The organism is Bacteroidota bacterium (assembly GCA_016194975.1).
Lineage (GTDB): Bacteria > Bacteroidota > Bacteroidia > Palsa-965 > Palsa-965.
The window spans coordinates 288357-346027 of sequence record JACQAM010000023.1 but is presented as its reverse complement, the minus strand read 5'-3'; the positions used below and the strand labels follow the sequence as shown (position 1 = coordinate 346027).

General features: G+C 43.0%; 48 protein-coding genes (2 of these 48 cut by a window edge). 31 read left to right on the top strand and 17 right to left on the bottom strand.

All coding sequences use genetic code 11. The features are described from left to right. Positions 1 to 153, bottom strand: the 5' portion of a protein-coding gene (locus tag HY064_15930; GenBank protein MBI3512148.1) for a hypothetical protein. It extends 57 nt beyond the left edge of the window; 153 of the gene's 210 nt are visible here — the first part of the coding sequence; its start codon is at positions 151 to 153; its stop codon lies beyond the left edge, outside the window. A 169-nt stretch (positions 154 to 322) separates the two neighbouring features. On the opposite strand from HY064_15930, the gene HY064_15925 reads away from it, so the two are divergent. Beyond that, positions 323 to 931, top strand: a complete 609-nt coding sequence (locus tag HY064_15925; protein MBI3512147.1) for a hypothetical protein — start codon at positions 323 to 325, stop codon at positions 929 to 931. 150 nt (positions 932 to 1081) lie between these two features. Next, the gene (locus HY064_15920) at positions 1082 to 1741 is read left to right on the top strand and encodes a hypothetical protein (GenBank protein ID MBI3512146.1); all 660 of its coding nucleotides are present in this window, start codon (positions 1082 to 1084) and stop codon (positions 1739 to 1741) included. A gap of 113 nt (positions 1742 to 1854) precedes the next feature. Here HY064_15920 and HY064_15915 read toward each other — a convergent pair whose 3' ends face one another. From HY064_15915 to HY064_15905, 3 genes are all read right to left on the bottom strand, one after another. After that, complete coding sequence (locus HY064_15915; protein MBI3512145.1) at positions 1855 to 2289, bottom strand: hypothetical protein; 435 nt, start codon at positions 2287 to 2289, stop codon at positions 1855 to 1857. A 140-nt stretch (positions 2290 to 2429) separates the two neighbouring features. Further along, positions 2430 to 3011: a DUF2179 domain-containing protein gene (locus tag HY064_15910; protein ID MBI3512144.1), complete on the bottom strand. Its 582-nt coding sequence runs from the start codon at positions 3009 to 3011 to the stop codon at positions 2430 to 2432. A gap of 92 nt (positions 3012 to 3103) precedes the next feature. Then, positions 3104 to 5887 carry a T9SS type A sorting domain-containing protein gene (locus tag HY064_15905; protein ID MBI3512143.1) on the bottom strand — a complete coding sequence of 928 codons (2784 nt, stop codon included), beginning with the start codon at positions 5885 to 5887 and terminating at the stop codon, positions 3104 to 3106. Between the two features lie 186 nt (positions 5888 to 6073). On the opposite strand from HY064_15905, the gene HY064_15900 reads away from it, so the two are divergent. Further along, entirely contained in the window at positions 6074 to 6949 is an 876-nt protein-coding gene (locus tag HY064_15900) for a hypothetical protein (GenBank protein ID MBI3512142.1), read from the top strand. Positions 6950 to 7010: 61 nt separating this feature from the next. Here the strand turns inward: HY064_15900 and HY064_15895 are convergent, their stop codons facing one another. Beyond that, positions 7011 to 7493, bottom strand: coding sequence for a YkgJ family cysteine cluster protein (locus HY064_15895; GenBank protein ID MBI3512141.1), 483 nt, complete (start codon positions 7491 to 7493; stop codon positions 7011 to 7013). Positions 7494 to 7623: 130 nt separating this feature from the next. Between HY064_15895 and HY064_15890 the strand changes: the two genes are divergently transcribed. The 15 genes from HY064_15890 (at position 7624) to HY064_15820 (ending at position 26858) form a co-directional block, all read left to right on the top strand. Next, positions 7624 to 10650, top strand: coding sequence for a hypothetical protein (locus HY064_15890; protein ID MBI3512140.1), 3027 nt, complete (start codon positions 7624 to 7626; stop codon positions 10648 to 10650). Between the two features lie 51 nt (positions 10651 to 10701). Beyond that, positions 10702 to 11367 (top strand): response regulator transcription factor, encoded by a 666-nt coding sequence (locus HY064_15885; protein ID MBI3512139.1) that lies wholly within the window; start codon positions 10702 to 10704, stop codon positions 11365 to 11367. 281 nt (positions 11368 to 11648) lie between these two features. Beyond that, positions 11649 to 13985 (top strand): SBBP repeat-containing protein, encoded by a 2337-nt coding sequence (locus HY064_15880; GenBank protein ID MBI3512138.1) that lies wholly within the window; start codon positions 11649 to 11651, stop codon positions 13983 to 13985. A 119-nt stretch (positions 13986 to 14104) separates the two neighbouring features. Beyond that, positions 14105 to 14602 (top strand): T9SS type A sorting domain-containing protein, encoded by a 498-nt coding sequence (locus HY064_15875; protein MBI3512137.1) that lies wholly within the window; start codon positions 14105 to 14107, stop codon positions 14600 to 14602. A gap of 18 nt (positions 14603 to 14620) precedes the next feature. Beyond that, positions 14621 to 16408, top strand: a complete 1788-nt coding sequence (locus HY064_15870) for a collagen-like protein (GenBank protein MBI3512136.1) — start codon at positions 14621 to 14623, stop codon at positions 16406 to 16408. A 460-nt stretch (positions 16409 to 16868) separates the two neighbouring features. Continuing rightward, the gene (locus tag HY064_15865) at positions 16869 to 17999 is read left to right on the top strand and encodes a Re/Si-specific NAD(P)(+) transhydrogenase subunit alpha (GenBank protein MBI3512135.1); all 1131 of its coding nucleotides are present in this window, start codon (positions 16869 to 16871) and stop codon (positions 17997 to 17999) included. A gap of 62 nt (positions 18000 to 18061) precedes the next feature. Further along, positions 18062 to 18370 carry an NAD(P) transhydrogenase subunit alpha gene (locus tag HY064_15860; GenBank protein MBI3512134.1) on the top strand — a complete coding sequence of 103 codons (309 nt, stop codon included), beginning with the start codon at positions 18062 to 18064 and terminating at the stop codon, positions 18368 to 18370. Positions 18371 to 18408: 38 nt separating this feature from the next. After that, positions 18409 to 18840: a four helix bundle protein gene (locus HY064_15855; protein ID MBI3512133.1), complete on the top strand. Its 432-nt coding sequence runs from the start codon at positions 18409 to 18411 to the stop codon at positions 18838 to 18840. Between the two features lie 57 nt (positions 18841 to 18897). Next, positions 18898 to 20316, top strand: coding sequence for an NAD(P)(+) transhydrogenase (Re/Si-specific) subunit beta (locus tag HY064_15850; GenBank protein MBI3512132.1), 1419 nt, complete (start codon positions 18898 to 18900; stop codon positions 20314 to 20316). A 272-nt stretch (positions 20317 to 20588) separates the two neighbouring features. After that, positions 20589 to 21842 (top strand): SIR2 family protein, encoded by a 1254-nt coding sequence (locus HY064_15845; GenBank protein MBI3512131.1) that lies wholly within the window; start codon positions 20589 to 20591, stop codon positions 21840 to 21842. Positions 21843 to 21847: 5 nt separating this feature from the next. Further along, complete coding sequence (locus HY064_15840) at positions 21848 to 23377, top strand: ATP-binding protein (protein ID MBI3512130.1); 1530 nt, start codon at positions 21848 to 21850, stop codon at positions 23375 to 23377. Positions 23378 to 23776: 399 nt separating this feature from the next. After that, positions 23777 to 24019 carry a type II toxin-antitoxin system ParD family antitoxin gene (locus tag HY064_15835; protein ID MBI3512129.1) on the top strand — a complete coding sequence of 81 codons (243 nt, stop codon included), beginning with the start codon at positions 23777 to 23779 and terminating at the stop codon, positions 24017 to 24019. Between the two features lie 12 nt (positions 24020 to 24031). Next, entirely contained in the window at positions 24032 to 24331 is a 300-nt protein-coding gene (locus HY064_15830) for a type II toxin-antitoxin system RelE/ParE family toxin (protein ID MBI3512128.1), read from the top strand. A gap of 173 nt (positions 24332 to 24504) precedes the next feature. Then, positions 24505 to 26253: a T9SS type A sorting domain-containing protein gene (locus HY064_15825; GenBank protein MBI3512127.1), complete on the top strand. Its 1749-nt coding sequence runs from the start codon at positions 24505 to 24507 to the stop codon at positions 26251 to 26253. Positions 26254 to 26396: 143 nt separating this feature from the next. Further along, positions 26397 to 26858: a VOC family protein gene (locus tag HY064_15820; GenBank protein ID MBI3512126.1), complete on the top strand. Its 462-nt coding sequence runs from the start codon at positions 26397 to 26399 to the stop codon at positions 26856 to 26858. A 27-nt stretch (positions 26859 to 26885) separates the two neighbouring features. Here HY064_15820 and HY064_15815 read toward each other — a convergent pair whose 3' ends face one another. Both HY064_15815 and HY064_15810 read right to left on the bottom strand, forming a co-directional pair. After that, positions 26886 to 28805: a T9SS type A sorting domain-containing protein gene (locus HY064_15815; protein MBI3512125.1), complete on the bottom strand. Its 1920-nt coding sequence runs from the start codon at positions 28803 to 28805 to the stop codon at positions 26886 to 26888. 46 nt (positions 28806 to 28851) lie between these two features. Further along, positions 28852 to 29511 (bottom strand): hypothetical protein, encoded by a 660-nt coding sequence (locus HY064_15810; protein ID MBI3512124.1) that lies wholly within the window; start codon positions 29509 to 29511, stop codon positions 28852 to 28854. Positions 29512 to 29664: 153 nt separating this feature from the next. Here HY064_15810 and HY064_15805 point away from each other — a divergent pair, with 153 nt between their 5' ends. Then, complete coding sequence (locus tag HY064_15805; GenBank protein ID MBI3512123.1) at positions 29665 to 31248, top strand: exo-alpha-sialidase; 1584 nt, start codon at positions 29665 to 29667, stop codon at positions 31246 to 31248. A 119-nt stretch (positions 31249 to 31367) separates the two neighbouring features. On the opposite strand, the gene HY064_15800 is transcribed toward HY064_15805, so the two are convergent. Next, positions 31368 to 33479: a S9 family peptidase gene (locus HY064_15800; GenBank protein ID MBI3512122.1), complete on the bottom strand. Its 2112-nt coding sequence runs from the start codon at positions 33477 to 33479 to the stop codon at positions 31368 to 31370. A gap of 257 nt (positions 33480 to 33736) precedes the next feature. Between HY064_15800 and HY064_15795 the strand changes: the two genes are divergently transcribed. Together HY064_15795 and HY064_15790 are read left to right on the top strand one after the other, a co-directional pair. Beyond that, the gene (locus HY064_15795) at positions 33737 to 34777 is read left to right on the top strand and encodes a hypothetical protein (GenBank protein MBI3512121.1); all 1041 of its coding nucleotides are present in this window, start codon (positions 33737 to 33739) and stop codon (positions 34775 to 34777) included. Positions 34778 to 34872: 95 nt separating this feature from the next. Beyond that, positions 34873 to 35967 carry a tetratricopeptide repeat protein gene (locus HY064_15790; protein MBI3512120.1) on the top strand — a complete coding sequence of 365 codons (1095 nt, stop codon included), beginning with the start codon at positions 34873 to 34875 and terminating at the stop codon, positions 35965 to 35967. A 105-nt stretch (positions 35968 to 36072) separates the two neighbouring features. Here HY064_15790 and HY064_15785 read toward each other — a convergent pair whose 3' ends face one another. Further along, positions 36073 to 39138, bottom strand: a complete 3066-nt coding sequence (locus tag HY064_15785; GenBank protein ID MBI3512119.1) for a histidine kinase — start codon at positions 39136 to 39138, stop codon at positions 36073 to 36075. Between the two features lie 38 nt (positions 39139 to 39176). Then, complete coding sequence (locus HY064_15780) at positions 39177 to 40490, bottom strand: hypothetical protein (protein MBI3512118.1); 1314 nt, start codon at positions 40488 to 40490, stop codon at positions 39177 to 39179. 162 nt (positions 40491 to 40652) lie between these two features. On the opposite strand from HY064_15780, the gene HY064_15775 reads away from it, so the two are divergent. Further along, positions 40653 to 41123: a peroxiredoxin gene (locus tag HY064_15775; GenBank protein ID MBI3512117.1), complete on the top strand. Its 471-nt coding sequence runs from the start codon at positions 40653 to 40655 to the stop codon at positions 41121 to 41123. Positions 41124 to 41198: 75 nt separating this feature from the next. Here the strand turns inward: HY064_15775 and HY064_15770 are convergent, their stop codons facing one another. After that, the gene (locus HY064_15770; protein MBI3512116.1) at positions 41199 to 42971 is read right to left on the bottom strand and encodes an MFS transporter; all 1773 of its coding nucleotides are present in this window, start codon (positions 42969 to 42971) and stop codon (positions 41199 to 41201) included. A 214-nt stretch (positions 42972 to 43185) separates the two neighbouring features. Between HY064_15770 and HY064_15765 the strand changes: the two genes are divergently transcribed. From HY064_15765 to HY064_15755, 3 genes are all read left to right on the top strand, one after another. Next, positions 43186 to 44085, top strand: a complete 900-nt coding sequence (locus HY064_15765; protein ID MBI3512115.1) for a hypothetical protein — start codon at positions 43186 to 43188, stop codon at positions 44083 to 44085. Between the two features lie 15 nt (positions 44086 to 44100). Next, positions 44101 to 44538, top strand: a complete 438-nt coding sequence (locus HY064_15760; protein ID MBI3512114.1) for a hypothetical protein — start codon at positions 44101 to 44103, stop codon at positions 44536 to 44538. 150 nt (positions 44539 to 44688) lie between these two features. After that, the gene (locus tag HY064_15755) at positions 44689 to 47913 is read left to right on the top strand and encodes an ATP-binding cassette domain-containing protein (protein ID MBI3512113.1); all 3225 of its coding nucleotides are present in this window, start codon (positions 44689 to 44691) and stop codon (positions 47911 to 47913) included. Between the two features lie 135 nt (positions 47914 to 48048). On the opposite strand, the gene HY064_15750 is transcribed toward HY064_15755, so the two are convergent. Then, positions 48049 to 49242 (bottom strand): pyridoxal phosphate-dependent aminotransferase, encoded by a 1194-nt coding sequence (locus tag HY064_15750; protein ID MBI3512112.1) that lies wholly within the window; start codon positions 49240 to 49242, stop codon positions 48049 to 48051. Between the two features lie 284 nt (positions 49243 to 49526). Then, positions 49527 to 50093: a hypothetical protein gene (locus HY064_15745; protein ID MBI3512111.1), complete on the bottom strand. Its 567-nt coding sequence runs from the start codon at positions 50091 to 50093 to the stop codon at positions 49527 to 49529. Between the two features lie 183 nt (positions 50094 to 50276). On the opposite strand from HY064_15745, the gene HY064_15740 reads away from it, so the two are divergent. Both HY064_15740 and HY064_15735 read left to right on the top strand, forming a co-directional pair. After that, positions 50277 to 50825: a hypothetical protein gene (locus HY064_15740; GenBank protein MBI3512110.1), complete on the top strand. Its 549-nt coding sequence runs from the start codon at positions 50277 to 50279 to the stop codon at positions 50823 to 50825. A 71-nt stretch (positions 50826 to 50896) separates the two neighbouring features. After that, positions 50897 to 52468: a methylmalonyl-CoA mutase gene (locus tag HY064_15735; GenBank protein ID MBI3512109.1), complete on the top strand. Its 1572-nt coding sequence runs from the start codon at positions 50897 to 50899 to the stop codon at positions 52466 to 52468. Positions 52469 to 52651: 183 nt separating this feature from the next. Here the strand turns inward: HY064_15735 and HY064_15730 are convergent, their stop codons facing one another. Both HY064_15730 and HY064_15725 read right to left on the bottom strand, forming a co-directional pair. After that, positions 52652 to 53053, bottom strand: a complete 402-nt coding sequence (locus tag HY064_15730) for a hypothetical protein (protein ID MBI3512108.1) — start codon at positions 53051 to 53053, stop codon at positions 52652 to 52654. Between the two features lie 100 nt (positions 53054 to 53153). After that, positions 53154 to 53459 carry a septum formation initiator family protein gene (locus tag HY064_15725; protein ID MBI3512107.1) on the bottom strand — a complete coding sequence of 102 codons (306 nt, stop codon included), beginning with the start codon at positions 53457 to 53459 and terminating at the stop codon, positions 53154 to 53156. Between the two features lie 142 nt (positions 53460 to 53601). Here HY064_15725 and HY064_15720 point away from each other — a divergent pair, with 142 nt between their 5' ends. The 4 genes from HY064_15720 to HY064_15705 all read left to right on the top strand — a co-directional run bounded on the left by HY064_15720 (position 53602) and on the right by HY064_15705 (position 56979). After that, positions 53602 to 54540, top strand: a complete 939-nt coding sequence (locus tag HY064_15720; protein ID MBI3512106.1) for a LysR family transcriptional regulator — start codon at positions 53602 to 53604, stop codon at positions 54538 to 54540. 9 nt (positions 54541 to 54549) lie between these two features. Beyond that, entirely contained in the window at positions 54550 to 55332 is a 783-nt protein-coding gene (locus HY064_15715; protein ID MBI3512105.1) for a hypothetical protein, read from the top strand. A 6-nt stretch (positions 55333 to 55338) separates the two neighbouring features. Beyond that, entirely contained in the window at positions 55339 to 55641 is a 303-nt protein-coding gene (locus HY064_15710; GenBank protein ID MBI3512104.1) for a hypothetical protein, read from the top strand. 294 nt (positions 55642 to 55935) lie between these two features. Further along, a complete protein-coding gene (locus tag HY064_15705; GenBank protein MBI3512103.1) occupies positions 55936 to 56979 on the top strand; it encodes an RluA family pseudouridine synthase in 1044 nt (347 codons plus the stop codon). Positions 56980 to 57103: 124 nt separating this feature from the next. Here HY064_15705 and HY064_15700 read toward each other — a convergent pair whose 3' ends face one another. Next, entirely contained in the window at positions 57104 to 57511 is a 408-nt protein-coding gene (locus HY064_15700) for a hypothetical protein (GenBank protein ID MBI3512102.1), read from the bottom strand. 127 nt (positions 57512 to 57638) lie between these two features. After that, a protein-coding gene (locus HY064_15695) for a T9SS type A sorting domain-containing protein (GenBank protein ID MBI3512101.1) crosses the window boundary here: on the bottom strand, positions 57639 to 57671 show its 3' portion. It continues 1356 nt past the right edge of the window; 33 of the gene's 1389 nt are visible here — the last part of the coding sequence; its start codon lies beyond the right edge, outside the window — the gene reads right to left on this strand; the stop codon is at positions 57639 to 57641.

Sequence of the window (57671 nt, the reverse complement as noted above, 5' to 3'; positions counted from 1 at the left end):
ATAATACAGTTTTTCGCTCAGCTCCGGGTTGGAATGTTGCTTGCGGAAAAGATCGACGATGCGCTCCGCAGTTGCAAGTTGCGGCAATGATCTGCTGGAGCGGATACATCTGCTGATGCGGTCGAACGACTCTATTATTTCGCGGGTTTTCATGTTCTAAGTTCTAATTCTCATAACCCATACAACGTGCCAATTCATTCCATAACCATAGGTTTCTTCGCAATGAATTGCAAGCGGTCGTTTTCAATATATAAATGGACGGACATTCGCGGTGTTATTTGTTTTTTTTACATTTGAATCCTATTTAACTAAAAAAATCCTTATGAAAAAAGTACTTCTCTGCTCCGTTTTTGCAACCTCCATCTTCTTCGCTTTTTCGTGCGGTTCTGCTGCCGATAAAGCCAAAGCCGATTCAACAACCAAAGCAGATTCCATTGGAAAACTTTCCAATTTTACCGACCCTGATGCATTTGCAACGGAGATCGTGACAGCGTTGAGCAAAAATGATTTCACCGCGTTTTCGCGCCTGGTAATAAACAAAGAGGAAATGATAGCCCTGATGAATTCTTCAAAGGATCAAAGTGATAAAGACATGGTCAGTCATGCTGATGAGATGATGAAAGATATCACTGAGAATTCAAAAAAGACATTCGATGAAGTTCGCGATGCAGGAACCAAAGACGGAATAGACTGGAGCCAGGCGAAATTCAAAAAAGGCGAATACGACAGGAAAGACCAGGGTGGATTTGAATCCATGGCGATGAAAATGGTTATCGATTGCAAGGGCAAAGAATACCATCTCGCGATCGATAAAACGGCGAAAGCAAAAACAGGATGGAGGATCGTAGGGCGAATGGACTATGGTGACCAGGATATGGCTGGAATGATTCAGAGTATGATGGATTCAATTAACAATCCCGACATGAAGTGATTTATTTATGGGCATCTCTAATAACTTCGAATTGCTGCGTTGTGCTGCGTCCTCAAAATCCTCATTTACGAATAGTAAACCCCGCCTTGCATTTCTGTGTTTTTAGAGATGCCCTTATTTTTGTGAAAGATCACCTTGAGAAATAATGCTATGATATCGTTAAGAAAAACCGGGTTCTGCGCCTGGTTTTTTTTCTTTGGGATTTCTGCTGTTCATGCACAGCGATTCAAAACTATTTCCCGTCCCGAAAAATTATGGGCGTTCACGCATCCGTTCATTGCAAAAAAAGCATATCACATTTCCACGCATGCACGCGCTGCAACGGATTCGCTGGAGCGTGCGGGAGTTTTTTCTGATGGCAACGGCGGGCAACTTGATGCATTCCGTCACGCGTACTGGATGGCTTCATTGGTGCAGGAAATTTCTCCGCGCAAGGCGTGCAAGCTGGGGCGCGCGCATGAGAAAGGAAATTATCTCGACTGGAAAAAAGCCCAACGGAATGACTCGACCTGGCAGGGAAAACCGGAAGACGGTTCACTTGCCGATTCACTGATGTGCGATATGGATCTGAAAAATAATGAGAGCGGAATTATGATAGGGCAAACTTTTAAAAATTCAGCCGAGAAAAAAAATCTCATCTCCGAAATTATTAACGCCGATGAAAACGGTGAACTCATTATTCTCAAAAAAGATGAGTCAGGAAATTATTACGACTGCGACGGAGAAAAAATCGATCTGAAAAACAGCGATGGGAAATGGTATATCCCCAAATGCGAAGTGAAGAGTAATGCTGCGGTGAAACGCGGGTAGGGAAGATTACGGATTTTTACGGAATACAGATTACGGATGTTCCGGATACATTCTTATCTCTAAAATCAGTTTACATCCGTAATCTGTATTCCGTAAAAATCCGTAATCCTCTCTCATTTCAAAGTTCTCATTTCAAAAAAAGATTTCACGTATTCTATCATTTTATGATCATTCATTTTTTCTGTTGATTCGATCTCAATTCTTTTTCCGTTGAATTCTCTTTTGTCCATCAGGAAATTAAACAATTCATCTTTTGCAGTGGTTGGCCCGTGAAGAAGTATTTCATCATATTTCACCAGAAGTTTCGCGAGTGAATGATAAAAATTATTCAGCTGATCGTTTGCAAGATTGTGTTTGTGGTATTCATTGTTGGAGGTACGGTATTTCCCAAAAGTTGCTTTGTCGGAATATTGCCCGTCTTCGCGCGGATGAAGATCATGCTCCGATTCCATTTTTTCTATGTGATAATTGTGTTTGCTTACCGGGTAAACAAAAACTGCCTGATGATGATCAAGCCAAACGCCGATGTGATTCTTCAGATGATTCATAGCAATTATTTTATATACAAATTTGGAAAAACAAAATTCAGTTCGGGATGATGAAGATCAGCCGTAAAGACGATAATGGGCAGGAGTACGAAATACGAAAGTTTTCCCGAACGCGTTCGGGATTTTGTATTTTATACTCCCTACTTTCCTTTTCTATCCGGAAATAATTTTCTCACCACCGACATTTTTTTCTCACCACTTCGGAAAACTCCGTGGTGCGCATTGCGGACATCCTCAATGGAATAAAAGGCGTTTGGCTGGAGCGTTTGAATAAGCAGGATCACTTCTTTTACATTTTTCCGCTGGACGATGGAGAATATCATTTTCACAGAACCTGTAGATCCCTGCGCATCCACCACAGTAATTCCATGATTCGCATTGCGCAAACCGGTGATCAGTGTTTCACTTTCATGATTCGTGATGATGCGGATGACCTGCATTCCGAGAGCGAGCCGTTCCTCTATGCGCATGCCCACGTAGGTACCCGTTGCGAATCCGCCCGCCCACGCGAGGTAACACAAAACATTATCCGCTTTGTTCATCACCTGTTTCATTGCAACGAGCCAGATGAGCACTTCCACAAAACCAATGAGCGGAACAATATTCCTGAACCCTTTGTGAATGAAAATATTTCTCAGCGTGGCGAGTGTTACATCGCTCAAACGAGAACAGAAAATAAGAATAGGGAGAATGATCCAGTTGAGAAGTTCGTTGCCTGTCATTTGAAGAATTGAAAATTCAAGATTCAAGATTCCGGATTGGAATTTATTCTCTTATGCACTGCAAAATTACAATCAATATTGAATATTGAATGTTATTCAACAACCAATTGTTTCGTTGTCACCGAATTTTCCATTCGCATTCGCACATAATAAACTCCCGGCGCAAGATCTGCTACACTGAGTTTTTCTGAATATTCTCCTTCCTGCTTCCGGCCTTCATTCACATCGCGCACTATTCTTCCAAGTTCATCCAGCAGATTAATTTCCACATCGCAGGATTTGTCGAGCGAAAAAGAAATATTCACTTCATCATTCGAAGGATTCGGATAAATATTCATGTTGAAAGAAGATAACTGCGGATATTCATGCACAGTTACAATATCATTCACACTGGTGAGATGGGCGGAATAAATTCCATTCGCATGCGTAGCAAGAACAACTAATCCGTCGGTCTGGCGCACATCGGTCATATCACAAACTACAGTTCCTATGGTGAGATCACCCTGCCGCACCCAAACTGTATTCAATCCGTTGAGTGTGTCCGTCGCATACAATCCCGTGCTCGTGCTCGCAAGATAAATTGTTCCGTCAACAACAGGAAGAACTGAGATCCATCGCACCGAAGGTCCATTGCCACCACCTGTAGAATTCTGTTCGAGATTTCCTGCGCACTTCGTCCACGTTGTTCCTCCATCATTCGAATTCCAGATACTGTACACCTGGTAATTGGAATAGCACATCACAATTTTATTTCCATCGTTAGGATCAGTGGTAATACAACTCACATATCCGAAACCGGGCATTGCCGTTGCAGTAATGTCAACAGGAGTCGGCGTTCCCGTGTTCGCATTATCGACGCGATAAATTTTCTTTTTATCTGTTCCGTAATAAACGCGATGCGCCGGTGTGTTGCAGCAATGAACGGCAGTGATGAAAGAATTTGCAGTTGGAACAGAATCGGCCCATTGCACCCAGTTCGTGCTGATGGAATCCCATTGATTCGTCAATGCAATTGCAGAAAGATCATCGTTGCGCCATAAATATTTTCCTCCTGCGAGAAACATCATGTTCTGGTTGTTCGGATCGAGCACGAAAGGATTGATGAATTCATATCCTGTTCCTCCAATGGGATCAATGCGGCGCGCTGCTGTTATATTTCCACTTCCGTCGAGTGTGCACTTATTCATTTTTCCATTCTGAATGGAGAAATAATAATTTCCTCCGCCATTCTCGATCGCACAATAAGATCCGTCGCCTCCGCGCGGCTGCACCCACGGAGAAGTAAGTGTTGTATTATTCGTGTACCAGCTTCCGTTATCCTGCGCACCGCCAATCACAATATCATTTGTGGTAGAATGATCGGTAGTGCAGGTGTAAAACATGGAAGTGATATAACCATTATTAAGTGAATTCCACGAAACTGAATTCTGTGTGCAGTCATTCGTTCTGAAAATTCCCCCGTCGTTCGAGCTGAACATGATATTCGGATTCGATGGAAGAAAAGTAAAAGTATGTTCATCGGGATGATGATTGGGATAACCCATTACAAATGGAAGTGAGGTGTAGGGCTGATATCCTCCAACGTAAGAAGTGGAACTGGTATCATTGAAACGATTTGTATTACGGAAAATATTTGTTCCTCCAATGAAAACTGTATTCGGATCATCGGGCTTCACACGCACTACAAGATCATAAGATCCCTGCGCATTGAAATCTCCAAATACACCGTAGTGTTCTGCCGAAGGAAGATTCATGGAGAGATCTTCCCACATTCCGTTTGCACCCGATCCGTCGCCACCGAGATAAGTGTATCTCCACAAAACATCATACTCAATGTCGCCGAGAAAATTCGTGTCCGGCATTCCTATTCCCGTTGTGTTTCCGAGAAAATAAATTTCATGTTGATCCGAAGGATTTATTCCGATCACCACACGATTGCATAATGAATCACCGAAAAGTGAAGTGGAAATTTTTGCCCACGTTGCTCCCTGGTTCGTGCTTCTCCAGATTCCTTTGTTGGGCCCGTCTGAACTCAACGTTGCATAAACAATTCCGGAATCAGAAGTGACTGCAACATCAGTGAAATAAGAATACGAAGCGAGATTTCCTCCGCGCACTGCAGTCCACGTTGTTCCTCCATTCACACTTTTGTAAACCGCACCGAGACATGCTGTGTAAACAACATTGTTCACCGTATCTACCGGATCAATTGCAAGATTCCAATTCATATCCCAGAATGTATCGAATGATTGCGGCGTATTGGAAACTGTTGCAGAAAGCGGAGACCATGTTGCACCATTGTCCGTACTCTTCAACATTCCGTTTCCAAGAAAATATGCGCTTCCTCCGCTTGCAGATTGTCCGTAAGGTTCGCCGGAGCCAACGTACCACGTGCTCTCGTGTCCTGCGCGTGTGTCCTGTGAAATGCAAGTGATGCCGTGATAACTTCCAGGAGGTGTAACCATCGTCCAGGAATTTCCTGCATCGTTACTCACCCAGATCCCTCCTGAAGTTGTTCCGGCGATGAAATGATTTTCATTCAGTTTGTCAATGGCAAATGCGCGTGTGCGTCCGCCCACATTCCAGGGACCGCGTGCGTTCCATGTTGCCTGCGCGGCCATGCGCCCGGTTGCATTTGCGCGCACGCTTGCGTCACTCGGAAGTGTAGCAGAAAATGCGAGTTCTTTTTCACGCATGTGATCCGGAATTTTTCCATCGGGACCTACAAGGCGTCGGAATTCATAATCCAATCTTCCTTTCGCATCTTCTTCCATCGGGTCGCCGCCAATGACAGGAACGGATGGAGATTTTTTGAAAATGAAAATGAGCGGAACTGCGAGTAAGGCAGAGCAGGCGAGGAGTAGAATTTTTTTCATGGAAGGGAAATTAAAATGCTGTGGCGCATTATGCGAAGATACAAATTACGAATGGGGGAACGGAATGCGGAAAGTGCGGATATGCTGATTACGAATGGGGGAACGGAATGCGGAAAGTGCGGATATACGAATTACAAACCAGCCCGCCTCTCCACGGTTAAGACATTCGTATCTTAGTGTTGGCCAATGAAAAGTTTTATTAAACAAATAATTCCGCTGTTATTTTTTGCAGTTGCCTGCCATGAGAATAATTCGCAGTTGCCGGATAATAACCTTCAAGTGGTTCCGGATTCTGCAAAACAATATTTACTGAAGATCATAGAGGGCGGATGGGTGAATGTAGAATACGAGGATACTTTTTACCGTTATCATTCGCCAATGTTTGCGGCGCGTTACGGATTGCCGGTCCAGCAACTGGCATTTGACATATCGCGGCTGGATCATGATACTTTGGAAAATGCATATCACCGTTATACTTATTCAGCGAGCGAGCGATTCGATCTTGTTTTTAAAAATGAAAATGGAAAAATAAAAATGATCCCCCGGCCGGATGCGGCTGTAAAATTACCAATGGAAGAATTGAAATACCAGGTAAAAGGCGGCGATACAACACTGCAACTTGTGATCGGAAATAAGATGTACTCTTACCGGCGCGTTTTCCGGCAATTTCCGGAATCGGAAAATATTCATCCTACGGCGCTCGATTATTTTGCTAATTCGATCTTGGCAGACGTCATTTGGAAATCGGGTAATAAGTATATTCATTTTAATATCGATGGAACAATTTCAAATTTCAGGAGCTATAATAGATATTCCATAAAAGTAAAAGATGATCATCCGCAATCGCAACCCGACGAGATCACTTTTTATAATGACAATACTGCTGTGACTTATGCATTCGTTCTCAATACAACTCCTCGTCTTCTCTTTGACCTGGAACTTTATGATCTCAAAGAATCGAAAGACGGATTGGAATTTACAAGGGGAAAATTGGTGACGGCATTAAGAGGCGGGACTTATTTTGTAACAGGAACGGATCAGAATGGCAGTAAAAATAAATAGCGGTAAGTTGTCAGCGGCAGTTGAGTGTGATCAGTACATCCGTCAAATCTGTAATCTTCCCTCAATAAATTTCTCTCAGCTTATTGGCGATTTCCAACACCGCCGGGCACACCATTGTATTCAGCATCGTGATGTCAAGTACCTGATGTACGCGTTTTCTGTTCGTGTGCGGGTACCCGCGGCATGCGGTAGGGCGATCATTGTAAACGATGCAATAATTTTCTGAGTCGAGAAAAGGGCAGGGCGTTTTCTGCAATACAAAGTCGCCGTCTTCATCCATGTATAGATATTTTTCAATGAAATTTCCGGGAGAAATTTCAAGCGCTTTGGCAACACGTTCAATATCCTTCTGGTAAAATATCGGTGAGATCGTTTTACAACAATTCGCACATTTCATGCAATCGGTGTGCTCGAATGCTTCATCATGCAGTTCATGCACTACTTCATCAAGATCATCCGGTTGTGTGCGTTTTAATTTCGCGAAAAGTTTTTCATTTGCCTGTTTCGCTTTTTCGGCTTCTTCGCGGAATTGTGCAAGTCCCATGATGTAAAGCTATAGTATTTATAAAATCAGGCGGATGCGGTAGAGAAGAGTAAGCGGAAAAGAATAATTTTGAATAAATATTTTCCAATTGAAGAATTCCGGTAAAGCGTTTCTTTTCCTCTTCCTTTTTTTGTCGGGCAACCTCCTTGCCCAATACCGTTTCAAAAATCTTGGAATTTCCGACGGACTTTCCCAGAATTCTGTTCATTGTATTTTCCAGGACAGCGAAGGTTTTATCTGGCTCGGTACGCAGGATGGATTGAATCGGTACGATGCTTATTCTTTCACAACGTATCGCCATTCGAAAAACGATACAGCTTCTTTGTCCGATAATTTTGTGACCTGCATTGAAGAAGATAATTTTCATTGCTTATGGATTGGTACGCGTAACGGAATGAACCGCTACAATGAGAAGACTGAAAAATTCGAGGAGATATTTCCGCAGGCAATGGACCGGACTTATTTTCATAATTCAGTGACGAAAATATGGAAGAACAGTAACGGTGAAATATGTTTTGAAGCGCGGGGAAATATTTTCATTGCAACGATCACTTCCGCCGGGTATCATATTGTTTCAACGAAAACTTTTGCATCAAAAACGCTCGCCGGAGAAGGGAACAGGATCTATTTCATAGATTCTACAGGACTGTATGTTACGGAAAGAGAAAATAGCTCCGGGAAATATTTTACAGATGCGAAGAAAATATTTTCAGATACGGTATTCGATCATATTAGCCCGAATACCACACTTTATTGCGACAGCAAGGGAAGATTATGGTTTTCCACAGGGAATTTTGTCAATGTGATCGATCCGAAAAAAAATGTGATGAACAGGATCCGCCTGTTGAATGAGAATGGAATTTATTTTTGTGAAGACAATGACGGGAACACGTGGATCGGTGGAGAGAACGGGATTTCGGTGATCTCTCCGGATATGAAATTATCAGGGTCAGTGAGTAAGAACGGAAACCAGGCCGGTAGTATCAGCAGCACCAACATTCTCGGAATTTATAAAGATCACAATGGATTGATGTGGGTGGGAACCTCTGAAGGCGGGGTGAATGTGTGTGATCCCACTCATCGCGTTTTTCTCTCCGCAGGAACGGATCTCCTCTCGGAAAAAGGAGTTTCTGACAATGGAACGTGGGCAGTTTTCCAGGACGGCGACACCTTGCTCGTGGGAACGTCATCGGGACTTGATATTTTTCAATTGAAGAATAATTCTTTTTCCGGCGGAAATTCCTTCGGCGATAATATTGTTTCGAGAAACGTGATCAGCAAAGATGAATCGGGAAACGAGATCAAAAATGTGATCGCGATCACGGAAGATGATGCCGGAAATTACTGGTTTGGTACAAGGAACAACGGATTATTCGTGTTGCATGACGGAAAGATCACATCGCATTTCACTAAACAGAATTCAGGGCTTTGCAGCAATACAGTTTTTCATTTGCTAAAAGCGTCCGATGGTTCCATCTGGATCTCTACGATGGCAGGATTGAGTCATTACGATGTGCATACCAATTTGTTCACCGACTTCCGGGTAGAAGATAAAAAGGGTTTACCTGGAAATTATGTGATCAGTTGTTTTGAAGATTCGAAAAAAAGAATTTTTATTGCAACTACAAACGGACTTTGCATTTTTGATCCTGCTGTCAGCCCTTTGTATAGTTACGCGTCGGAATACAATGATAAAAACTCGCTCAGTTATAATATAGTTACTTCTGTTTCGGAAGATTCGCATCATCGTATATGGGTGAGTACACTCGGGGGCGGTATCGATCTTTTTGATGAGCAGCATAAAAGTTTTCGCTCGTGGGATAAAGAAAACGGCCTTGCTAATAATGTGGTTTACGGGATGGAAGAAGATGCTGCCGGCAAACTATGGATGTTTACCAATTCCGGCATTTCGCAGTTCGATCCTGATGCTGAAAAATTCACGAATTATTATACCAGCGACGGCATCATTGCCAATGAATTTGCCCAGAATGGATTTTTTAAAAATGCATCGGGAGAAATTCTTCTCGCATCACCGGAAGGGGTCATGGTGTTCGATCCGAAAAATATTTCTGCCGTAAAAAAACTGCCGGAGGTAGCGCTTACTTCTTACGCTGTGAACTATGAAAAAAGAATTCCGGGAGAAATTGATTCAATAAACGGGATCAGTCTCGATTGGAAACAACGTACCGTTTCATTCGAATTTGCTGCACTTGATTTTCTCGCTTCCGACAGGATCGGGTATTCCTATAAACTGGAAGGGTTCGATAAAGACTGGGTGATCGCCGATCCGGGCCAGCGCGTTGCCAGCTACACTTCACTTCCTTATGGCGATTATGTTTTTGAAGTGCGTGTGTGCAATAATGACAAAATCTGGTCTGCTGTGAAGTTGCGTGTACCTGTGCATGTGATCGCGCCATTGTGGAATAAAAAATGGTTCATCGCGCTCGAAGCAATTCTTATTTTATTCCTGATTGTACTCGTAGTCCGCTATTATTCGCAACGGAAATTGCGTAAACGTCTTGCCGAAATTGAAGTGCAGCGCAAGATCCAGAATGAAAGAGAACGGATATCGCGCGATCTCCATGATAATGTAGGATCACATCTCACTTACATCATTCAGTCGCTTGATAATATTTCTTTTCGCCGGTCAAAAGACGGGAAAGAAATTCCTGCATTAAAGATCGATGAACTCGGCGATTTTACGAGGGGAACCATGCGCCAGCTGCGGCAAACGATCTGGGCCATCAATAAAGAAACGATCACGCTGTACGAATTGCAGGAAAAAATAAGTGAGCATGTTTCTTTGTATTCAAATGCCAATGAAAAATTAGCAATCCGCGTGAATCTTGAAGGCGATGGAAATTTTATTCTTCCTCCGGCAAAAGCCATTACTATTTTCCGTGTGATACAGGAAGCAGTGAATAACGCAGTGAAACATTCGGAGGCAACAGAGATCACCGTTACGCTCGGACAATCCGGAAAAAATATCCGCGTTACGATCCAGGATAACGGAAAAGGTTTTGATACCGCATCCACTTTCGAGGGCCATTACGGATTAGTGAATATGAAAACGCGGGTGAATGAATCGGGCGGAGCGTACAATGTGAATTCTGAAAAAGGAAAAGGAACCACCATTCTGTTTGTAGTTCCTGTATAAATACTGCAAACGCCCTATTGGATAAAAGTGGTTGTAAATTAATTTTGTCACATGAAGAAAATAAAGATCGCTGTCGCCGAAGATAATCCCGCTCTTGCGCATTCGCTGCGTGAGAATTTATCTTCCTTCGAAAATATCCAGTTGCTTTACATTGCCGCCAATGGAAAAGAACTGTTGCAGAAATTGCCCGGGGAAACGCCCGATCTTATTCTCATGGACATCAACATGCCCGTCATGGACGGAATTGAAGCAACACAAAAAGTAAAACATCATTTTCCCGGAGTGAAGATCATCATGCTCACTGTTTTTGATGAAGAGGATAAAATTTTTCAGTCCATCATCGCAGGCGCCAGCGGGTACATGCTCAAAGATGAAAAACCGGAAAAGATCATTGCGGCCATCGAAGAAGCTATAGAAGGCGGCGCGCCTATGTCGTCCGTGATCGCGAGCAAGGCGCTTGCGCTCATACGCGGACAGAAAACAGAGATCGTTCCCGATAAAAATGATTTCAATCTTTCCAAAAGAGAAATAGAAATTCTTGAACTCATTTCCAAAGGCGACAACTACATCCGGATCGCGGAAAAATTATTCATCAGCCCGAATACCGTCCGCAAACACATCGAGAACATCTATTCCAAACTTCACGTGCACAATAAAGTGGAAGCCATACAGGTGGCGAACAGGAATAAACTGTTTTCTTTCCTGGCGTTTGTGTAAAAAAAGTGGTTGTATTGGAGCACAACCTGTCGCTCTTTTAAGTCACGCCTCGGTAGTGTATCAGTTTGGATTTTGACAATATTTTCAGTTTGAAACTTAGTGCCATTGTGTCTTTGTGGCATCGCGAAATTTCATTGATAACAAAACAATTTTTATCTGGAAAATACTTACGAGGCCACAAAGTCACAAAGGCTCAAAGAAATATCAAAAATTTCAAACTGACCCACTACCTCCTTCCCGGCTTTTATAATTTTTCTTAAATTGCAGTAAACATTTTCGCTATGAAAAGACCGCTGCTCCTTTCTATCCTGTTTCTTCCTGCATTTTTATTGTCGCAGCAGAACGCAGTTCCCGGTTTCACCGAGAACAAGGGACAATTCACCAATGAAGACCGCTCTTCTCAAGTGCTGTTCATGTCGTGTGGCAATGGCCCCAGGGTTTTTGTTACAACAGAAGGACTCGAATTTTTCTTTCTGCAGCGGGAAAAAGAAAGCAGCGATCCCGATTCAAAAACCATTTCTCACTGGTCGAAGATCGCTATGCTGCTGGAAGGAGCTTCCATCAAAAAAGAAAATATTAGTACCGAAGATCCGCTTCCCGGCCTTTCCAATTATTATTATTCAAATTGCCCCGCAGGAATAGAAAATGTTCTGTCGTGGCATAAGGTGATAATAAAAAATATTTACCCGGGAATAGACTGGAAACTTACTTACGACAGCAAAAATGGATTGGCACATGATTTTGTTGTGCATCCCGGCGCCGACATTTCGCTTATTCACCCGCTTTACAAAGGCGCCAATGAAAATTTACTGATCAACGCGGAGAAAAAGCTTGTGCTTAATTCTTTGTACGGAACTTTATTTGAAGGCGGACTTCATGTTTATGAGCAGGCATCAGGTAAAGATGTGGATTGCTCTGTTCTCCTAAATCTTAACGGAAGTATCAGTTACAATCTCATTGGTAATTATGATAACAGCAATACAACGATCGTCATTGATCCTCCGCTGCAATGGTCCATGTCGCAGGTAAGTTCCGATTTCGATTATGGTTACGCGATCACGGCCGCGCAGGACGCGAGCGGTGATGTGCTGCTCACAGGCGCCACCGACGGAACAAATTTTCCAACACTGAATGCTTATCAGGGAGTTTTATCAGGAGTAGAAGATATGGTGGTGGTGCGATTGAATTCTGCAGGAACAAGATTGTGGTCTACCTATTACGGAGGAACAGGAACGGAGCAGGGAAAAGGAATTACTTCCGATGCAAATGGAAATTGTTATGTAACCGGAAATACTTCTTCCACTAATTTTCCGACACTGAATCCTGTTCAGTCTTTTAATGGCGGCGGAACAGATGTGGTGGTGTTGAAATTCAACGCTGCCGGCGTTCGTCAATGGGCAACGTATTACGGCGCTGCAGGAAATGATTATGGTAATGCACTCGTTTCAGATGCTTCAGGAAATATTTATGTCACCGGTTATACCAATTCGCAATTTTTCCCTGTGGTAGCTGCTCTCCAGTCGACAAAAGCTGCAGTGAATGATATTTTCATTATGAAAATGAATTCTTCTTCTGCTGTTCAGTGGGCAACTTTCTATGGCGGAGATGATGATGACAAAGCAAAAGGAATTACGATGGATGCATCGGCCACCAATATTTTTATTACCGGCAGTACACTCTCTACCACTTTCCCGAATACGCTCGGGAGTTTTCAGCAATCGACCGGTAGTTTCAGTATCGAGGATGCATTCGTTCTCAAACTCACCACTGCGCAGGTTTTGGTTTTTGCAAGTTATTGCGGCGGAAATGATGCTGATTTCGGTTCAGGAATTGCGGTCGATAATTCCGGAAATATTTTTGTGACGGGTTACACATTGTCAACGAATTTTCCGATCGTTAATCCCGGTGGTAATGCTTATTTCGACGGCACACAGGCGAGCCCTGCGCAGGAAGCTTTCGTGATGGAATGCAATTCATCAGGAACCACACGTACGTGGTCGAGTTACATTGGCGGAATGGGAACAGATTATGCTTTTGCCATTTCATACGATCCCGGCATTGGAATTTTTATTTGTGGAAATACAGCTTCCACCGATTTCCCGGTGCAGATGCCGGCCGATAATGTTTATTACCAGTCGGTGCAGGGCGATGGAGGAAATTTCAACGATATGTTCATCATGTGGTTCGGCACGAACGATTCGTTGCGCTGGAGTACATATTATGGCGATGCTTCTTCCAATGAAGCATACGGGATTTGCAACGATGCGAACGATAATATTTTTGTAACTGGAGTTGATAACAACGATCTCGCTGTTCTGAAATTTTCTTCAGGAATTTCTACGGTCGTTTGTAATTGTACTCCCGATATAACAGGAACTTTTCTTTATCCTGTTCCTGCAACACAAACTTTATACCTGAGTATTTTTTCGGAAAAGGAAACGAATGTGAAATTGGAAATGATAGATGCGCAGGGACGTTGCGTGATGCAGGAGAATTATTTTTCTTCGAAAGGTCGAGAGGCGCATACTATGGATGTATCATCGCTGGCGAAAGGAACTTATTTGCTTCGTTACACTTCTGAAAATAATTCGGGAGTGATGAAGTTTGTGAAGGAATAAGAAAACTGATTAAAATCAAGTTTCCAACATTCCTGTTGATGAAATAGTTTTTATTGTAATTTGCGACGAATTCAGATCAGTAGTAGTTTTGATCGGAATCACACCCTAATCTACAGTTCATGCGAAAAAATTTACTGACCACTCTTTTTTCAGTTGGGCTTGCGTTTTTTGTGAATGCTCAATCCGTAGATCCTTTTGTCATCGCTTCAGCCGGAGACTTTTATTCGAATGCCAGCGGAATGATTCAATGGACGGACGGAGAAGTAATGACTGAAACATTCAGCACCGCAAATAATTTTGTGACACAGGGATTTCAGCAACCGGAAGATTTTACTACTGCGATCGCTGTACAAAATGAAACTGGCGTCACACTGTTTCCCAATCCTGCAAGTGATCATGTTACCATTGAATTTGGAAGTGATGCAAATGGAGAATATTCAGTGGAGGTTTTCAATTCACTTGGTGAGCAAATGACCGCTCAACATTGCATTGTGGCAAACGGAATTTCAAGGTTTGATATCGGTATGAATAATTTCGCTAATGGCATCTACTTTGTAAAAATCAAAAAAGCAGGAACCAATTCTGTTTCTACTTTTAAAGTCAGTAAAGTTTATTAACCTTTTAAAAAAGATAAAATGAAAAGATTTCTATCTCTATTCTTCATTCTGGCATTGGCACAATTATCTTTTGCACAAGCGCCTACTCAAATGAAATACCAGGGTGTCGCACGAGATGCGTCAGGTATTGCTATTGCCAACGGAACAATTTCTGTGCAGTTCGATATTCACACCGGAAGCTCGACAGGAGCCATAGTTTATACTGAACTTCATTCGGGTGTTACTACAAACCAGTTTGGATTGTTCAGCATCAGTGTCGGTTCCATTAATCCGTTGACACCTTCTCTTTTCGGAGCAGGAATGGAATACATGGAAGTATCGGTAGATTTCGGAGCTGGCCTCACAAGCATGGGAACTTCTCAATTACTTTCTGTTCCCTACGCTTTGTATGCACAAAATGCCGGAAGCAGTACTGCCGGCCCGACTGGTCCAACCGGTCCCGCTGGTGCGAATGGTGCAACCGGTCCCGCTGGTGCGAATGGTGCAACCGGTCCCGCTGGTGCAAATGGTGCAACCGGTCCCGCTGGTGCGAATGGTGCAACTGGTCCGGCTGGAGCAACTGGTCCCGCTGGTGCGAATGGTGCAACCGGTCCCGCTGGTGCGAATGGTGCAACCGGTCCCGCTGGTGCAAATGGTGCAACCGGTCCCGCTGGTGCGAATGGTGCAACTGGTCCGGCTGGAGCAACTGGTCCCGCTGGTGCAAATGGTGCAACCGGTCCCGCTGGTGCGAATGGCGCAACTGGTCCCGCTGGAGCAAATGGTGCAACTGGTCCCGCTGGTGCTAATGGCGAAGGTTATCTCGCAACTTCTGCGTCAACAGTTGCAATTGCAACCGGAGTTAAAACATTTATTACTCAATCAGGTTTAGCTTACATTACAAATGACAGAGTAAGAGTTGCAAACAGTTCAACCGATTATATGGAAGGAGTCGTTGCTTCTTATTCGGGTACAACTTTAATTGTCGTTGTTGATAGAATTGTTGGAGTTGGAACTTTTTCATCATGGAATATTGGAATTGCCGGTGATGTTGGTGTTGCTGGTCCTGCAGGAGCAACTGGCGCTAACGGAGCAGCAGGTGCAACCGGACCAACTGGTGCTGCTGGTGCAACTGGTGCTGTTGGTGCAACTGGTGCTAACGGAGCAGCGGGTGCAACCGGACCAACTGGTGCTGTTGGCGCAAATGGAGCAGCAGGTGCAACCGGACCAACTGGTGCTGCTGGTGCAAATGGAGCAGCAGGTGCAACCGGACCAACTGGTGCTGCTGGTGCAAATGGAGCAGCAGGAGCTACCGGACCAACTGGTGCTGCTGGCGCGAATGGAGCAGCAGGAGCAACTGGCGCTACCGGAGCAACTGGTGTTGCTGGTGCAACAGGAGCAACCGGATCAGGAATGATTGTTACGAATCAGTCAGCTGCTAATACTTATTTTGTTGCCAACAATGTTGTTTATAATTATACTAATGCAACAATAACAGTAAATGCACCAAGTGCCGGAACAATTGTAGTGGAATCAACTGCATGGATGGTACTTGATCATGTAAATGGAACAGACGATCAATTGGCATTAGCGATTGGAACCAATGCAACTGATATGGGAACAATTTACGAACAGACTCGCTGGACAGTTCCATCATCAATGCCAACTTTCCCGAATACCTGGAATGGATTATCAATGAATGTCAGAAGAACGTTTGTTATAGCTGCTGCTGGAACTTATACTTATTACCTCAATGGTGAAATGTTATCAGGTGCGAGCGGGAACGATAATTTCAATTACGCATCGTTGACCGCTGTTTTTTATCGATAGCCAACGAATTTAAAATTTTAAAAATACGCTTCTTAAACAGGAGCGTATTTTTTTTTAATCCCGGAATGAACCTTTAATCGATATAAACTCTGTTTATTGATTTTTATTTTTTTGATCAATTAAAAATCTATCCCGGAGTGAAATTTTTGCCAATCGATTATTCACGAAAAAAGATTAAAAGAAAGAAACCCGTATTTTCACAATTGATTTTCGATTCGAATTAATTTGCTCCTTGCAATGGGGTTTCATTCCAACCTGTGATTTTTTTAATTTTAAAAAAATACTTTCCACTTATAGCGACTTTAATATATTCCCCATGCAATTGCCAACACTCCAAAACCAACAATCCAAAATCCGGAATTCCACCCTTTGTTCATTCCGCTCCAAATAAGTAATTTCGTTCGCTGTTGACCGGCATGCCCCATTTTTCTGCTTTACCCGCAGACAACACCTGAAAAAAATGAAACTATCTGTTCCCAGGGAAACCAAGTTCAAAGAGAACCGCGTTGCACTTACTCCCGACGTTGTAAAAGATCTTGTGAAAAAAGGATTTGAAGTTGCTGTAGAAAACGGCGCAGGAATGAATTCTTTTTTCTCTGATGAATCTTATACTGCTGCAGGCGCGCAACTCGTGAGCGATACAAAGAAAATTTATTCCGACGCTGATGTTGTTTTGAAAGTGAATGCACCCGCACCGGAAGAAATTTCATTGATGAAAAAAGATGCGGTACTCATTTCCTTCATGTGGGCTGCAACTAATCCTGCAGTCGTAGATGCGTGTTGCAAAGCCGGCGTTTCTGCTTTTTCTATGGATGCTGTTCCGCGCATATCGCGCGCGCAGAAAATGGATGCACTGAGTTCGCAGGCAAATCTTGCCGGATATAAATCAGTGTTGATGGCGGCCGACACCATTGGAAAAATTCTTCCGATGATGACCACTGCTGCAGGAACTATTCGCCCGTGTAAAGTGGTGATCTTCGGCGCCGGTGTTGCCGGGCTTCAAGCTATCGCTACTGCAAAACGTCTTGGCGCTGTGGTTGAGGTTTCTGATATACGTCCCGAAACAAAAGAGCAGGTAGAATCACTTGGCGGAAAATTCATTGAAGTGAAAGGCGACGATTCCATAAAAATGGAAGGTGGATATGTGAAAGGAGTTTCGGAAGAATTTTTAAAGAAGCAGCAGGAACTCGTTTCGAAACATGTGAAAGATGCCGATATCGTAATTACTACTGCGCTCATTCCCGGAAAAAAAGCGCCGCTGCTCGTTACAGAAGCAATGGTGAAAAGCATGAAGTTCGGTTCGGTGATCGTGGATATGGCTGTGGAGCAGGGAGGAAATGTGGTAGGAAGCGAAGCCAATAAAACGGTGGTGAAAGACGGCGTGACTATAATCGGTGAAGGAAATATTCCTTCCATGTTGCCGATGAACGCTTCCGATCTGTATGCAAAAAATATGGTGACGCTTTTGTATCACCTCGCTGATAAAGACAAATTCAAATGGGAAATGGATGAAGAGATCACGAAAGGATCGCTCATCACGCATAAAGGCATTGCGGTGCATCCGTCTGTGGCCAAATCAGTGAACGCGTAGTGCTATAACACAACCCACATAACAAACACAAGCAACTCAATCAACTTACTACTATGAATTACATCCGGGAAGTTTTAGGATTCTTCAACGAACACAAGGAACTCATTTACTTCGTCGTGCTCTCCATTTTTGTCGGAGTAGAAGTCATAGGCGGAGTTCCTACTGTGCTGCATACGCCGCTCATGTCGGGTGCTAATGCAATTCACGGCGTTGTGATCGTTGGCGCCATTCACGTAATGCTCAACGTTGATCCCTCGAACAAGATCGCGCTTGTACTCGGATTCCTGGCCGTTGTACTCGGAACACTGAACGTCGTCGGTGGATTTGTGGTAACAGACCGGATGCTGGAAATGTTCAAGAAGAAAAAATAAGAATCCAAAATCCAAGCACCAAAATTTAAGATGACAATATGAAAAAGTATTATGAACAGGAAAATGAAAATGTGGAATCAATTTCTTTGGAGGAAACTGTTAATATCTATGATCTGGAGGAAAGAACATTTCTCAATGCAAAGCGCGTACAAAAATTCATAAAAAAAGTAGAGCAGTCGATCTGGAATATTGAATACATCAAACAGGTTGTACGTTCTTCGGGATCTGTTGGAGCCAATTATATTGAATCGAATGAATTCCCCGGTGAGAAAGATTTCCTGATGAAAGCGCGCATTGCAGGAAGAGAAGCCAAAGAAACTAAATACTGGCTGTGTTTAATGGATATTGAAGACAAACCGGAACTCGAAACAGAAAGAAAGGAATTAGTTTCTGAAAATGAAGAATTAAGAAAAATATTATCATCCATCATAAATAACAGAATTAAAAATCAAACGCTAACGAAGAACTGATTCCGGTTCCCGCCTGGGATTTGGATTTTGTTTTTTGTTGTTTTTATTTTTCCATTTATGCGACACGATCTTTTAGAATTATCTTATTTAATCGGTTCCGTCACTTTCATCATCGGAATGAAAATAATGGGCAATGCACGCACGGCACGCCGCGGAAATCTCATTGGTGCTTTCGGTATGACAGTTGCGATCTTCGGAACAATTTTTCTTTTTCAGAAAAGTGATGAGAACGGTGTGGCCGATATCAACTATCACGTGCCTGTGCTCGTGTACGGACTCATTGCCTTTGCGATCATTCTCGGAACACTTATCGGGTTCATCACGGCGAAAAAAGTGCAGATGACAAAAATGCCGGAGCTTGTTTCCATGTTCAATGGAATGGGCGGCGCCTGCGCTGCACTCATCGGCTTGATGGAGTACGAACACTATCTCGACAAAACAAGTGCGCTCATTCCTATTGTTGCAGGAATTGTGATCGGAAGTATTTCTTTTTCCGGTTCTTTCATTGCATTCCTGAAACTGAATGGAACAATGAATAAACCGATCCGTCTTCCGGCTTACAATATCATCAACTCGATCGTGATGCTCGGCGTTTTCAGTTTCGGAGCGTGGATGGTTTACTCGCACCCCGAAGGACACATGATGTTGTATGCATTGTTTGGATGCGCGATCGTTTACGGAATTCTTTTTGCGGTGCCGATCGGTGGCGCCGACATGCCGGTTGTAATTTCATTGCTCAACTCATTCACCGGGCTCGCTGCGGCATTCGGTGGATTTCTCTATGGAAATTATGTAATGCTCACCGGCGGAATTCTTGTTGGCTCTGCCGGAACGCTGCTCACACTTGAAATGTGTAAAGCAATGAATCGTCCGCTGAGCAATGTAATTTTCGGCGCTTTCGGTGGAGGAACTGCAGCGGCCGGCGGCGATCAGACGAAAGGTTCTGTCAAAGATGTTTCAGTAAGTGATCTTGCGGTGATGATGAACTATTCCAAAAAAGTTGTCATCGTTCCGGGTTATGGCCTCGCGGTTGCGCAGGCGCAGCACGTGATACATGAATTGGAAATGTTGCTCGAAGAACGAGGAGTGGAAGTGAAGTATGCAATTCATCCGGTAGCAGGACGCATGCCCGGACACATGAACGTTCTTCTTGCAGAATCAAATGTTGCGTATGAAAAATTAGTGGAGATGGATGACATCAATCCTGAATTCGAACAGACCGATGTAGTTTTAATTGTAGGTGCGAATGACGTGGTGAATCCAGCTGCGAAATCAGATCCGTCTTCACCTATTTATGGAATGCCAATTCTCGAAGTGGATAAAGCAAAAAATGTGATCGTGAATAAACGTTCCATGAATGCAGGTTACGCCGGAATTGATAATCTTCTTTTTTACAATCCGAAATGTTCGATGTTCTTCGGCGATGCGAAAAAAGCGCTCACGGAGTTGGTGGCGGAATTGAAGACGATGGAATAAGCAGTTGTGTCGGGTGTTAACACCCGACACCGCAAAAAAAATCCCAAATCCGCTAAGGAGTTTGGGATTTTTTATTTGTGATTTAAATGCGCGGAAATTTTGGCTAAATTTCAGAATGAAATAAACCGAAGTAATAGGACGGTTATCCCTTGGATTTGGATGGATAACCGAACTTTTATGACGGGTATAAAGGAGTTGGCGGTAATGCTATGGCGACAGTGCAAACATTGACCGACAGTGCTAAAGAGGAACAAAAGCAAAAAAAATAATTTATGACAAACCACATAACAATAGACGGCAGGACAATTGATTCAACTTTTGCATTTGAACGGACAGCGGGAGACGACCTTGCATACCAAGCTGCGTTGCTTGAATATTTTAGGGACGAAGAAAAAATCCCATTAAACAAACTCGCCAAATATTATCTAAATGAAAACTTGAATTTTTTGTGTGGTTCTGGGACATCGGTTGCAATTGGCGGTAAGACAATTAACAAAGGCGAAAATCCCTTTGAGGGAATATTGACTGAATTAAAAGCAATAGCAGACCCCAAAGAATACATAGGACAGCTCATAAAGTTTTTTCAATCGGACGAGTTGCTTGAGAAGAAATTTGATAAAATAAATCAAGAGCATTTATACTACTTAAATAACAAAGATGATGTGGCTGCCGCCACAATCATCAAGCAGTATTTGGACAAAGCATTAAAGATATTTGTTGATAAATATGTTCCGTTTCCTATTGACTATGTTATGGACAAATTGGGCATTCACGAATTGTTCATCAACAAAATAATCAGCCGAAAGGAAACGCTAAACCGACCAAAGATATTTACACCAAACTATGACCTTGCATTTGAAAATGCTTGCGAAAAAATTGGAGTAAGCTACAACAATGGATTTAGAGGTGTGCATATGAGGAAATTTGACCCCGACACATTTCATAATGAAACATACATCAAACAAGATTCAGGAGATAAAGGTAAACGAATTGCCACCTATTTGAACATTTACAAACTTCACGGTAGTATCTCTTGGCAATACGCTGAAAGTATAAATGACTTGTATAATCTAAAAGAAATTCAAGTTTCGGACACTTCAAAAAAGTCAGATTTCTCTTTTGATTCACTTATGATTTATCCGATTCAAACTAAAAAGTCATACTCACTTGATTTACCGTATAGTGAACTGTTTAGAAACTTTTCAAAATGCTTGACGGAAACCCAAAACACTTTGGTTGCAATTGGCTACTCATTTATAGACGAACACATTAACGACATAATTAGAACAGGACTATACAATCCAAACCTCACACTCATTATTCACTCCTACGGCTTAATAGACGATAAAAGCCCATTGTTTTTGCAGACACTAAAAAGCAGAAGTGTAAGCGATAATCGAATAATAATATTTGAGGGTGCATTAGTTGGAGACTTTACAAATGTTGTAAAACATTTAATCCCACTAAATTCCTTTATCCCACCAAAGGAAACAATCATTGACACCCTTAAAGAACTTACAAAGTAAAAACTATGGCATTTAAAATTGGAGCAGTTTATCGCATTACAAATAGGTATTTAGAAATAATACACGACAAGGATATTTTTTCCAAACCAATTTCATCTGGAAATGGATTACACATTGTAGGGATGTTGAACAGCTATGTTTCAATTCCTCTTTTCAATTCACAAAATGCTATCGGAATAATCTTTGAGCAATTAGAGCCTTCAAAAGAAAGAGAGGTTTTGTTTTCTCCCAAAGCCAATGTGATAATTTCTAAAATCAGACTAATAGGCACTTTCAATCCTATAAACAATACATTTAAAAGAGGCGTTGACTATTTCCCTACGTTAGATGCAGATGTTTTCACAGTTGAAGAAAAACAACTTGAATCTATTTACAATTCCACCATCAAAGCAGATTCGGCAACTCTGCAAGTTGGTAGCGACATATATTTCAATCAGGTAAATATTAACGCTGACCCAAATATCTTGTTTGGAAAGCATTGTGCAGTCTTTGGCAATACAGGCAGCGGAAAATCTTGCACTGTTACATCAATCTTGCAGGGCATTTATCTTGACAAAGGAAGGTTACAAAACGCAACAAACAAACACTTAAAAACAATCATAATTGATTCCAATGAAGAATATTCGGGAATATTCAATGACCAAAATGGAAAACCAGCTTGGGTTGTTTTAAAAGACTACACCGACTTGGAATTATCTCACAAGGATTTGAGTTTTTATGAATTAACGCAATTACTAAAAGAAGATTCGCCAAACGTAATACCATATTTAAAAAGTGCCGTTGAAAAACTCAAAGGATCAAAAAATGTTGATGACAAAATTTATTATGATTTTGCACAACTTCAAGTTGAAATTGAAAATGCAGTTCCAATTGACAGGAATGGAAATCGAGACAATTTCACAATAGGCTTTTTGAAACACATCATAATGAGAATTAAACATTTTTCTTCTGATGAAAGATTTAAAGCCGTGTTTAATAAAACAGGAAACACAATCGAAACGTTTCTGAATTCTGAAACTGAAACGGTTTTGATTTTATCTTTAAGAGTTGCAAACGATATTTTGGCTTTGTTAGTTTATATGATTAGCAAAAGCATTTTTAACTACAAATCAAATCCAGCCCATAGAGGAAAAGACAACATTTTATTAGTGTTGGAGGAGGCACACAGATATATTTCGACAACATCAACCGACCAAATCAATAACTATTACATTGACAAATTAGCAAGAGAGGGACGAAAGTTTGGCGTAAATCTTATGGTTTCTACTCAACGACCTTCTGAAGTTTCAAACACAGTAATTTCTCAATGCAATTCTTTGATAGTTCACAAAATAACAAACAGCAGAGATTTAGAATTTATTAGAAACACAATAGAATATGACGACAAAAGCCAAATTGACTTATTGACAAGCCTGAAACAACAACAAGCGTTGGTATTAGGAGAAGCATTTGCATTTTCATCGCTCATAAAAATTGCAGACGCAAACCCTTTACCACACAGCGAGACACCTAAAATATTTACATTGGACAAATAACACAGACAGAAAGCACTACAGGTAACAGCAGCGACCGTTGCCCGCCCCGGTTTGGGTCGGGCAGGCCCGCCCCGGTTTGGGTCGGGCAGGCCCGCCCCGGTTCGGTTCGGGCAGGCCCGCACGTTTGGGTCGGGCAGGTACAACATCCTATTTCAAAATAAAATTCTCCTATTCGCCCGAATAGCGCAACTTCTTCCAGCTCCATAAAAAATCACAGCGTGAAATTTTGCCTGCCTGCCGAAACAAAGTGAAGGCATGGTCAGTAACCCGCGAAAAATAATTTTCGAAAATTTCTCCTGTTGAAAAGAACAAAAAAATGTTTATTCCCAATTGCGCCTTCAGATAGAATTTTGTTTTTATACCAAGTATTGGTATCTTTGAAAAATAAAACCTGATCCTATGTCAAAAAACACTTCTATTTTATTGGGGGAATATTTTGAAAAATTTATCAATAACCAGGTTAGATCAGGTCGTTACGCTTCCGCCAGCGAAGTTATTAGAACTGCTTTGAGGCTTTTTGAACAAGAAGAAACTCAAAAGAAGGTACTGATCAAAGAACTGAAGTCAGGTGAAAAGTCGGGGTTCGTGCATCAAGTTGACAGAAAGCTTCAGCTTAAAAAACTTCATGCTAAACATCTGTAACCGGCTCGACTTGTGAAATTAAAATTAAGCAAAAAAGCACTTGCAGACATTGAAGGTATATGGCTTTTTACGGTTGAAAATTGGTCTGTTGAACAAGCTGACAGATATTACAATTTGATCTTTGATGAAATTGAATTTCTAACCAAAAATCCTTTATCAGGTAAAGATTATGCCTCTGTTAGAAAGAATTATCGCTGTTCAAGAGTTCAATCTCATTTGATATTTTATCGAATCGCCACAAACAAAGAAACGGTTGAAATAATTCGTGTCTTACATCAACGAATGGACATTGAAACTATTTTGCATGAATGAAGAATAGCAGCACCCAACAGCGGTGACCGTTGCCCGCCCCGGTTTGGTTCGGGCAGGCACAACACCTATTTCAAAAAATAGTTCTCCTATTCGCCGAATAGCGCAACTCCTCCCCGCCCGGTGGTGTTATTTTTCTCTTTACTTTTCCTAACAAAAGTAAAATTCAAAAAGTCATGAAAAACATTATCGTTTCTATCTTTCTAACTGCATTTTTGTTTTTCTGCAAGAACACAAACGCTCAAGGCACATGGATCCCGCTTGCAAATCTAACTCCTGTGGTGAATGGTGGTGTAATGGTGATGTTACTTCTTTCCGACGGAACAGTGATGGCAAAAACGGATTCGTGCAGAAGTGATTCATTCGCAACAGCTACCTGGGCGAAACTTACTCCTGATGTGAATGGAAGTTATGTGAATGGAACGTGGACGACGATGACGCCGATGCATGACACGCGCGTTTATTTTGCTTCACAGGTTTTGAAAGATGGAAGAGTGTTTGTTGCCGGTGGAGAAATTGAAGGTGAAGCTCCTGGTGGAGATGGCACGGGTGGATTTTCCGGCGAGACGTATGATCCTTTAACCGATTCATGGACGATGGCGCCAGCACAGGCTTCTTATTTCGGCGATGCGAATTCGGAAATTCTTCCCAATGGAAAAGTGCTGCTCGCAGTTTTATCGGGCAATGCACATGGCACAAAAATATTTGATCCTGTCGCGAATACCTGGGCAACAGGGCCAACATGTTTTCATAATCATGATGAAGCGGCGTGGGTGAAACTCGCTGACAACAGTATTTTAATGGTTGATCTCGGAAACACTTCTTCCGAACGGTTTATTCCTTCGCTCAATCAATGGGTGACCGATGCAACTGTTCCTGATTCATTGTACGATCCATATTGGTTGGAAACAGGAGCGGGAATTCTTTTGCCCGACGGAAGAGCATTCTTTTTAGGAGCCACGGGGCACACTGCAATTTATTCTCCATCCGGAAATAATTCTCCGGGAACGTGGGCGGCAGGTCCTGATATTCCGAACAGTTATGGAACAGTAGATGCGCCGGCAGCGATGATGATGAATGGAAAAATTCTCTGTTGTGCTTCTCCGCAGAATATTTCTTCGAATATTTCCGGCGCATTTCTTTCACCAACTGAATTTTTCGAATATGATTATCTGACCAATTCATTCACGCAGATTCTTGCGCCTGCTGGTGGAGATTCATTGAACGCTCCGTGCTACATGAGCCAGATGCTCGATCTTCCGGATGGTTCTGTTTTATATTCAACTCAGAATTCATCGCAGTGTTATGTGTATGTTCCGAGCGGATCTCCGCTTGCGAATGGAAAACCAACGATCAACGCAATTGTTCCGCAGAATTGTGATACACTCATGATCACCGGAACTTTGTTCAATGGAATATCGGAAGGCGCAGGTTACGGCGATGACTGGCAAATGGCGACCAATTATCCGATCGTGCGTTTTACCAGTGGAACAAATGTATTTTATGCACGAACGTTTAACTGGAACAGTACGGGACTGCAGAGAGGAAGCGCGCCCGATACAACTTATTTCACGCTGCCAGCTGGATTACCACTCGGTTCTTATTCGCTTGCCGTAATTGCAAATGGAATAAGTTCTGATACGATCACGTATTTGAATCTGCCTTGTGCTGTTGGAATAAACACGATCAATGAAGAAAATAATTTATTGATATATCCAAATCCAGCTTCAGCTAATTTGAACATTATAAATATTTCGGGCAAAACGATCCTTCTCGTTTACAATTCGCTTGGTGAACTTGTACTCGAAAAAGAAACAGAAAGTGATCTGACGCTTGATGTGAGTCAATTACCCGCCGGAGTTTACACGATGGTTGTGAATGATGATGAGGGCAGAGTGATCAATAAAATCGTAATAACAAAATAAAAGTTTCAGTTGAACAAGACGTTCTTCAATCTCAAGAGTCTTGTATAGAAAAAAAGAAAAACAAAATGAACAGACTTCTAATAACAATTTCGCTTGTAACAGTTCTTGCAAGTTGCACTCCGACAACTAAAAAACAAAACACTATGGAAGACACAAAAAAACAAACAGACAGCGCGGCTGCAGACAAATCAAATTCACCCGCAGACACTACACCAAAGGTGACAGGAATAGGCGGCATTTTCTTTTTTTCAAACGATCCGAAGGAAACGAGAGAATGGTACCGTAAGAACCTGGGAATTGAAGCCAATGACTATGGTTCGAGTTTTGAATCCAGGAACGTTAACAGGCCCGATGAAATAAATACGCTTCAATGGACTCCTTTCAAAAATGGAAGTGAATATTTTTCTCCATCCAAAAAAGATTTTATGATCAATTACCGGGTTCAGAATATTGAAGGGCTTGTAAACAAACTCAAAGCAAACGGGGTAACCATACTGGACAGCATTGCGGCTTACGACTACGGAAAATTTATCCATATTATGGATGCAGAAGGCAACAAGATCGAACTGTGGGAGCCGGTTGACAGCATTTCAAAAATTAAATAGAAAATAATTACAGGCGCTTGGTCTGCATCACTCCTTCACAAACCGCTGCGTCAGTTTTCCCTGATCGGTATCGATTACCAGCACGTACATTCCTTTGTCGAGGTTGCCCACAAAAATATTCTGCTGTTGCGCGGTGCCGTTGAAAGTAAGGTTGTATTGGAATACAACTCGCCCGGAAACATCATAGATATTCACGATCCCGCTTCCGGTGCTGCCGTTGCCGGAACTCACCACGAGATGATCCGTTGCAGGATTGGGATTCACGACAAGGCCGGGATCGGAAAAATTCGGAACCACATAATTCACCACGTTATTCGCAGAGATGATCCAGTAATCGGGATCGAATTTCAAACTATCGGCGAAGAATGGAAGCTGAACCGAAAATGTTTCTCCTGAAAAATTATTCTGCACGCGGATGATCGTATCGTGCGTCGCGTCTTTGAATTCTATTGGCAACGGTAACTCGAAAAAATTCACCGAAGCATCGGATTGAAATTGCGTGACCGTGAAATAAGCGATGCCTGCAAGATCCTGGTGCCAGGAAATATGATACGACGGATATCCTGCGCCGAAATACCAGTCGTTGAAATACCAGGTGAGATTCTGTCCGCCTGCAGTTTCGAGATGCGTTTTCAGCAGATCTGTTGTTGCAAATCCATACGAACAAACAGCATCGTTAAGATAAGCATTCACACCTGCGTACCACGCGCTATCACCGATCACCCAACGCAGCGTGTGCAGGATCATTGCTGCTTTTGCATATTCGAGACGATCATCGAAAATGCGATTCACATTCAAAGTGTCGGGACAATAAACAGTTCCATCGGGTTGCGAAGTGACGTTCGAAATTCTTCCTGCCAAAAATGGTTTCCAGTAAATTGTCGGAGTGTAATGTTCGTAACACAATCCGCTGAGATAAGTTGCGAAACCTTCATTGAGCCAGATGTCGTGCCACGATGCGCAGGTCACTTTATCTCCGAACCAATGATGCGCTAATTCATGCGCGAGCAATTCATAACTGTATCCGCCAATGAACGTCATCGTCTGGTGTTCCATTCCCCCGCCGAAATTACATTGCGCGTGGCCGTACTTTTCATTTTTGAAAGGATATTCACCGAAGAGCGTATCATACAATTGCATTTGCTGAACAATATCGTTGGAAGGAAAAACAGAAATCAAAGAATCTTCCGGATAAACATAATTGTAAACTTTCACAGTATCGCCGTTGAACGGAACTGAATTTGTGAAGATGGAATAATTGCTCACTGCAAAACAAATAAGATAAGTTGCAATAGGGTAACGGTGTTTCCACTCATCCGTTCTTGTTCCGCCATTGATCATTTCATTCACAAGCAAACCATTCGAAGCAACACGATATGCAACAGGGCAACTCACAATAATATCGACCGAATCAATTTTATCTGCGAGATTCTCTTTGCACGGCCACCAGTCGCTTGCGCCATTCGGTTGCGAGAGCGTCCACATCACGGGCACGCCCGCGTGTGTACTCGTGCTGAAAGATCCGAATCCTGTTGAAGGAGGAACGCCGTGGTAAAAAACAGAAACCGAATCGAGTGAAGAAATCGAAGATGGAAAATTCGCCGTGAGAATTTCATTCGCGTGCGTAAAAGTTATCTGCGCGTTGTGATAAAAAACACTGTCAGCGATCAACGAATCGGAAAGATCAAATTCAAGTTGAGTGAGTGTTGTGTTCGGAATAAAATAGGTCGTGATCTTTCCTGAAATAAATCTTACCGCTGGATCCACATTCCATTCGCAGCGCTGGTAAATGAAATTTGAATTGTCGAGTGCCTGCGTGGATGGAGAAATCCTTGAATCGGAAAATGATTTTCGTTCGATATCGGAAATGAAATGGAGATCATGCTGGGAGAAAATAATTCCCGGCAGAAAAATAAAAATACAAGGCAGAAAATTCCGAATACTCATTGTTCTATTAAAGATACGAATTAGAGGGCATAATTTCCGGATCGGTTCAAGGATGAACAATATAATGGAACGCTTTCCAATGAAAAGAATTATCAGCGTGATCATCTGCTGCTTCGTAGATATATTGTACAAAATAAACTTCCGCCACCGGCGATCTGTAAATTCTGATTTCAACAGCATGATGCTGCAGGTTCGCCATTTTGCCGAGGTTCCATTTCCATCTCATTTGATCTTCTTTAAGAATACAAATATTTTTTTCTGAGTAAAGCAAGGTTGAATCATCCAGGAATTCTATATCCGTGTGAAGCTTGTAATCCGCAAACCAATATGGATAAATATCCTTGTGATAACTTTTTTTTGGTCGGGAAGTGCGCTGACTCGTTGTATTGGAAAAGTGAGTCGAAAAAATTCTGCACGTATCATCGTCCAAATAATTTCCGCGATAAATAGTTCCGTATTTCTCAGCCGAATCTGAATTCAGAATAAATCCATGGTTACTGATGATATTATCGTCCCATTCTTCATTCCATTGCACTATCGTGTCGAACTTATGTGTTGACGCGTTTTCGCAGGCTACTGAAATGAGATAGAAATCAGTGTCGCGGGCATAATGTGTGAATTTTTGATCGACCAGTGTCACCGTGTCACCTGTACGGGAGAAATATACGTGAAAAATATTCTGTGACGATGAAACGACCGATAGCAAACAAAAGAATAAGAATGGAATAATAGATCGCATCAGGGTTGAAAAAATAAAGGTATGAAAATCGCAAGTGGCAGGATTAAACTATTTCAATCTGACTTCGTCTGAGCAAAGGAAGAATCAAAACCTTAACTTAGTTACTTCCAATTCATCACAATGAAAAAAATCACACTTTCCATTTTCTTTGTTATACCATTTCTTGCGAACGGACAGATCACAAATTACAATCTTTCCAACTTCGCATTCTGGGACACCGAACCATTTCTCGCGGTGAATCCTGCGAATACAAATAACATTATTGTAGGATGGATGCATGCGACAGGATTCAATCAACTTTCCATCGCTACGAAATATTCAAATGATGGCGGAACGACGTGGAGCAGTTCGGTGGTGAATATGCCGCATGTGAATAGTAATTATACTTCGGCCGATGTTTCCATTGCCTTCAATGCGACGGGCGGAGCTTTTCTTTCTTACGTCGATTCGCGGATCCAGAATGATACAGGTTTTGTGCTCATGACAAAATCTTTTGATGGTGGTGCAACATGGAGCGCGCCGTCTTTCGTTATCAGTTCGACAGCAAGTGCAGATTTTCCTGTCGATCGTCCGTGGATCGCTATTGATAAAACCAGCGGACCTTACAGCGGAATGATCTATGTAGTTTCGAAAAGTGTTGACTTTGGTCAGATGCCGCATCACATCTGGCTGGAAAAATCCGGAGATAACGGAGCGACGTGGTCTGCACCGATGCTGGTGGACGATAGTATTCCAACCGACCTTGTGACGAATGCGATGGGAGCGCTCACGGTTGGAAGTGACGGATCTGTTTACATCGCATATCCTTCTTATCATACGGCGCAATCGGTTTTTGCACGAATGATCTGCGTAAAATCTACTGACGGCGCGGGAACATTCACACCTTACGTTGTTGGAAATGCAACTGCGAGTTCGGCGATCACTGATTCATTGTTGCAGGGAAGTTATTCGCTCGCGGCAAATCCTGCGAACGCTTCTGATCTTGTCCTTGTGTTCACGGATAACAGAAATGGTGACGCCGATATTCTTTCGACAAGAAGTTCAGATGGAGGATTAACATGGAGTGCGCCGATCCGAGCGACGGACGATGCAATGAGCAATGGCAACAACCAGGATATGTGCTGGTGTGCGTATGCGCCGAATGGAACTTTTGTAACCGCCTGGCGCGACAGAAGAAATTCCGCAGGAGGAAGCCAGGATAATTTTGAAATTTATGCAACAGCGAGCGCAGATAATGGATCGACGTATGGAACGAATGTGAATATGAGTTCGGTGCAGAGTCCTTACATAAATATTGTGAAAGGAAATGATTTCATTGGTGTTGGATCGGACGGAACAAATCTTTTTACAGCGTGGTGCGACAATAGAACGGGTAATACAGAAATATTTTTCGCGAAGACTCCGCTGAGTTCGATTCTTTCTGTCAATGAGAATGAAATAGAAAATATTTCGCTTGATATTTATCCGAACCCGGTTGGGAATGAAAATGAATTGAGCTACACCATTAATTATGGAAAAAATGATCCGGCGGAATTATCGGTGATGAGTGTCGATGGAAAAAGTGTGCAGCTAAAAAAAGAAATAGCTGTGGAGGACGGAACGACGGCCGGAAGAATTGATGTTTCTTCGCTGGCGAAAGGAGATTATTTATTGGTGGTGAAGATGAAAGATGGAACGATGGTGGAGAAGATGTTCAGTCGGTGATCCAAAAAGTTGCCACGGATTAGCACAGATTAAAAAGTTGTCGAGGATTAGCGCGGCTTGAATCTAAAAGTACTGCCTGGCTCAATTCATAATTTATCATTCAACATTCATCATTATTTTCAATACGTCATTCCCAGATTATAAAAAACAAAACTCCAGATATCTGCCCATTCTTCAATTTGTTTTTCCGTTGGTTTTCCGCCGCCATGTCCGGCGTTGTGATCGATGCGGATGAGAATAGGTTCATCGCCCTGCTGATCGGCCTGCATGGTGGCTGCGTACTTGAACGAATGCGCGGGCACAACGCGATCGTCGTGATCGCCGGTGGTGATTAGTGTTGCAGGATATTTTGTTTCCCTGATATTCTGCAGCGGAGAATATTTGTAGAGGCATTTGAATTGTTCTTCATTCTCACTCAAACCATAATCACTTTTCCAGTCGCGCCCAATAGTGAAACGATGATAACGCAGCATATCCATTACGCCCACTTGCGGAATACAAACTTTATAAAGATCGGGCCGCTGTGTTTCGCAGGCGCCAATGAGTAATCCTCCGTTCGATCTTCCGGTGATCGCGAGATGTTCGCTGCTTGTATATTTTTCTTTGATGAGATATTCCGCCGCCGAAATAAAATCGTTGAACACATTCTGTTTGTTGCAGAGGATTCCCTGCTGGTGCCATTTCTCACCGTATTCATCTCCGCCGCGGATATTCGCCACGCAATAAATTCCACCTGACTCAAGAAAAACAGCGCGGTCACTTCTGAATTCAGGAGCGTAGTGCGAATTGAATCCGCCGTAGCCGAAAAGGAAACACGGATTGGTTCCATCCATTTTAATTCCTTTTTTGTGCGTGATGAACATCGGAATTTTTGTTCCGTCTTTTCCCCGGTAAAAAACCTGCGTCGATTCAAAATCTTCTGATTTGAAATCGAATTTCGGGCGGAAGTAAAGTGAAGTTTGTTTCGTGAGTAAATTGTATTTGTAAATACAGGGCGGATCGATGAATGTAGCAATGTCGAAGAAAAGTAAACTGTCGTGGCGGTCACCGCTGAGTTCACTCACCGAACACATTTGCTGCGTAGGAATGTCATTCACTTTTTTTCCATTCATATCATACAAAACCAATTTCGATTTTACATCCACGAGATAATGCGCCACGTAAAAATCTCCCGCGCGCGTGAGTCCCACCATATAATTTTCTCCTTCGGGAATAATAGTTTTCCAGTTTGCTTCTCCGGGTTTTGCAAGATCCACTTCCACCAATTTAAAATTCGGTGCGTTGTGATTCGTTCGCATGATCATTTTCCCATTTGCAATATCCATTACGCCATAATCATCGGCAGTATCTTTCAGTGCGACGATCGTTTTCAATTCATCATTTGTCCGGAGGTCTTTCACCATCAAACCATTTCCATGCGTGGAATTCGCAGTGGAAACAATGAGCCAGTTCTGATCATCGGAAACCTGCACGCCGTACATCACATCGGGATGCGCATCATCTTTATAAATGAGCTGATCTTTTTCCTGCGCATCGCCTGCTTTGTGGTAATACAATTTCTGGTTGGAATTCTGTTCAGAAAGCTGGCTGCCTTTCGGTTCATCGAATCGCCCGTAAAAAAATCCATCGTCTTTCCATGCGGCTCCGGAGAATTTCACCCATTTGAGGTGATCCGGAAGATCTTTTCCGCTTTCAATATCGCGCACATAAAATTCTTCCCAGTCCGATCCTGCTTTTTCAATTCCATACTGTAAATATTTTCCATCGTGTGAAACTTCATAACCCGAGAGCGATGAGGTTCCGTCTTTCGCCATTTCATTCGGATCGAGAATAGCTTTTGCAGAATCGTTCAATCCGTTTTTACAATACAATTCACTTTGATTCTGCATGCCGTTGTTGCGCGAATAGAAATATCTTTTTCCTTTCAGGTAAGGTGCGCTCATCTTCTCGAAATTCCAGACTTGTTTCAACCGCTCTTTTATTTTATCACGGAAAGAAATTTTCGAAAGATAATCCTGTGTCAAGGCATTTTCTTCATCCACCCATTTTTTTGTTGAATCGGAACGATCATCTTCCAGCCAGCGATAAGGATCAGGAACTTTTGTGCCGAAATAATTATCGACGGTATCCACTTTTCTTGCGAATGGATAATTGTATTTTTTAGTGGAATTATTTTCGGAGCAGGTGAAAAGAAAAAATGCTGCCGGGAGAAGGGAGAGATATTTTTTCATGAGATCGATTTACGGAATTCAAATGTAAAGGATTCAACCGGTCTCTGCAGAAAAAATCATAAATGGAAATCAGGTAATGGCTCAGTTTGTTCTTTGGAGATTTAAATTCGCGTCCCCGCGCCCAAGCTCGCGCATCGGCAGGCGGGGACGCTAAGGATTTTTTTAACGGATTCACTTCCGGAAATTAGCTGCACCCATTGGCATTTAAGCAATGGTTACTCTCTTTTTTATACTTTTACTTTTCAAATTCAAATCCGATGCCAGAAGAAAATACAGAAACTGTTTCCCCTGAAAATACCGAGAGCAATCCTGCTGCAGGAGAATCTTCCGGGCCAACCGAAAAAGAAAAAACGCCGCGGGTAAAACCGGATAAACCTGTTCCTCCTTCCATAAAAGTGCAGGAGGTGTACCGGATGATCAACGGGGAATGGGATGAATATTCCGAAAAAGAAATCCTGGATAAGGAAGGATTCTTCAAAGTGTTTCATCGTGAATTTACCAGTAACGGAGATCTCATTTGCGAAATACAATTTGATGCGCAGGGCAATGAAGTTCAGAAAACGCAGAATGCGCTGGATGAAAAAGGAAATATTATTTCGCACGAATTATTCAATGAAGGACAATTGGCGGAAAAAATAACTTTTGAATACGACGATAAAGGACGCGTGGTAAAAGAGCAGCATGAATTCGAAGAAGGTTTTCCACTCACCACGCACTTCATTTACGATGCAGAAGGCCGTGTAATTGAAAAAAGAGCCGATGACAACGAAGGAGAATTACAGAAAAAAGAAACGTTCGCTTATCATCCCGCGTGGAAAGACAAGATCGTGAAGCATGAGGTGTTTGACGAGGAAGGAGAAAAAACACTGGAAGAAATAAATGAATGGGAAGAGCGCGACGGGGAAGTGAAAGCGAAGCAGATGACCGTGAATGATGTGGCGTTCCATTCCTACAAACGATCGGAATTTTATGATCCGAAAACAAGAGAAGATCATATCGGTTTTGCAACGTTCAATGAAAAAGACAAAGTGATCGAATATGTGAAAGTTATTTTCGACGAAGAAGGGCGTGAAGCGGAAGAACATTCACATTCGATAAACGACAGTGATAATTTCAAAGTGTTTTATACGTACGACGAATTTGATCGTGTGGTAAAACAGGAACAGCATCAGGAAGACAAAATTATTTCGAAGATCACGCGACGTTTCAATAAATCGGGCCATGCGGAATTAGTAGCAGTGCGTTCTTTCAACCGCGGAGTGTATGTAGATTGGTTCGAGTTTGAATATTTTGGTTAATGAATAATTGATAATGAGTAATTGAGTATTTGCTGTTTTCATGTTCCGGAATGAAGAAATTGATTTTATTTTGGTTTACGATTTCTTTTTCCGTGATGGCCTTCTCACAGAAAAACGATTCTGCTTATTGGTTGGAAAAAGGCAATGATGCAATGCATAACGAACGCTATGCAGTTGCCATTTCTCATTATTCGAAAGTAATCTCAATGAGCCCGTCCTGGTGCAAGCCTTATGTATCGAGGGCAAAAGCAAAATATTATCTTGAGCAATATGATAATGCGATCAGCGATTGTTCAATGGCAATATCGATTTGCCCTTCCGACACAGCTGCATGGTACAACCGTGGAGTTGCCGAGTGTCACAAAAAGGATTATGATCAGGCAATTTCAGATTTAAGTAAAACGATTGAATTGGATTCGACCAATGCCGAAGCACATTACATGCTCGGACTTTCAAAATCGGGACTAAAGATGTATGAAGATGATCTTGGACAACAGAGGATAGCAGTTAAAATCAAGCCCGAGTTCGGAAAAGCGTGGGGCGAAATGGGATATTCCAATGGAATGCTTGGGAAAAATGAAGAAGCGGTTTCCGATATTGATAGTTCAATAACGCTGGGTGATAGTTCGTACATTAATTTTTACAACAGGGGCGCGAATGAACTTGCGTTGAAAAGATATGAAGATGCTGCTACAGATCTCTCGATCGCTCTTGCCATGAATGGACAGGATGCTTATGCTTGGGTGGATCTCGGTAATGCAAATACTTCACTTCAAAAATATGACGATGCAATTAAGGATTACAATACCTCCATTTTAATAGACCCTCTTGATGCAAGTACTTTTATTGATCGCGGCGCTTGTTATTTTTTCAAAGGGGAATATGCTTCTGCCATCAATGATTTTACCAGTGCCCTTAATCTTGATCCGAAAAATGCAGCAGCATATTCGTGGCGCGGGCAGGCACGGGAAAAATACAAACAGTTGCAGAATGCGATCAACGACTTTTCCATGGCTATTTCACTGAATCCGGCCAAGGCATCTTATTACGATAATCGCGGAGTTACAGAAGAAGAGGCCGGGGATTTTCATTCAGCCATTGAAGATTTTAAGAAAGCGATTGAACTGGATCCGGAAAACACAAATTACCCTGATAATTTGAAAACAGCAGAAGAGCATCAGCAGAAATAATTTTTGTTGACATCCTCTTATTTCAACTATGATGTTTTTGTGAATTGGTTTTGAGAATAATGAATAATGTATAATTGATAATGAATAATGAAATTCAATTATACTTTACTCGAAAACGACATTCCCGATCGTGATCACCACTTTTGTTCCGAGTGCAAATCCGTTTTCATCTTTCAAATCGATAATTTCCAGTTTACTTTTTGTTTTTCCTTCGTTCGCCTGCGATAAACGTTCGCGCGTGATCTCGAGCGCTGCCGACTTGTGATCTTTTTTCATTTCTGATTCAAACGCCGCTGCTTTTTCTCTTCCCACGCCGTTGTCTTCCACTTCGCAGATCACTGAATCGTCTTTGCGGAGGAAGCGAACAATTATTTTTCCCCGCCCGAATGACCCTGTCGGGCAGGCGGCATTCGCTTCGAGAGGATTCATTCCATGGATCACTGCATTTTCCACGAAGGGCTGAATAAGCATTACGGGAATAAAAACTGCTTCCGGATCGATCTTCGGATCTGTTTCAATTGAAAAGGAGAAACGGTTTCCGTGGCACAACGCTTCGAGCCCTAAATAATATTCCAGCGATTCTGCTTCCTGCGCAATGCTCGTGTACGCCGTGCGCGAATTCTCGAGCGTGATGCGCATGAGCTTTCCGAATTTTGCAAGATATTTTCTTGCCTCTGCCGGATCATTTCCTGCAATGAATCCCTGGATGGATTGCAGCGCATTGAAAATAAAATGAGGATTCATCTGCAAACGCAGCGCTTTCTGCTCGAGCTCAAGAATATTTTTTTCGAGTGAAAGTTTCTGCACTTTCTCTCTTGCTTTTCGTTTGATGATTCGCACACGCCACGAGAACACAATCAACACCAGCAACACGGCCAACAAAGAAACACCTATGCGGAAGGGCCATGTTGCCCACACTGGAGGAGTAATGTGAAATGAAAATCTTTTTACGGCACTCCAATAGCCGTCAGAATTTTTTGCCTGCAATTCAAAAGTGTAATCGCCAGGCGCAAGATTGGAATAGGTGGCTTGCCGTTCCGTATTTTCCGGCGTCCAGTTTTTTTCAAAGCCACTCAGCTTCCAGCGGAAACGAACTCCTTCCGGATTACGAAGATCTATTCCGGTGAATTCAAACCGAAGATGATTCTGCGAATAAGGCAGCACGAGGGAGTCGGGGAGGGGAAACCATTTGTCGGAACGTTTTCCTTTTCCGTATTCGGTATTTTCTATCGGATCGAAAAATAATTTTATCCCGGTGAAATGTACCAAAGGCGCTTCATGCGTTACATAATCATTTTCCGGGTGATAAACACTCGCACCATTGATGGTTCCGAACCACACATGGCCGGAAGAATCCACGCAGGCAGCATTGGTAGAAACTTCAATTCCACTCAGCCCTTCTCCTTTTCCATAATGCTTGAGGGAAAGAAAATTTCCATTTGCGTCGAGTGCAATTTTATCAAGGCCTTTTTCTGTTCCCGACCAGATATTTCCTGAATGATCGGTGATGAGCAAATAAATATTATCGGAAGCTAAACTGTCTTTGCGCGTAAAATTCCTGAAATAATTTCCGCCTTCTCCAATCGCATCGTAGCGTGAAATTCCTCCTCCTGCAGTACCGAACCACATTTTCCCGGAGAGATCGCATGTCGCCGACCGTACCATATCGGACGCGAGTCCTTTTGACGTTGTGAAATTTTTCGCGACCGATGTTCCCGATGAATCATATTTCATCAGGTAAATTCCGCTTCCCTGCGAGCAGGCCCAGATGTTTCCGTCTCTGTCACTTTCAAGAAAATTTATTCTCGGGTTGCGTAATCCCTGTTTGTTCCCAATGCGTGTGTAAGTTTCTGTACGCGGATCATAAATGGAAATTCCTCCGCCCGCTGTAGCGAACCACGTTCTTCCCAATGAATCGATGAGAATGCTGTTCACGAAATTGCTGCTCAATCCATCGCTGTGTGCATAATGGCGAAAAGAATTATTCTGCAATGAATAAGCGCCGTCACCCACAGTGCCAAACCAGATAGTTCCGGAAGTATCTTCTGCAAAACTTTTTATTTTGAACGTGGTGAATCCCGCGCCTTCGTAATAATTCGTGTAATAAGTTCCGTCGTATTCTGTTGCACCGCCACGTGAAGTTCCGAACCAGGTATGTCCTTTTTTATCGCAATGCACCGCATACACCCACGTTCCCATGTCGCCGCTTTTTTCATTGAAGTGAATGAAACGTTCACCGTCGAGCACGCAAGCGCCACCGCCTGAAGTTCCGAACCAGGTATTGCCCCACGAATCGACGAGCAAACTCATCACTACATTGCTGCATAATCCTTCGCGCTCCGAAAACTGTTTCATTTCATTCCCGCTGATGCGCGTTACACCCGAGGGCGTTCCTACCCATATCCTGTTCGCATTGTCTTTGATCATACACTGCACAGAATTATTGCTCAATCCGTCATCGACTCCGAATCGCGAAACGCCGGAGTCACTAAGAATGATTATCCCTGCACCATAAGTTCCGAATAAAATGCGGTGCTGCTCATCAGTAATTATAGCGCGATAACCGAGGACTGGAAATCCTTCCTGCTTTCCGAAAAAAATTGTTTTATCATTCACATATTTCACAGCGCCCTGTTCGGTTCCGAACCACAGTTCATTATTATTCCCACCGCAGATGCAATAAACCCTGTTCGTCGGAAGCCCGTGGTTGTAGTAGATCCTTTTCAGGGCAGAGTTGTCTTTTAGCACAACCACGCCGCTGTCGTTCGTGGCAATGAAAGCTTTCCCGTCATCTGAAAAATAGAAATCATTTACCTGCCCGCGTGTACCTGAAAAATCGAGGGCGTGAAATTGTTCACCATCATACCAGCATGCGCCTTCGTCAGTCCCGATCCAGATATTTCCTTTTTTGTCAATGCGGATGCAATCGATGAATGCACTCGGCAATCCATCGTCTTCGTTGAAGGTGCGGAATTGTTGCCCGTCGAAACGGCTGAGCCCGCCCCCGCGCGTACCCAGCCACAGGTAGCCGCGCGGATCTTCCGCCATCGCATACACCTGCGACTGCGCGAGGCCATCGGCCACTGAATAATTCCGGAAATTATATTGCTGCGCTGAAATTTTTTCCGCGGAAAAAATAAAAAGGAAAAAAATAAAATCCCGGATGCGCATAGTTAAACGTCATCCAAGTTAACGACAAAAAACGATTCTTATTTTGTCAGGAATTTCGTATCCATAAAAACATTCCAATATTTCTCCTTGTTCATATCGGACCAGTGAATAACGAGGAAACGGTATTGCGCCGTCTGGAACTGGCAGAACAGCGCGAGAACGATGATGAACGAGGTGAGCAAAATTTTCGCCGGTTTTTTTTTCATTGCGTCGAGCAGGTAAAAAAGAAGCAATGCAAATACGGGAAGGTATTCGATGATTACACGCGTTCCGAAACTTCCCCCGTAAAACCATTGCCACCAGCTCGACAGGATCCAGATGAGCATGAACAAAAAGAAAAATGCAGCCATCGCCCGGAATTTATTTTTCATCCAGAGCGGGATCAGTCCGAATGAACAGAGGAATGTGATGGGGAGATAAACGAATAGTCCTTTTTTGTAACTGAAAAGAAAATCGCAGAATTGCGGATGTGCCAAATGAAAAGTTTCCGTTCCATAAGAGTTCACGAAAAAATTCCCGGTTTGAATTTTCCAGATGATCAGTTGAACAAGGAGTGGGACGAGAAAGAACAGGTACCTGGCAGTAGCAATTTCCGGTGAACGGAAAAGATCGATCTTCTTTCTTACCAGGGAAAGAAAACCTTTTGCCTCGAATATCAGCCAGAGTGCAATGAATCCATTCACGGGACGAACAAGAATGATCATGCCCAATAGAAAAGCAATTTTTACTGCCGCGCGCCGGTCATTCGTGTCAATCCACAATTTTCCGTAAACAAGAAATGCCGCAACAAGAGCAAAAGAATACAAATGCGACATGCACGGCTCGAACACAGTGTAATAAAAAAGATTCGTGCCTAAATAAATAACCGCAATAATGAAAGCTGCTTGTCCTTCCGAAGCTCCGTGCATGCGGAGAAATTTTTTCAGGTGATGTAATCCGAACCAAAGCCAGAACAAAGCGCCAATGCAGATCCAGATCACGTATGTTTTCGAATAGCCGTCCATTGCCCCGCCATTTATTTTCGCTGTGAGATGGCCCAGCAGGAAAAATGGCGACTGCATGACTGAGACGCCGCAAAAATACTTGTCGATGGTTATTCCATTTACACTCGTTCTGTAATCGTAATAAGTGGCAGGCGAATAATATTTTTTTTCAATGGAATCGAAAAAAGTAAAATGCAGATCATGATAAATGAAAGTTGCCGGCAGGTAAGCGTAATAACCTTTTCCGTCGGACTGGATGACTGTGGTCCAGAAATTCTTTCCCCATTTCACATTCGACATCGTCCACAAACTCGTGAGAAGGAGGAATGGAATGGTGAAGCGCACGAGGAATGATCTTATTTTTTCCAATGGAATTTGCAATTATGGTAAGACGAGTAGATCCGATTTCAATTAGCAGGAACGAATATACCTAATCTGCCGCGGGAGAAATTGCTCAGTTCTGACCTGTTATTATTTTGAATTCATGAACTATATTTGTACCCTCAATTTCACAAACTAAAAATAAAAACCATGAGCATCAACGTTGGACAATCAGCCCCCGACTTCAAATTACCGAACACGGAAAAAGAATTTTTCACACTCTCACAATTCAAAGGAAAAAATGTATTGCTTCTTTTTTTTCCGCTTGCTTTCACCGGAACCTGCACCAAGGAACTCTGCGGTGTGCGCGATGATATGGCACGTTATTCAAAAGCAAATGCAGAAGTACTCGGCATTTCAATCGACACGCCGTTTTCCCTGAAACGTTATAAAGAAGAACAGAATCTTCCTTTCCAGTTGTTGTCTGATTTCAATAAAGAAGCGATCACCGCTTACGGAAACGCGTATGAGTCTTTCAGTGTAGGATTGAAAGGCGTGGCGAAACGTTCGGCATTTGTCATTGACAAAAACGGCGTGGTACGTTATTCCGAAGTGCTGGAGAATGCAGGTGAGATCCCTGATTTTTCTAAGATCAACACTGTGCTCGAAGGGTTGAATTGATTTTGGATTTTTGATTTTTCATTTTGGATTTTCGGAAGCCCGGATAATATTACCAGGTAATCCTCAAATGAAAAATCAGTGAGCCGCATTTCCCTTATCATAATCAATGCCCTGTTTCAGGAGAACAGATCGTATCATCCATCCGAAAAATGCGAGATACAGGAATCCTATGAGTGGAACGATATAGGAAAAATGAATTCCTGTTGCGTGATCAGAAAGATATCCCTGGAAGGGAGGAATTAGTGATCCGCCGAGGATCATCATGATGAGAAGACTGGATGCCTGAGAAGTATATTTTCCCAATCCCGCTATCGACAAACTAAAAATGCAGGGCCACATCACGGAACAGAAAAGTCCGCCGCTTACAAAAAAGTAAGTGCTCCATTCATTGGAAGTGAAAATTCCGATCGTGATCATCACGGCAGCCATCAAAGCGAAAAGCAGCATTGTTCTTGCCGGTTTTTCCATCGCCAGAAAAAATCCGATGATGACGAGAATGATGAACGGAATATATTTCAGGAGATCATTCATCGGGCTGCCTTTGATGTAATTCACCAGAAGGATCAGCGCATAGGCGAGCATCGGAACAAAAACCGTAAGAATATTTCTCATCCTGTTCTTCAGGTTGAAAACGGTGAGTGCGCCCACCCATCTTCCGATCATGAGACTTCCCCAATAGAGTGAAATGAAATGTACGGTGGTACTTGCTTCGCGATGAAACATTCTCCGCATGAATTCCGGCAGGTTACTCTGAATGGTCACTTCGGTTCCCACGTAAACAAATATTGCGAGCATGCCCAGCCACACTTGCGGATAACGAAGTGCGCCGAAGTCGCCGGAAATATTTTCGTTGTTGGTCACTGATGGTAGTGAAGAAATTCCGAGAATGAAAGCGAATAGAAGAAAAGCTCCGGCGAGAATGAGGCTCGGCGACAGAACAGCATCGACACCGAAAAATTTTACTTCAAGATTCACGTTAGTTTTCAATTTACGGTTGTATTCTTTGATGAGTTGTTGTCCGCTGCTCATGTTGGTTCTGAGAATGGGAAGGTGAGAACCGGGAAAAGATTTTTTCAGTGAATCGATAATTTTATCTCCGGCCGAATCGCTGGTAAAACAAAAGATCACGCCACAATTGAACTTTACATTATTGATCCCATAAATATTTTTACAATCATCGAAAGATTTATTCATTACGAGGATGAAATTTTTTCCTTCGGCAATCCGGTTCATATTTTCTTCAGGAATAACGGCAAGTTTTAATATTTCTGATTTTCCCGTTGTTCGTTCAATGGTGACCGGCAAGGAAGTGCGTTTTCCTCCCGATTCCATAAAAGAAGAATTTCCGGAAATATTTCCATACACAGCAAACGCAAGCAGCAAAGGGCCGATCGTAGTTCCGAAAGAATTTATTCCTCCCGCGAGACTCACGCGGTGCGCGCCTGTAGCGGGCTCACCCAGCGCAATCACATAAGGATTCGCCACGATCTGCTGCAATGCAAAACCGAGCCCGATCGTGAAAAGAGAAGTGAGCATCAATGGAAAGGACTGATCCATTTCTGCGGGAATGAATCCGAGCGCGCCGATAGCAGAAATAATGAGCCCGGCAATGAGTCCTTTTTTGTATCCAACTTTATTCAGCGGATCGCCGAAAAGAATGGAGATCGAAAAATAAATAAGTGCGCCAATGAAGTAGGCCGCGTAGAAAGCAAAGTCGACGAGCTGGCTCTGGAATTGAGTGAGTTCGAAATTCTTTTTAAACAGGCCGATCAGGATTGTATTCGATGCAGCCACAAATCCCCAGAAGAAAAAAACAGAAATAAGAATGAAAAGCGGACGGTTTTTCACAGCAGTTGCTTTTGATCGGGGCTAAAAGTAACAACATTCTTATTGTGGCTTTCGCACGGAAGAGATAGCGACAACATTCCAATGCAGCCGGAAGCATATTTTTTCAAGATAAAACAGCGATTTGTGGAGATAAAGTGAAAAATGCACTTTGAAAACTGCCGGTTTTTTACTTACTTGCGGCGACTTTTTAAAACACCCGAAACGCTTATAATCAATGAAGTTGAATTTCAGTTTTCCTGTTCTCCTGGCCGGTGTCATCCTGTTCGCTGCCAATTCCTGCTCGAGTGATGGTGACAATCACGGTAAAGGCAATAATGATTCCGATTCACTTAAAGTGACCGGGGTAATGGTAAAAGGCCAGAGTTTTATGGTGCCTTCTCCCTTGCAGATCGCCGATATCATCAAGAAAAGCGGAGCACTTTACAAGAAAGATATGCTCAATCCTACAGCGAATCTTTCGAAATATTCCGATGCTTCCAAGCGGGCAATGAATCTTGGAATTTATGGTGCCGATCTCGGTTATATCACAATGTATGAGAATACAGGTGACGCTACCGAGTATTATAAAACCGTCATGCAGCTTGGCGAACAACTCAAGATCACCGGAAGTTTCGATGCGAATCTTATGAAACGTTTCAGTGATAATCTTGGCAAAAAAGATTCTATTCTCTCGCTTGTTGGTGAAGCTTATCGCAAAAGCGATCAGTTCCTGCGCGAGAGTAACCAGGAAAATGTAGCCGGACTTATTCTTGCCGGTGGATGGATAGAAGGAATTTATTTTGCGCTCAATGTGTATAAAGATAAACCGGATGAAACTGTTTCTGTCCGTATCGGTGAACAAAAAGGAACTGCAGCAGGAATTGTAAAAGTGCTTACTGAGCTTCAGACTCCCGATAATCCGCATGCGGAATTGAATGATCTCATCAAACTTTTCCAGGACCTCGATGTGGAATACAAAAAGATCGAGATCAAATACACTTTTGCTGATCCTACCGATGATGAGGCAGCGCACGTGACCACCATCAACGGTAAAACGGAAGTGAAGATCACGCCGGAACAAATGGCGGCTCTTGTAGAAAAAGTGAATGCCATTCGCGATTACATTATCAAATAACCCTTCTACGGTACTATGAAAAAAATTCTCCTTTCGGTTCTTGTTATAGCAACTCCATTTTTCGTTGCACGGACTTCTGCTCAATGTGATTCCACAACTAAAATGTGTTCGGCACACGTCATTCCCCCTTTTGTTTCCGATGGACAAACCTATCGTGCGTTTGTTAGTTCAGGTGAGAATGCACAGTTCAATACTACTTTTTTCGCAGGATCTACTTATCGCATCGCTGCAGGAAGCGGAATGACAGAAGGCAATCTTATTTTTTCGATTTATTCAGTTGATCCCAACACCGGCGACCGCCAGCTTATTTTCTCCAATAGCCAGCATAATTATGCTCCTTACTGGGATTTCAAAGTGAATACTACAGTGGAAGTTTCCATCGAAGCTTCACTCAATCCTTCTTCAGGAAAAGAATCCGGCTGTGCAGTCATGCTCATCGGCTTCAAACAATGATTCATCGTATTTCTTCATCGAAAAGCCTCTTTGCGAAGGGGCTTTTTTATTGGGAAAATGCGCTGATTAATTAATTTCTTCTACAATGGAAATAACAGTGCAACTCACGAAGATTTTTATATTTTTACGCTTCACGGTTGACCCGCAGATATGAGTGAACGGATACTGAAAGCCTTAATGCAACTTTTCGCGATCATTGCGAAAGTCGACGGCGTTACTTCAGCGAGCAGGGGAATCGTGGAATCTTTTCTCAAGCAGCAACTCAGTCTCGAACTTGTTGATCAGTACCTCGCTCTTTTTGACGAATTTCTCGAAGCGCATCACCAGGTTGCAAAACGCAAAGACGGTTCTGCAAAACGCACTTCTCTCAATTCTGTAAAAGTTCTCCGCATCTGCACGCAGATCAATGAAGAACTCACGCAGAAACAGAAGATCGTTGTGCTTTTGAGGTTGATCGAATTCATTCATTCCAGTTATGAAATTTCAGAACAGGAACTGGAATTCGTTCAAACAGTTTCCGAAACTTTCAATATTGAAAAAGGAGAGTTCGGCCGCTTGCGCGATTTCGTGGAGAAAGATGTGAAGGATATGCCGGATATCAGCGAATTTCTCGTGATCGATGGCGACGCTTCCGGAAAATTCGAACACGCACATCATATTTATTCCGAAACCATGGGCAACGGCCGCGTGGTGGTGGTTTATATTCCGAGTGTTTCCATGTACGCGTGCAGGTATTTTGGCGGAGCAGAACTCAACCTGAACGGGCAGGCGATGCTGCTGAATAAAGTTTACATTCTTACGCCGGGTTCTTCGCTTCGCTCTTCAAAAGTTCAACCGGTTTATTACAGCGATATTATTTCTGCATTCCTCAGCAGCAAAACCGGGAACAGGATCACGTTCAACGCAAATAATATTGAATACAAATTCAAAACCGGTAAACTCGGTTTGCGCGGTGTAAATATCCAGGAAGAATCAGGCCGGCTCATTGGAATAATGGGCGGGTCGGGCGCGGGAAAATCTACTTTGCTCAATGTGCTCAATAGTAATGAAGCGCCCACGCAGGGAGAAGTGCTGATCAATGGAATAAATATTCACACGCAGAAAGACAAGATCGAAGGAGTGATTGGCCACGTTTCGCAGGACGATCTGCTCATTGAAGAACTCACCGTCTTCCAGAATTTGTATTACAATGCTAAACTCTGCTTCGGGAATATGGGTGAGGCGGAGATCACGAAGACGGTGGATGAATTGCTGGCCGATCTCGGTTTGTATGAGGCGCGAAATCTGAAAGTGGGTTCTCCATTGGAAAAAACAATTTCCGGCGGACAAAGAAAACGTTTGAACATTGCACTCGAATTGATCCGCGAACCTTCTGTTCTTTTTGTTGACGAACCAACTTCCGGACTTTCTTCGCGCGATTCGGAAAACATCATGGACTTGCTGAAGGAATTGGCGCTGAAAGGAAAATTGGTTTTCGTTGTCATTCACCAGCCCTCATCGGATATTTTTAAAATGTTCGACAAGCTCATTATTCTCGACAATGGCGGTTACCCGATCTATAACGGAAATCCTGTTGACGCAGTCGTGTATTTCAAGAAGATGGTGAATCATGTGAACAGTGATGAGAGCGAATGCCCGACTTGCGGTAATGTGAATCCTGAGCAGATCTTCAACATCATCGAATCGAAAGTGGTGGATGAGTATGGAAATCTCACGCGCAGCAGAAAAGTTTCTCCGTCGGAGTGGAATAATTTTTACAGAGAATATGTAGAGTCGAAACAGGAAAAAGTTGTTCCGCTCAATGAAAATCCGGAAAGTACTTTCAATATTCCCGGAAGAATAAAACAGATGCTGATCTTCATGACGCGCGATGTGCGCTCGAAGCTCACGAACACGCAGTACATGGTGATCAATCTGCTCGAAGCGCCTGTGCTTGCATTTATTCTTGCATACCTCGTACGTTTTTTCAATACCGATGTCTCGAACAAGATCGGTTACAACCTGCGCGAGAACGACAATCTTCCCGCATATATGTTCATGTCGGTGGTGGTGGCGCTCTTCATCGGCCTTACAGTGAGTGCGGAAGAAATTATCCGCGACCGGAAAATTTTAAAACGCGAATCATTTCTGAATTTGTCGCGGTCGAGTTATCTCATGTCGAAGATCCTGATCATGTTTGTGCTCTCTGCGATACAGACCTTCATGTTCATTCTCGTTGGAAATTATATTCTGCAGATAAAAGGAATGTGGCTCGATTACTGGCTGGTGCTTTTCACCACTTCCTGTTTTGCGAATATGCTCGGGCTGAATATTTCTTCTGCTTTCAATTCGGCGGTCACTATTTACATTCTCATTCCATTCCTTATTATTCCACAACTTTTGTTGAGTGGCGTGATCGTGAAATTCGAAAAACTAAATCCCACCATTACTTCGCAGGAAACTGTTCCTGTTGCCGGAGAAATGATGGCATCGCGCTGGGCATTCGAAGCGCTGGCTGTTGACCAGTTCAAGAATAACGAGTACGAAAAATTATTTTATTCTTATGAAGAGATGCTCAGCATTTCGGATTACAAACGGAATTACTGGATCTCGCACCTGCGCGGGATGATCGATAAATGCGAAACAAATTCGAAACTGATTCCCGCTGCTGCCTTCGCGAATGGCGAGAGCAGTAAAATGAGAACGAAGAATGATACGATGGCGTTCGAACAAACGCGCGATCTTTCGCTCATCAGGAGTGAGATCGGTGATGATCTTTCACGCATCAAGGAATTGTCGTCGCCACAGCGAAAAAAAATGAGTGCGATCTCCACCTCACTTATGCACCAGCTCGATTCGCTCAATACCTGCGTCACAAAAATAATTCCGAAAACTTTCAATACCGACAATGCGAACTCCATGCGTGCGTACCTGAACCTGGTGAATTCGATCTACATGAAAGTTTTCAATTCGAATAATGATGCCCGTGATAAAGCGGTGAATGCGCAGATCACCGACAAGGATCCGAAAGTTGCCGACACGAAGAAAGAGAAATTCAATCAACTGAAGAATGATTACATGAATGATGCGCTTTCCGATCTCGTTACGAATAAAAATGAATTCAATAAACTGATCGAGCAGAATGGAAAATTAATTCAGCGAAGCGATCCTATTTTCCTCGAACCGTATCATTCAAATTTTGCGAACTCTCATTTCTTCGCGCCGCGCAAAAAAATATTCGGCCATTATTACGATACGTTCTGGGTGAATTTATGCGTGCTGTGGGGAATGTCCATCCTCATGATCATCACACTTTATTTCGATGTGCTGCGTAAAATCATTGACGGTTTGGGAAATCTCGGGGAACGATTCGGGAAGAAGAAAGACCAGCAGTAGGAAAGATTACACATTACAAATTATTTTTTGCGGGCAAGGGAAAAAGTATTTCTAATTTATTATTCAATAATTTGTAATCTGCATATCCGCACTTTCCGCATTCCGTTCCCCCATTCGTAATCTAAAAATCTGTAATCATATTAATTTCCCCAGCGCTTCTTTCATTCTTCTGCAGGCTTCCTGTAATTTATCATCCGACGTTGCATAAGAGATCCTGATGTAATGATCGTCGCCGAATGCTGCGCCGGGAACAATGGCAACATGTGCCTCATGGAGCAGAAATAAACTCAGGTCGGTAGCATTTTTAATTTCAGTTCCGTTGAATTTTTTTCCGAGGTAAAAACTTATTTCCGGAAATAAATAAAATGCTCCATCGGGTTTATTTAGTTTCAGTCCTGGAATTGCGCGCATGCCTGCGAGCATGATATCGCGCCGGCGCATGAACGCGTCGCGCATGGGATGCGTGGTTGCCGGATCCATGAGCATGGCCGCGTGCATGGCTTTCTGCGTGATGGAAGAAGTAGCGGAAGTAATTTGTCCCTGCATTTTGTCGCAGGCCTGTGCGATCCATTTTGGTGCGGCAAGAAATCCTCCGCGCCAACCGGTCATTGCAAATCCTTTTGAAACGCCATTAATGGTTACCGTGCGATCATAAATAAAATCGAACTGGGCCATGCTCTCATGCCCGCCGAGAAAATTAATGTGCTCGTAAATTTCATCGGAGAGAATGTAGCAATCCGGTTGTTTGGCAATAACTTCTGCGATCGCGCGCAATTCATTTTTCGAATAAACAGTTCCTGTAGGATTACAGGGCGTGCTGAACATGAACAAACGCGTTTTCGGCGTCATCGCTTTTGCAATTTGTTCAGGAGTGACTTTAAAATTATTTTCGATCGATGTTGGAATGATCACCGGAATTCCTTCGGCAAGTTTTATGATCTCGAGATAACTTACCCAATAGGGCATGGGCACAATAACTTCGTCACCCGGATTTACCAATGAAAGAACGGCGTTGGCGATCGCCTGTTTTGCGCCGGTAGTGATCACAACCTGGTCGGCAGAAAATTTCAGTTGATTATCGCGGCGCAATTTTTCACAGACGGCTTCGCGCAATTCAGCATAACCGGAAACGTGTGTGTAATAACTGAAATCGGAATCGATCGCTTTTTTTGCAGCTTCTTTTATGACATCGGGAGTTTTGAAATCGGGTTCACCCAGACTGAGTGAAATAATATCAATCCCACTTGCGATGAGCTCACGGCTTTTGCGCGCCATGGCTATTGTTTGCGACTCACTCAGCTTATTAATGCGATCGGAGAGATGTGTCATAACCGATTTTTTTGGAAGTGCTAAATGTACGACTAACAATTTACGATTTGCAATTTACGATTTACAATTTATGCCTCTTTGTCGTGGAAACCTGATGTGTAATATTCATACAAAGAAAAAATCAACTGCGAGTGCCAGCCGACCAAACCAGGAAGTGCAGGTGGAAATAAAATGTGATGAAGTTGCTCATTAGCCCCGGCGTACGCATTTCCCGAACACGTTCGGGATTGCGTTCGACGGGAACAGAGAGAATAAAATGTGATGAAGTTGCGCTCCTGAAAAAATCACGCGCCGCTATAAGCACTCACCCACGCATCATCCTGCATATCGTGCAAAAGATGAAATGCATTTTCTCCATAAAAAATATCGTTCCAGAAAGTAACGCCGTAGTGTTTTAAAATTTCCTGTTGTCCTTCGTCGGGAGAAAATTTTTCCTTTGCCCAACCGGGGCCGGGGCCGTTCGGATCATACGTGTTGCCGATCTTGGGAGCCGTTTGTGCCGGCTGATCGTAGTACGGATATTCGGAATAACCGAGCCGCCACAATTCATCTACCGTGCTGCAACCAATTCCGCCTTTGTAAAGAATGCGGTGAATGATCGTGTCGGGATGATAACCGCAATTCTGAATTTCATATTTCGCAAAAAAATCGGTGTGATCGGGATTCGCAGAATTGTCGCCCCACCCGGATGCGATGGAAGTGAACTGATCTTTAGAAATGGAATAAGCGGTAATTTCTTTTGCAGGATCGTCGAATTTGCGGACGATATTGAAAGAAACCGGATTTGAATTTGCGCCGGGCATCAGTGAAAATCCGAGCAAATCGTGGAAAGTTTCAGCGGGAGGAGCCATTTGCATAAGGCATAATCCTGTGAAGGCCAATAGAATGGGGACAATATGGAAACGGCGTATTCTCATTCGCAACTTAAATATACGAATCTGGAACTTATAATGTTACAACGGAAAAAAGATACGATTCTATACGCGCAGGGAAATGATTATTTTTACCAGAACCATTAACGATCCCGATCTTTTATGCCCAACTCTTCTTCTCCCGATCTGCTGACTACCATTCTGGATATGCTCAAGTATTTGCTTCCGTCGCTGGTAGTTTTTGCAGCCGCTTATCTTGTTGTGAAAAATTTTCTGGACACGGAAACAAAACGTCGTCTTGCAGAAATTCGTCTTGCAAATCAGAATGTGGTTACGCCGATTCGTTTGCAGGCGTATGAACGCATGAGTATTTTTCTCGAGCGCATACATCCGCACATCCTCATCACGCGCACGCACAAGAGCGGAATGAGTGCGCGTCTTTTACAAGCAGAATTGACAAAAACGATCCGCACTGAATTCGAACACAATCTTTCCCAACAAATTTACATGTCGAATCACGCCTGGGAAATGGTGAAGACGGCGAAGGAAGAAATTACCAAACTGGTGAATGTTGCTGCATCGAAATTGCCTGACACTGCAACAGGAGTCGATCTGAGCCAGATGATTTTACAGATCTCCCAGCAAATTGAAAAAATGCCGACGCAGGTGGCGCTTGAATATCTTAAGAAAGAAGTGGGACAGGTGTTTTAATTCAATAATTCAAGGATTCAATAATTCAGTGATTGATAAATTGAAAAACCAAATGAATTTTTGAATTTTCCATGGGAAAACAGACTGAAGAGGAGCAGAAAAAATTTCATACCGATTCCGGTATCGGGATAAAACGCGTTTATCCGAAAAAAGATATTCCGGAAGAGCAGCCGGGCGAATTTCCTTTCACGCGCGGTGTGCAGCAGGATATGTATCGCGGGAAGTTGTGGACGATGCGGCAATACGCAGGATTTTCTACAGCAGAAGAATCGAACAAACGCTATCATTATCTTTTAAAAAACGGAACCACCGGTTTGTCGGTAGCATTCGATCTTCCCACGCAGATCGGTTATGATTCCGACCATGATTTTGCAGATGGCGAAGTCGGAAAATCCGGAGTGGCCATAGATTCTCTTGCGGATATTGAAATTCTTTTCGACGGAATAAAACTGGAAGAAGTGACAACGTCTATGACGATCAATTCTACAGCTTCCATTTTATTGTGCATGTACATTGCGCTCGCGAAAAAGCAGGGAGCCGATCTGAAAAAAATTTCCGGAACTATTCAGAATGACCTGCTGAAAGAATATGCTGCTCGCGGAACTTATATTTATCCGCCGAAAGAATCGATGCGCATCATCACGGATGTTTTCGAATTCTGCAGTAAAGAAATTCCTAAGTGGAATACCATTTCCATTTCCGGTTATCATATCCGCGAAGCAGGAGCAACTGCCGTGCAGGAACTCGCCTTCACACTCTCTAATGGAAAAGCGTACCTGAAGGCAGCGATCGCTAAAGGACTCGACATCGACATTTTTGCAAAACGGCTTTCGTTTTTTTTCAATGCGCATAATAATTTTTTCGAAGAGATCGCAAAATTCCGCGCGGCAAGGAGAATGTGGGCGAAGATCACGAAAGATCTCGGCGCAAAAGATCCGCGATCGATGATGCTTCGTTTTCACACACAAACAGGAGGAAGTACACTCACTGCGCAACAACCACACAATAATATTGTGCGCGTTACATTGCAGGCACTCGCTGCTGTGATGGGCGGAACACAATCGCTGCACACCAACGGATTTGATGAAGCGCTGGCATTGCCAACGGAAGAAGCTGCGCGCATTGCACTGCGCACACAACAGATCATTGCGCATGAAAGTGGTGTGCCCGATTCCGTTGATCCGCTTGCAGGATCGTGGATGGTGGAAGAACTGACGAATGAAGTGGAAAAAAAAGCGTGGGACTATATAGAGCGTATCGATGCGATGGGTGGTTCTGTTGCTGCTATAGAAAACGGATTCATGCAGGATGAAATAGCCGGTGCTTCTTATTCTTACCAGAATGCAATTGAAGCCGGAAAAAAAATAATTGTTGGCGTGAATAAATTCCAGGTTGAAGAAAAACCAATGGAAAATCTTCTGACGATCGACGATAGCATCCGCCAAACCCAGATCGCAAAACTGAAAAAAATAAAATCGGCGCGTGATAATGGAAAAGTGAAAGAACTCCTGGAGAAAGTAGCCGTTGCTGCAAAAGGAAATGAAAATCTTGTACCGCACATTTTAGCTGCCGTGGAGTCGTATGCCACGCTTGGAGAAATTGCAGATGCAATGAGAAAAGTTTTTGGTGAATACCGGCAATAGCCCACGAATTCATTCGCGGGAGGCGGGGCAGCAGCCAGAAGGCAGCGACAGACAGAGGAATTAATCTGTGAAAATAATCAGTGAGAATCTGTGAAAATCAGCGGCAATATTTCTGTTCAGTTTACAGATGACCATTGGGAAAATAAAAGCAGTAGGCGGTGGCGGCAGGAAGAAAAATAATTTCTATATCTGATCCGGTAGAAATTTTTTCAGCCACTTTATTGCGCCCTCTTCATTGGTAAAAAACCGTGTCGGCATTTTCGGTTTATTGATCCTCATATAAAAACCGGCAATCATTTTTTGCGCAGTCGATCGCATTACATATCCTTCTGCTGAAATCATTTTCCTGCTGTATTCTGCTTTCGCCACAAATTCTCTTCCCTCTTTTGTGACGAGTGTATATTTTCCTCCCACATTCATCACCGGAAGGCGTTTTCCTTTTCCGATCTCAGCAATACATTTCAGGTTCTCCCTGATCTCCTTTATATCGTACACCACATCATCTCCGCAAACTAATTTTACAATTCCATTATCCATTAACGAAATGCGGGAATGGCCGAGATCATATATTTTGGGATGGGGCATAGGACACCATAAACTTATAACGATTTTCGGGAAGAGCAAATGACAATCAGCGTTAATTACAGTGCGGAATTGGCAGGAAAAAGACGAATGAAAGAGAAACTCAGCGCACGGTGTCCCCAACGATCACAAAAACATCCTCACTATCGCGCTTCATGAAATAATTCTCGCGGGCAAATTTTTCAAGCAGCGCCGGATCGCTTTGTAATTCATGCTGCTCTTTTTTATTCCTGAGGATCTCATTCCTGAAATAATCCGACTCCGCCTGCAGTTTCATCACTTCACGATGCCTGTCCACCTGCGAGAAAACATCATTCTTGTCGAAGAAAAGCAACCATCCTGCAAGGATCAGTACCGTAAGAATGTATTTGTTCAGGAAAAATTTAAAAGTGTACTTGAAGATTTTCATCGTGGCAAAGATATTTCCACCATCTGTCTTTTCCTTAGGTGTGAATAACTATGATCATTTGTTAATAGCGGGGCCAATAACCCAATACCCCCAAACTCCAATACCATTATCTATTAAATTTGTAATCTAATAGTTACTGTCTATGACTCTCCAGCAACTCGAATACGCCGTTGCCGTCGGCCAATACGGAAGTTTTGTAACTGCGGCCGAAAAATGTTTCGTTACGCAACCTACGCTCAGCATGCAGGTGAAAAAACTCGAAGAAGAAGCAGGCATCACCCTGTTCGATCGCAGCCGCCAGCCCGTTGCCGTTACTGATGCAGGAAAAGTTTTTCTTGAACAGGCAAAAGTGGTGTTGCGTGAACGTAACCGCCTCAGCGAAGTGATCGCTTCCACTAAAGATGATATTTCAGGCGAACTGCACATAGCCATCATTCCTACTCTTGCGCCGTACCTGCTTCCGCTTTTTGTGGATGTTTTCTCTGCGAAATTTCCGCTCGTTCATCTTACCATCGATGAAATGCCAACCACTTCCATCATAGCTGCACTGCGGCAAGAATCTATCGACTGCGGAATTCTGGCCACGCCACTTCATGAAGATTCTCTCACGGAAATCAATTTGTTCAACGAACCTTTCGTCGCTTATCTCTCGAAAAAAAATCCGTTATGGAATAAACGTCAACTGAAAACCGAAGATCTGAATGTGAATGATGTGCTGCTTCTTGCCGACGGACATTGTATGCGTAACCAGGTGATGAATCTCTGCGCGCGCAGGAAGGAAAGATCTTCCGAATTTAAGATCGATTACCGCAGCGGAAGTATTGAAACATTGCGCCGCCTTGTTGAACTCGGAGAACACATGACCATCATTCCTTATCTTGCTGTTGCAGGTCTTTCCGCGAAACAACAGGAGGCCGTTCGTTATTTCAGGTCGCCCGAGCCCGCGCGTGAGATCAGCATTGTCACCCATCGCGCTCAACTCAAAAAAGCACTCATCGACAAACTTGCCGAATCCATTCTTGGCGCAATACCCAAACAATTAAAGCGTTCTGTTAAACAACACATCATTCCGCTTTCTTAAATTTACAGGATGAAGATTCCCCCGAAATATTTTCTGATCCTTCCTGCGATAATTTTCTTCACTTTTCTTTTTGTGAATGTGTGCGAAAGTTTCCCGCCGTCAAAAGAAAATTTCCGTCAGCAGCAGAAACAGTTTCCCAAAGTAAAAACCGCTTACGATCTCAAATGGGACGCTCTCAAAGCAAAACTGAATTCACTCGGCGTCGATTCCAATTCATTTAAAGTTTTTATACGCGGATTCAAAAAGGAAGGGGAGCTGGAAGTGTGGGTGAAATCGGCGAAAAATAATTCCTGGATAAAATTCGAAACGTATTCCATTTGCCAGAGTTCAGGAACTGCCGGGCCCAAACGTTGCCAGGGCGACGGACAGGTTCCCGAGGGATTTTATCACGTGAGTGTTTTCAATCCTTACAGCAATTATCTTATTTCGCTCGGCGTAAGTTATCCGAACAAGAGCGACAGGATGCTCGGTTGTTCCGGCGACAAAGGCGGCGCGATCATGATCCACGGAAATTGTGTGACCATAGGTTGCATTCCCATTACTGATGACAAGATCCGCGAAGTGTATGTGTTGTGTGTGGAAGCCAAGAACGACGGGCAAACGGAAATTTCCATTCATCTTTTTCCCGCACGCATGACGCAGGAGAATTTATCATCGCTCGAAAAAGAATTCCCGGATAAAGCAACACATGATTTCTGGGAAAATATTAAAACCGGGTATGAATTTTTTGAGAATTCAAAAACACTGCCGGCGGTTTCCATTGATGCGAAGGGAAAATATATTTTCAAATAAAATTCCATGTTCAGAAAATACAAATTCAATTTTCCTCTATTCGCGATTCTTTTCATTTGCTTTGCGTCGCTCACTGCTTTGACTTTCTACGCGTCCGTTGCCGCCGATGAAGGAACGCTCGGCGATGGAAGAATTTCAAAACTGCTCGCCGGATTATTTTCTGTTTTCCGTTTTCCTTTTCAAACGTTTTTGGGAACGCTGAGCAAGGCCCATCCTGTTTTGTATTTCCCGTTTCTCCTGCTTAATGTTTTATTCTATTCTTTCATTTTAGAAAGAGCGGTCGCATTCATCCGAAAAGAAATTTCTTAAGAGGAGAAAGTCATCGATTATTTTCAGGAGCGCAATACCTGTAGTTCTGAATTACCTTCGTTCCGGCTGGCCGCAGGTAGTCCTCGCCCGCCGGTGGCGGGTTGTGTTCCAATACAACTCCAATCCCTGCGGGCTGCCAGGCGCCATCCGGGCTATGCGAAGCGAAGGCAGCTCATCATAGTTCCTGTTGTGACTTCCGGTGAACGATCTTGCAGGTGCATCACAAATTCCACCGGTCAACGCAGATGATTTCGCAACTTTAAACCAAAAACCGAATAGCTTACCTTTGATCAAATGCAGGCCGAAGAAAATACAGAAACAGCTTCCGAAGAATTATTCGAACACCATCGCTTTACGGTCGATCCCGGGCAGGAGTTACTCCGCATTGATAAATATCTTCTGCACAAACTTTCCGGAGTTTCACGAACAAAAATTCAGGCGGCCGCAGATGCAGGAAACATCCGTGTGAATGAAAAAGAAGTGAAGCCGAGTTACAAAGTAAAACCCCACGATGTCATCACCATTCTTCTTCCGCATCCACCGAAAGTTTTTGAACTCACCGCGGAAGAAATTCCGCTCAACATTGTTCACGAAGACAATGACATTATCATCATCAACAAACCTCCGGGACTTGTTGTTCATCCCGGCTACAGCAATTTCACCGGAACATTGGTGAATGGATTACTCTGGCATTTTCAGCATTTACCAAAATCTTCACACGAACTGCGCCCCGGCCTTGTGCACCGGCTCGACAAAGACACAACAGGAATTATGGTGATTGCAAAAAATGAATATTCACTTGCATTTCTTGCGAAACAATTTTTTGATCGGACGAACGATCGCCGCTATGTTGCATTAGTGTGGGGCGATTTTGAAGCGAACGAGGGAACCATCACCGGGAATATCGGGCGTAGTTTAAAAGACAGAAAAGTGCAGGAAGTTTTTCCTGATGGAGAACATGGCAAACATGCCGTCACACATTGGAAAGTTTTAGAACGTTTCGGTTATGTGACGTTGGTAGAATGCAAACTGGAAACAGGCCGCACGCACCAGATACGCATTCACATGCGCTACATCGGCCATCCTGTTTTCAACGACACCACGTACGGCGGCAACAGGATCTGGAAAGGAACTACGTTTACGAAATACAAACAGTTTGTAGAAAATTGTTTTACATTGTGCGCGCGACAGGCGTTACATGCGCGATCTCTCGGATTCATTCACCCCACAGAAAAAAAATTCATACAGTACGATTCTGAATTGCCGGACGATATGAATGCGTTGATCGCGAAGTGGAGAGCTTATGTGCAGAATAAGCCGGTGGAGGATCAAAACTGAAAGCAGGTAATAATTCCTTCACTAACTTCTCCTACACAACAGAATTTCCGGTTCTCACTTCTACAAAATATAATCCGGCAGAAAGATTTGTAAAATCAATAGGACGGGGTAACGCGCAACTACTTCACTGATGCCTGAAAGAACAGGAAAAATAAGATGAGTTTCCTTTGGTGTCAAATGTTGAAGGATATTCATCTCCTTTCAGATTGTAATTGATGTTGAGCATTCCGCCATCGACTCCCCATCTTGCTGTGATGTGTTTGCCCGCGTTCACTCCATCTTTCCCGTAAATGTCCATGTGCTGATCATCACTGTACATCACGATTCCTTTGTCCACACTTTCGGCGGTAAAAGTATAGTTGCTGTCATTGATCACCAACTTCTGCTTCGCAAAAGAAGAATCGGGAAGTTGCGATCCGTTCATTTCTTCGACCACGGGAATCCATGTTCCATTGAGCTTTCCCGAATTTGTTTTCGGTGAAGAACAGGAAAAGAGAGAACAGATGAAAATCGGGAAGATGATTTTTTTCATGAGGAGAAAATGTTTTCAGAAATGTACAAAATTTCAAGTTTGTATTGGTCGTAACGCGGGATGGAATGCGGATGTTGAAGGCCTGAGGAATTAGTCATTGATTGCGCCGACCGAAAACTGACAACTGTTATTCCTTCACCAACTTTTCCCGCGCAACTGA

What these genes read in the sequence shown, in the direction of transcription:
- HY064_15855 (MBI3512133.1), top strand. Translation starts at nt 18,409, where the DNA reads ATGAAAAAGTATTATGAACAGGAAAATGAAAATGTGGAATCAATTTCT.
- HY064_15755 (MBI3512113.1), top strand. Translation starts at nt 44,689, where the DNA reads ATGAGTGAACGGATACTGAAAGCCTTAATGCAACTTTTCGCGATCATT.
- HY064_15850 (MBI3512132.1), top strand. Translation starts at nt 18,898, where the DNA reads ATGCGACACGATCTTTTAGAATTATCTTATTTAATCGGTTCCGTCACT.
- HY064_15825 (MBI3512127.1), top strand. Translation starts at nt 24,505, where the DNA reads ATGAAAAACATTATCGTTTCTATCTTTCTAACTGCATTTTTGTTTTTC.
- HY064_15740 (MBI3512110.1), top strand. Translation starts at nt 50,277, where the DNA reads ATGCCCAACTCTTCTTCTCCCGATCTGCTGACTACCATTCTGGATATG.
- HY064_15820 (MBI3512126.1), top strand. Translation starts at nt 26,397, where the DNA reads ATGGAAGACACAAAAAAACAAACAGACAGCGCGGCTGCAGACAAATCA.
- HY064_15710 (MBI3512104.1), top strand. Translation starts at nt 55,339, where the DNA reads ATGTTCAGAAAATACAAATTCAATTTTCCTCTATTCGCGATTCTTTTC.
- HY064_15865 (MBI3512135.1), top strand. Translation starts at nt 16,869, where the DNA reads ATGAAACTATCTGTTCCCAGGGAAACCAAGTTCAAAGAGAACCGCGTT.
- HY064_15790 (MBI3512120.1), top strand. Translation starts at nt 34,873, where the DNA reads ATGGCCTTCTCACAGAAAAACGATTCTGCTTATTGGTTGGAAAAAGGC.
- HY064_15745 (MBI3512111.1), bottom strand. Translation starts at nt 50,093, where the DNA reads ATGGCTCCTCCCGCTGAAACTTTCCACGATTTGCTCGGATTTTCACTG.
- HY064_15895 (MBI3512141.1), bottom strand. Translation starts at nt 7,493, where the DNA reads ATGGGACTTGCACAATTCCGCGAAGAAGCCGAAAAAGCGAAACAGGCA.
- HY064_15700 (MBI3512102.1), bottom strand. Translation starts at nt 57,511, where the DNA reads ATGAAAAAAATCATCTTCCCGATTTTCATCTGTTCTCTCTTTTCCTGT.
- HY064_15815 (MBI3512125.1), bottom strand. Translation starts at nt 28,805, where the DNA reads ATGAGTATTCGGAATTTTCTGCCTTGTATTTTTATTTTTCTGCCGGGA.
- HY064_15920 (MBI3512146.1), top strand. Translation starts at nt 1,082, where the DNA reads ATGATATCGTTAAGAAAAACCGGGTTCTGCGCCTGGTTTTTTTTCTTT.
- HY064_15840 (MBI3512130.1), top strand. Translation starts at nt 21,848, where the DNA reads ATGGCATTTAAAATTGGAGCAGTTTATCGCATTACAAATAGGTATTTA.
- HY064_15805 (MBI3512123.1), top strand. Translation starts at nt 29,665, where the DNA reads ATGAAAAAAATCACACTTTCCATTTTCTTTGTTATACCATTTCTTGCG.
- HY064_15835 (MBI3512129.1), top strand. Translation starts at nt 23,777, where the DNA reads ATGTCAAAAAACACTTCTATTTTATTGGGGGAATATTTTGAAAAATTT.
- HY064_15910 (MBI3512144.1), bottom strand. Translation starts at nt 3,011, where the DNA reads ATGACAGGCAACGAACTTCTCAACTGGATCATTCTCCCTATTCTTATT.
- HY064_15875 (MBI3512137.1), top strand. Translation starts at nt 14,105, where the DNA reads ATGCGAAAAAATTTACTGACCACTCTTTTTTCAGTTGGGCTTGCGTTT.
- HY064_15870 (MBI3512136.1), top strand. Translation starts at nt 14,621, where the DNA reads ATGAAAAGATTTCTATCTCTATTCTTCATTCTGGCATTGGCACAATTA.
- HY064_15750 (MBI3512112.1), bottom strand. Translation starts at nt 49,242, where the DNA reads ATGACACATCTCTCCGATCGCATTAATAAGCTGAGTGAGTCGCAAACA.
- HY064_15730 (MBI3512108.1), bottom strand. Translation starts at nt 53,053, where the DNA reads ATGCCCCATCCCAAAATATATGATCTCGGCCATTCCCGCATTTCGTTA.
- HY064_15735 (MBI3512109.1), top strand. Translation starts at nt 50,897, where the DNA reads ATGGGAAAACAGACTGAAGAGGAGCAGAAAAAATTTCATACCGATTCC.
- HY064_15725 (MBI3512107.1), bottom strand. Translation starts at nt 53,459, where the DNA reads ATGAAAATCTTCAAGTACACTTTTAAATTTTTCCTGAACAAATACATT.
- HY064_15845 (MBI3512131.1), top strand. Translation starts at nt 20,589, where the DNA reads ATGACAAACCACATAACAATAGACGGCAGGACAATTGATTCAACTTTT.
- HY064_15915 (MBI3512145.1), bottom strand. Translation starts at nt 2,289, where the DNA reads ATGAATCATCTGAAGAATCACATCGGCGTTTGGCTTGATCATCATCAG.
- HY064_15765 (MBI3512115.1), top strand. Translation starts at nt 43,186, where the DNA reads ATGAAGTTGAATTTCAGTTTTCCTGTTCTCCTGGCCGGTGTCATCCTG.
- HY064_15775 (MBI3512117.1), top strand. Translation starts at nt 40,653, where the DNA reads ATGAGCATCAACGTTGGACAATCAGCCCCCGACTTCAAATTACCGAAC.
- HY064_15795 (MBI3512121.1), top strand. Translation starts at nt 33,737, where the DNA reads ATGCCAGAAGAAAATACAGAAACTGTTTCCCCTGAAAATACCGAGAGC.
- HY064_15880 (MBI3512138.1), top strand. Translation starts at nt 11,649, where the DNA reads ATGAAAAGACCGCTGCTCCTTTCTATCCTGTTTCTTCCTGCATTTTTA.
- HY064_15925 (MBI3512147.1), top strand. Translation starts at nt 323, where the DNA reads ATGAAAAAAGTACTTCTCTGCTCCGTTTTTGCAACCTCCATCTTCTTC.
- HY064_15760 (MBI3512114.1), top strand. Translation starts at nt 44,101, where the DNA reads ATGAAAAAAATTCTCCTTTCGGTTCTTGTTATAGCAACTCCATTTTTC.
- HY064_15715 (MBI3512105.1), top strand. Translation starts at nt 54,550, where the DNA reads ATGAAGATTCCCCCGAAATATTTTCTGATCCTTCCTGCGATAATTTTC.
- HY064_15905 (MBI3512143.1), bottom strand. Translation starts at nt 5,887, where the DNA reads ATGAAAAAAATTCTACTCCTCGCCTGCTCTGCCTTACTCGCAGTTCCG.
- HY064_15885 (MBI3512139.1), top strand. Translation starts at nt 10,702, where the DNA reads ATGAAGAAAATAAAGATCGCTGTCGCCGAAGATAATCCCGCTCTTGCG.
- HY064_15800 (MBI3512122.1), bottom strand. Translation starts at nt 33,479, where the DNA reads ATGAAAAAATATCTCTCCCTTCTCCCGGCAGCATTTTTTCTTTTCACC.
- HY064_15720 (MBI3512106.1), top strand. Translation starts at nt 53,602, where the DNA reads ATGACTCTCCAGCAACTCGAATACGCCGTTGCCGTCGGCCAATACGGA.
- HY064_15785 (MBI3512119.1), bottom strand. Translation starts at nt 39,138, where the DNA reads ATGCGCATCCGGGATTTTATTTTTTTCCTTTTTATTTTTTCCGCGGAA.
- HY064_15900 (MBI3512142.1), top strand. Translation starts at nt 6,074, where the DNA reads ATGAAAAGTTTTATTAAACAAATAATTCCGCTGTTATTTTTTGCAGTT.
- HY064_15705 (MBI3512103.1), top strand. Translation starts at nt 55,936, where the DNA reads ATGCAGGCCGAAGAAAATACAGAAACAGCTTCCGAAGAATTATTCGAA.